The 57,671-nt window shown below is 41.0% G+C and carries 52 protein-coding genes and 3 pseudogenes (1 of these 55 running past the window's edge); 31 read left to right on the forward strand and 24 right to left on the reverse strand.

Annotation, left to right across the window (positions count from 1 at the left end; genetic code table 11):
* Window positions 1–362: 362 nt before the first annotated feature.
* The 6 genes from V7K41_RS20950 to V7K41_RS20975 all read left to right on the forward strand — a co-directional run bounded on the left by V7K41_RS20950 (window position 363) and on the right by V7K41_RS20975 (window position 5,264).
* Complete coding sequence (locus tag V7K41_RS20950) at window positions 363–767, forward strand: hypothetical protein (RefSeq protein ID WP_334851278.1); 405 nt, start codon at window positions 363–365, stop codon at window positions 765–767.
* A 214-nt stretch (window positions 768–981) separates the two neighbouring features.
* Entirely contained in the window at window positions 982–1,401 is a 420-nt protein-coding gene (locus V7K41_RS20955) for an endonuclease domain-containing protein (RefSeq protein WP_334851279.1), read from the forward strand.
* A gap of 181 nt (window positions 1,402–1,582) precedes the next feature.
* Window positions 1,583–1,819 (forward strand): hypothetical protein, encoded by a 237-nt coding sequence (locus tag V7K41_RS20960; protein WP_334851281.1) that lies wholly within the window; start codon window positions 1,583–1,585, stop codon window positions 1,817–1,819.
* A 251-nt stretch (window positions 1,820–2,070) separates the two neighbouring features.
* Window positions 2,071–2,235, forward strand: coding sequence for a hypothetical protein (locus V7K41_RS20965; RefSeq protein ID WP_334851283.1), 165 nt, complete (start codon window positions 2,071–2,073; stop codon window positions 2,233–2,235).
* Between the two features lie 603 nt (window positions 2,236–2,838).
* Window positions 2,839–4,452, forward strand: a complete 1,614-nt coding sequence (locus V7K41_RS20970) for an NAD(P)H-quinone oxidoreductase subunit 4 (RefSeq protein WP_334851516.1) — start codon at window positions 2,839–2,841, stop codon at window positions 4,450–4,452.
* A 206-nt stretch (window positions 4,453–4,658) separates the two neighbouring features.
* The gene (locus V7K41_RS20975) at window positions 4,659–5,264 is read left to right on the forward strand and encodes a Uma2 family endonuclease (RefSeq protein WP_334851285.1); all 606 of its coding nucleotides are present in this window, start codon (window positions 4,659–4,661) and stop codon (window positions 5,262–5,264) included.
* Window positions 5,265–5,608: 344 nt separating this feature from the next.
* Here the strand turns inward: V7K41_RS20975 and V7K41_RS20980 are convergent, their stop codons facing one another.
* From V7K41_RS20980 to V7K41_RS21000, 5 genes are all read right to left on the reverse strand, one after another.
* Entirely contained in the window at window positions 5,609–6,421 is an 813-nt protein-coding gene (locus tag V7K41_RS20980; RefSeq protein ID WP_334851518.1) for a leucine-rich repeat protein, read from the reverse strand.
* A 102-nt stretch (window positions 6,422–6,523) separates the two neighbouring features.
* Complete coding sequence (locus tag V7K41_RS20985; protein ID WP_334851288.1) at window positions 6,524–7,066, reverse strand: hypothetical protein; 543 nt, start codon at window positions 7,064–7,066, stop codon at window positions 6,524–6,526.
* Window positions 7,067–7,223: 157 nt separating this feature from the next.
* Window positions 7,224–7,847, reverse strand: coding sequence for a Uma2 family endonuclease (locus tag V7K41_RS20990; RefSeq protein ID WP_334851289.1), 624 nt, complete (start codon window positions 7,845–7,847; stop codon window positions 7,224–7,226).
* An 85-nt stretch (window positions 7,848–7,932) separates the two neighbouring features.
* On the reverse strand, window positions 7,933–8,751 hold the full coding sequence (locus V7K41_RS20995) for a type 1 glutamine amidotransferase (RefSeq protein ID WP_334851291.1): 819 nt from the start codon (window positions 8,749–8,751) through the stop codon (window positions 7,933–7,935).
* Window positions 8,752–8,814: 63 nt separating this feature from the next.
* Window positions 8,815–10,152, reverse strand: coding sequence for a Mur ligase family protein (locus tag V7K41_RS21000; protein WP_334851293.1), 1,338 nt, complete (start codon window positions 10,150–10,152; stop codon window positions 8,815–8,817).
* A gap of 361 nt (window positions 10,153–10,513) precedes the next feature.
* Between V7K41_RS21000 and V7K41_RS21005 the strand changes: the two genes are divergently transcribed.
* Together V7K41_RS21005 and V7K41_RS21010 are read left to right on the forward strand one after the other, a co-directional pair.
* Window positions 10,514–11,101: a thylakoid membrane photosystem I accumulation factor gene (locus V7K41_RS21005; protein WP_334851295.1), complete on the forward strand. Its 588-nt coding sequence runs from the start codon at window positions 10,514–10,516 to the stop codon at window positions 11,099–11,101.
* 176 nt (window positions 11,102–11,277) lie between these two features.
* A complete protein-coding gene (locus V7K41_RS21010; RefSeq protein WP_334851297.1) occupies window positions 11,278–11,886 on the forward strand; it encodes a hypothetical protein in 609 nt (202 codons plus the stop codon).
* Between the two features lie 170 nt (window positions 11,887–12,056).
* Here V7K41_RS21010 and V7K41_RS21015 read toward each other — a convergent pair whose 3' ends face one another.
* A complete protein-coding gene (locus V7K41_RS21015) occupies window positions 12,057–12,590 on the reverse strand; it encodes a hypothetical protein (RefSeq protein WP_334851299.1) in 534 nt (177 codons plus the stop codon).
* A gap of 77 nt (window positions 12,591–12,667) precedes the next feature.
* Entirely contained in the window at window positions 12,668–13,273 is a 606-nt protein-coding gene (locus V7K41_RS21020; RefSeq protein WP_334851301.1) for a DedA family protein, read from the reverse strand.
* Between the two features lie 160 nt (window positions 13,274–13,433).
* On the opposite strand from V7K41_RS21020, the gene V7K41_RS21025 reads away from it, so the two are divergent.
* From V7K41_RS21025 to V7K41_RS21035, 3 genes are all read left to right on the forward strand, one after another.
* Complete coding sequence (locus V7K41_RS21025; RefSeq protein WP_334851302.1) at window positions 13,434–13,916, forward strand: cytochrome P450; 483 nt, start codon at window positions 13,434–13,436, stop codon at window positions 13,914–13,916.
* A 117-nt stretch (window positions 13,917–14,033) separates the two neighbouring features.
* Window positions 14,034–14,834: a cytochrome P450 gene (locus V7K41_RS21030; RefSeq protein ID WP_334851303.1), complete on the forward strand. Its 801-nt coding sequence runs from the start codon at window positions 14,034–14,036 to the stop codon at window positions 14,832–14,834.
* Between the two features lie 8 nt (window positions 14,835–14,842).
* Window positions 14,843–15,583 (forward strand): hypothetical protein, encoded by a 741-nt coding sequence (locus V7K41_RS21035; RefSeq protein WP_334851305.1) that lies wholly within the window; start codon window positions 14,843–14,845, stop codon window positions 15,581–15,583.
* On the opposite strand, the gene urtE is transcribed toward V7K41_RS21035, so the two are convergent.
* Both urtE and V7K41_RS21045 read right to left on the reverse strand, forming a co-directional pair.
* Entirely contained in the window at window positions 15,546–16,244 is a 699-nt protein-coding gene (urtE, locus tag V7K41_RS21040) for an urea ABC transporter ATP-binding subunit UrtE (protein WP_322732749.1), read from the reverse strand. The two genes, V7K41_RS21035 and urtE, sit on opposite strands and share 38 nt — an antisense overlap.
* A 448-nt stretch (window positions 16,245–16,692) precedes the next feature.
* Entirely contained in the window at window positions 16,693–18,336 is a 1,644-nt protein-coding gene (locus V7K41_RS21045) for a calcium-binding protein (RefSeq protein WP_334851308.1), read from the reverse strand.
* A 502-nt stretch (window positions 18,337–18,838) separates the two neighbouring features.
* Between V7K41_RS21045 and V7K41_RS21050 the strand changes: the two genes are divergently transcribed.
* From V7K41_RS21050 to V7K41_RS21065, 4 genes are all read left to right on the forward strand, one after another.
* The gene (locus V7K41_RS21050) at window positions 18,839–19,462 is read left to right on the forward strand and encodes a 4Fe-4S single cluster domain-containing protein (RefSeq protein WP_334851310.1); all 624 of its coding nucleotides are present in this window, start codon (window positions 18,839–18,841) and stop codon (window positions 19,460–19,462) included.
* A gap of 592 nt (window positions 19,463–20,054) precedes the next feature.
* Window positions 20,055–20,462 (forward strand): hypothetical protein, encoded by a 408-nt coding sequence (locus V7K41_RS21055; RefSeq protein WP_334851312.1) that lies wholly within the window; start codon window positions 20,055–20,057, stop codon window positions 20,460–20,462.
* A 33-nt stretch (window positions 20,463–20,495) separates the two neighbouring features.
* A complete protein-coding gene (locus V7K41_RS21060) occupies window positions 20,496–21,050 on the forward strand; it encodes a hypothetical protein (protein WP_334851313.1) in 555 nt (184 codons plus the stop codon).
* A 17-nt stretch (window positions 21,051–21,067) separates the two neighbouring features.
* A complete protein-coding gene (locus V7K41_RS21065; RefSeq protein ID WP_334851314.1) occupies window positions 21,068–21,313 on the forward strand; it encodes a hypothetical protein in 246 nt (81 codons plus the stop codon).
* Window positions 21,314–21,556: 243 nt separating this feature from the next.
* Here the strand turns inward: V7K41_RS21065 and V7K41_RS21070 are convergent, their stop codons facing one another.
* The gene (locus V7K41_RS21070) at window positions 21,557–22,405 is read right to left on the reverse strand and encodes an IS5 family transposase (RefSeq protein ID WP_334851316.1); all 849 of its coding nucleotides are present in this window, start codon (window positions 22,403–22,405) and stop codon (window positions 21,557–21,559) included.
* Window positions 22,406–22,534: 129 nt separating this feature from the next.
* On the opposite strand from V7K41_RS21070, the gene V7K41_RS21075 reads away from it, so the two are divergent.
* On the forward strand, window positions 22,535–22,912 hold the full coding sequence (locus V7K41_RS21075) for a hypothetical protein (protein WP_334851318.1): 378 nt from the start codon (window positions 22,535–22,537) through the stop codon (window positions 22,910–22,912).
* Between the two features lie 378 nt (window positions 22,913–23,290).
* Here the strand turns inward: V7K41_RS21075 and V7K41_RS21080 are convergent, their stop codons facing one another.
* Window positions 23,291–23,875, reverse strand: a complete 585-nt coding sequence (locus V7K41_RS21080) for a hypothetical protein (protein ID WP_334851320.1) — start codon at window positions 23,873–23,875, stop codon at window positions 23,291–23,293.
* A 55-nt stretch (window positions 23,876–23,930) separates the two neighbouring features.
* Complete coding sequence (locus V7K41_RS21085) at window positions 23,931–24,182, reverse strand: hypothetical protein (protein WP_334851322.1); 252 nt, start codon at window positions 24,180–24,182, stop codon at window positions 23,931–23,933.
* A 142-nt stretch (window positions 24,183–24,324) separates the two neighbouring features.
* Here V7K41_RS21085 and V7K41_RS21090 point away from each other — a divergent pair, with 142 nt between their 5' ends.
* Both V7K41_RS21090 and V7K41_RS21095 read left to right on the forward strand, forming a co-directional pair.
* Entirely contained in the window at window positions 24,325–24,498 is a 174-nt protein-coding gene (locus V7K41_RS21090) for a hypothetical protein (RefSeq protein ID WP_334851324.1), read from the forward strand.
* Between the two features lie 20 nt (window positions 24,499–24,518).
* Window positions 24,519–25,094: a siphovirus Gp157 family protein gene (locus V7K41_RS21095; protein ID WP_334851326.1), complete on the forward strand. Its 576-nt coding sequence runs from the start codon at window positions 24,519–24,521 to the stop codon at window positions 25,092–25,094.
* A 173-nt stretch (window positions 25,095–25,267) separates the two neighbouring features.
* Here V7K41_RS21095 and V7K41_RS21100 read toward each other — a convergent pair whose 3' ends face one another.
* Entirely contained in the window at window positions 25,268–25,831 is a 564-nt protein-coding gene (locus tag V7K41_RS21100) for a Uma2 family endonuclease (protein WP_334851328.1), read from the reverse strand.
* Window positions 25,832–25,956: 125 nt separating this feature from the next.
* On the opposite strand from V7K41_RS21100, the gene V7K41_RS21105 reads away from it, so the two are divergent.
* Together V7K41_RS21105 and V7K41_RS21110 are read left to right on the forward strand one after the other, a co-directional pair.
* Window positions 25,957–26,601: a hypothetical protein gene (locus V7K41_RS21105; RefSeq protein ID WP_334851329.1), complete on the forward strand. Its 645-nt coding sequence runs from the start codon at window positions 25,957–25,959 to the stop codon at window positions 26,599–26,601.
* Window positions 26,602–26,606: 5 nt separating this feature from the next.
* On the forward strand, window positions 26,607–27,044 hold the full coding sequence (locus V7K41_RS21110; RefSeq protein WP_334851331.1) for a hypothetical protein: 438 nt from the start codon (window positions 26,607–26,609) through the stop codon (window positions 27,042–27,044).
* A gap of 227 nt (window positions 27,045–27,271) precedes the next feature.
* On the opposite strand, the gene V7K41_RS21115 is transcribed toward V7K41_RS21110, so the two are convergent.
* The gene (locus tag V7K41_RS21115; RefSeq protein ID WP_334851333.1) at window positions 27,272–27,811 is read right to left on the reverse strand and encodes a response regulator; all 540 of its coding nucleotides are present in this window, start codon (window positions 27,809–27,811) and stop codon (window positions 27,272–27,274) included.
* Between the two features lie 880 nt (window positions 27,812–28,691).
* Between V7K41_RS21115 and V7K41_RS21120 the strand changes: the two are divergent.
* Window positions 28,692–28,859: pseudogene (locus tag V7K41_RS21120) on the forward strand (serpin family protein); the annotation flags it as partial.
* Window positions 28,860–29,050: 191 nt separating this feature from the next.
* Here the strand turns inward: V7K41_RS21120 and V7K41_RS21125 are convergent.
* Window positions 29,051–29,185 (reverse strand): annotated as a pseudogene (locus tag V7K41_RS21125) (AI-2E family transporter); the annotation flags it as partial.
* Here V7K41_RS21125 and V7K41_RS21130 point away from each other — a divergent pair.
* Together V7K41_RS21130 and V7K41_RS21135 are read left to right on the forward strand one after the other, a co-directional pair.
* On the forward strand, window positions 29,184–30,200 hold the full coding sequence (locus V7K41_RS21130; protein WP_334851335.1) for a FecCD family ABC transporter permease: 1,017 nt from the start codon (window positions 29,184–29,186) through the stop codon (window positions 30,198–30,200). The pseudogene V7K41_RS21125 and the gene V7K41_RS21130 overlap by 2 nt on opposite strands.
* Before the next feature lie 228 nt (window positions 30,201–30,428).
* A complete protein-coding gene (locus tag V7K41_RS21135) occupies window positions 30,429–31,826 on the forward strand; it encodes an ATP-binding protein (protein WP_334851337.1) in 1,398 nt (465 codons plus the stop codon).
* A 155-nt stretch (window positions 31,827–31,981) separates the two neighbouring features.
* Here the strand turns inward: V7K41_RS21135 and V7K41_RS21140 are convergent, their stop codons facing one another.
* From V7K41_RS21140 to V7K41_RS21150, 3 genes are all read right to left on the reverse strand, one after another.
* A complete protein-coding gene (locus V7K41_RS21140) occupies window positions 31,982–32,110 on the reverse strand; it encodes a hypothetical protein (RefSeq protein WP_334851338.1) in 129 nt (42 codons plus the stop codon).
* 243 nt (window positions 32,111–32,353) lie between these two features.
* Entirely contained in the window at window positions 32,354–33,811 is a 1,458-nt protein-coding gene (locus V7K41_RS21145) for an alpha-amylase (RefSeq protein WP_334851340.1), read from the reverse strand.
* Window positions 33,812–33,947: 136 nt separating this feature from the next.
* Window positions 33,948–34,796, reverse strand: coding sequence for an alpha/beta hydrolase (locus V7K41_RS21150; RefSeq protein WP_334851342.1), 849 nt, complete (start codon window positions 34,794–34,796; stop codon window positions 33,948–33,950).
* A gap of 327 nt (window positions 34,797–35,123) precedes the next feature.
* Here V7K41_RS21150 and V7K41_RS21155 point away from each other — a divergent pair, with 327 nt between their 5' ends.
* On the forward strand, window positions 35,124–37,184 hold the full coding sequence (locus V7K41_RS21155) for a vWA domain-containing protein (RefSeq protein ID WP_334851343.1): 2,061 nt from the start codon (window positions 35,124–35,126) through the stop codon (window positions 37,182–37,184).
* A 414-nt stretch (window positions 37,185–37,598) separates the two neighbouring features.
* Here the strand turns inward: V7K41_RS21155 and V7K41_RS21160 are convergent, their stop codons facing one another.
* The 5 genes and pseudogenes from V7K41_RS21160 to V7K41_RS21180 all read right to left on the reverse strand — a co-directional run bounded on the left by V7K41_RS21160 (window position 37,599) and on the right by V7K41_RS21180 (window position 43,236).
* Complete coding sequence (locus V7K41_RS21160) at window positions 37,599–38,414, reverse strand: ABC transporter ATP-binding protein (RefSeq protein ID WP_334851345.1); 816 nt, start codon at window positions 38,412–38,414, stop codon at window positions 37,599–37,601.
* A 441-nt stretch (window positions 38,415–38,855) separates the two neighbouring features.
* Window positions 38,856–39,547: pseudogene (locus tag V7K41_RS21165) on the reverse strand (FecCD family ABC transporter permease); the annotation flags it as partial.
* A gap of 143 nt (window positions 39,548–39,690) precedes the next feature.
* Window positions 39,691–40,416 carry a hypothetical protein gene (locus tag V7K41_RS21170; RefSeq protein ID WP_334851346.1) on the reverse strand — a complete coding sequence of 242 codons (726 nt, stop codon included), beginning with the start codon at window positions 40,414–40,416 and terminating at the stop codon, window positions 39,691–39,693.
* 5 nt (window positions 40,417–40,421) lie between these two features.
* Window positions 40,422–42,548 (reverse strand): acylase, encoded by a 2,127-nt coding sequence (locus V7K41_RS21175; RefSeq protein ID WP_334851348.1) that lies wholly within the window; start codon window positions 42,546–42,548, stop codon window positions 40,422–40,424.
* A gap of 514 nt (window positions 42,549–43,062) precedes the next feature.
* Window positions 43,063–43,236 carry a hypothetical protein gene (locus V7K41_RS21180; RefSeq protein WP_334851350.1) on the reverse strand — a complete coding sequence of 58 codons (174 nt, stop codon included), beginning with the start codon at window positions 43,234–43,236 and terminating at the stop codon, window positions 43,063–43,065.
* A 410-nt stretch (window positions 43,237–43,646) separates the two neighbouring features.
* Between V7K41_RS21180 and V7K41_RS21185 the strand changes: the two genes are divergently transcribed.
* From V7K41_RS21185 to V7K41_RS21215, 7 genes are all read left to right on the forward strand, one after another.
* The gene (locus tag V7K41_RS21185; RefSeq protein ID WP_334851352.1) at window positions 43,647–44,399 is read left to right on the forward strand and encodes a hypothetical protein; all 753 of its coding nucleotides are present in this window, start codon (window positions 43,647–43,649) and stop codon (window positions 44,397–44,399) included.
* A gap of 5 nt (window positions 44,400–44,404) precedes the next feature.
* Entirely contained in the window at window positions 44,405–45,364 is a 960-nt protein-coding gene (locus V7K41_RS21190) for a DUF1822 family protein (protein WP_334851353.1), read from the forward strand.
* 20 nt (window positions 45,365–45,384) lie between these two features.
* Window positions 45,385–47,754, forward strand: coding sequence for a CHASE2 domain-containing protein (locus V7K41_RS21195; RefSeq protein ID WP_334851355.1), 2,370 nt, complete (start codon window positions 45,385–45,387; stop codon window positions 47,752–47,754).
* Window positions 47,747–48,559, forward strand: a complete 813-nt coding sequence (locus tag V7K41_RS21200; RefSeq protein ID WP_334851357.1) for a DUF928 domain-containing protein — start codon at window positions 47,747–47,749, stop codon at window positions 48,557–48,559. Before V7K41_RS21195 ends, V7K41_RS21200 begins: the two co-directional genes overlap by 8 nt.
* A gap of 41 nt (window positions 48,560–48,600) precedes the next feature.
* Complete coding sequence (locus V7K41_RS21205) at window positions 48,601–52,671, forward strand: two-partner secretion domain-containing protein (RefSeq protein ID WP_334851359.1); 4,071 nt, start codon at window positions 48,601–48,603, stop codon at window positions 52,669–52,671.
* Window positions 52,672–52,705: 34 nt separating this feature from the next.
* Window positions 52,706–54,445 (forward strand): ShlB/FhaC/HecB family hemolysin secretion/activation protein, encoded by a 1,740-nt coding sequence (locus V7K41_RS21210; RefSeq protein WP_334851361.1) that lies wholly within the window; start codon window positions 52,706–52,708, stop codon window positions 54,443–54,445.
* 225 nt (window positions 54,446–54,670) lie between these two features.
* Entirely contained in the window at window positions 54,671–57,298 is a 2,628-nt protein-coding gene (locus tag V7K41_RS21215; RefSeq protein WP_334851363.1) for a CHAT domain-containing protein, read from the forward strand.
* Window positions 57,299–57,424: 126 nt separating this feature from the next.
* Here the strand turns inward: V7K41_RS21215 and V7K41_RS21220 are convergent, their stop codons facing one another.
* Window positions 57,425–57,671, reverse strand: the final stretch of a protein-coding gene (locus V7K41_RS21220; protein ID WP_334851365.1) for a DUF642 domain-containing protein. It continues 407 nt past the right edge of the window; 247 of the gene's 654 nt are visible here — the last part of the coding sequence; its start codon lies off the right edge, out of view; it ends in the stop codon at window positions 57,425–57,427.

Consider the following 57,671-nt stretch of genomic DNA (forward strand, 5'->3'; position numbering starts at 1 on the left):
TGCGACCAACGAAAATTTTTTGAGTTGCATTTAGCTGCTGATTTTCAGGTACAACTCTTAATTTACCTGTTTTTAGGCTTAACCGAAAAGTATTGCCTTGCTAAGGTTTTTCTGACTATTATGGTATTGATGATGCAATAATAAAAGCTGGCATTAACAAAGACCATCATATTATACCTATTCTTCTGCAACTATCGACTATTGAAGAATTAAAGAATATACAAAAAACAGAAGAAGCTAAAAAAGAACTACAGTTAAAAGGCAATACAGAAGATATAAATCAAGAATACTTTGAAGAAAAAACTAAACCTATTAGGATTTACGATACTACACTACATAAGAATGAAAAAGGAATTCTCTTTTTGAAAGAACAAGCTTTATCACAGGATAAAGATATCATTGTTTTTTTAGAACTGCCTGTAAATGATGCTCAACCTCATTATAAATTTGATGGAAATACAGAAATTTTATTAAGTCTCCACACAACTTATTATGATAAAAGTTCAAATTCAATTTTTCAGGCTCAATTGTATGTAGCGATAGTCAAGATGAGTCATGGTTCAAAAGTTGAATTTACATACTCTAGTCCTTATTCAGAGGATGTCACACTACCAACATTACAAAATTTAATGAAACATAAATTGGAGTACAGCTGCTATGAAGGAGGATTATATTATAGAGATGCTTGTGGAGATAAATTATATTATAAAAAACCTAACGAAAAAGATTTTTTAGATTTGTATGATGAATTCTCTATTGATATTTAGTTTTCTAGAAATTTTGGAGTTTCGAGTTTAATTTATATGTACAAAAGTTTTGTTAGCCTGTAGCAAGCCTTTGGAACTTTAGACCATCCCAACATATTTGACCTAACCCCCCAGCCCCCTTCCCTGCAAGGTAAGGGGGAGAAATCCGGCTCTCCGCTTCGGAGAGGGGCTGGGGGAGAGGTCACATATAAACACCTATTTTCATACTTCATAAATGAATAATCCAACACCTGAAGAACCCTATCCATTAAAAAAAGAGGGGACTCGCAATATTGTAATCGGATACAAAGTAGACTTAGTTAAAGTGCAGCGTGCCAAAGAACTTCGTCAGCAAATGACACCAGAAGAACAAATTCTTTGGCAACATCTTCGTGCTAATCGCCTGAATGGTTTACACTTTCGCCGTCAGCAGATTATGAATGGCTTTATTGCAGATTTCTATTGTCATGCAACTGCATTAGTGATAGAAGTAGATGGCAAAATTCATGAACAACAAGCTGAATATGATGCAGAACGGGACAAAGTTTTGTCAGCTAGGGGACTGCGTTTGCTGCGAATTAAAAATGAAGAAGTGAGACACGAACTTGATAAAGTTTTGATGCGTATTTCCACAGCTTGTTCTCAAGATACCTAACCCCCCAACCCCCTTCCCTACGAAGGAAGAGGGAGAAATTTGGCTCCCCTCTCCGCTTCGGAGAGGGGTTGGGGGAGAGGTCAATCCATGCGATCGCGATAAACTGTTAAAATCTAATTACCTGACACCAAAATTTTCACTGGTAAATACCAATGGATTTTTACATATAGGAATTATTAAAATGCTTGAAGTTCACAAAAATTATGTTATTGACGAAAATCAACAACCTATTGCCGTACAAATTTTTATCGCTGAATTTGAAAAAATTGAAGAAATTCTTGAAAATTACGGTTTAGCAAAACTCATGGAGGAAGTAGACGAAGAAGAAGCACTATCAAAAGATGAAGCACTAAAATATTATCAATCAATAAAAGAAGAAAATAAATGTGGCAAGTTGAATATACCAGAAGGTTCTTGAAAGTATAAGTGGCTAGTACCGCAAGGCGGAAGTCAAAAATCAAAAATCAAAAGTATTATGGAATGGGCTTTTTAGGGATTTTAAATGGTTGCTCTATTTACGCCGTGGCGTACTAGTTTTGCATCATGAGTAATTGCCAAAATTAACTGTTGCTTCAGCTATTCTCTCACTAATAAACATTTATAGACTTTTACACAACAGTTTTGCGAAAGAGTGCGGGTTATTAGGTTGCTTTATGCTTATAAAATGGATTGCTAGGACAAGGGATAAATCAAGAAGCAGCAATCAAGCAACTTAAGGAAGCGATCGCCTCTTTTATCGAAGTCTATAAAATCGAACCTAATATTTACCATACTTCACTTACTATAGAAGAATTACATGAGTTTTTGGCAGTGGAAGACACTGAATTAGTATGATAAATCTTCGAGATCGAGAAAGTTTACGTCAAAGTGCGTAAGTGTAGCCCATCGTAGACTCAGATATTAATTGCTGTACGATCGCCATCTCACTAATTTTTTATACCAACCATAATTTATGTCTTCATCCCTGGATGTGCCTATAGTCTGGGACTTGCTGCAATTATTCGATGAAATTCATACTTGTTAGTTATCCATTTTTCTCCATCCTATACAAGTCATTATTATTTTTCTCTCATTTTATGAAACCACCCTACCCAACGCTAGTAGGGAAAGGCTTAGGAGTTAATTCTATGACTCAACTTAGAAGCCTAGACTAAATAGCCCTGACAATTCGACGAAAGCAGGAAATGTAACTGTATTGTAACGGCAGCTAAAGCCACCGTTTTTTATTGACGTTGCAAAAGTTTACATTTAGAATGGAATCGTCAAAATCCAATAAGTATTTATTCTTATTTATCCTGAAAAGTTGACATTCAATGAGTATATGTTCTTATCTATATCAAAAATTTAATATTATAAAGTTAAATAATGTTTACAAAAGTATTTATTCCTTAATATAATGAAATCGAAAGCGATAAGGCAAATTGATTGTCAGAAGTGATGAATGCTATTGAATTTCCCTGGCTAACAGCCATAATCCTCTTACCCTTGGTGGCTACATTAGCCATCCCCCTAATTCCAGACAAGGAAGGTAGAACTGTGCGGTGGTATAGTCTGGGAGTTGCGATCGCCGACTTTGCACTGATAATTTATGCCTTTTGGTATGAGTACGACTTCCAGAGTTCAAGACTCCAACTTATAGAAAACTATCCTTGGATAACGCAGTTGGGTTTGCATTGGGCTGTAGGGGTTGATGGTTTATCGATGCCCTTACTGCTTCTAACAGGCTTAATAAATACCCTCGCAATATTCGCGGCTTGGAAAGTTAACACCAAGCCGCGATTATTTTATGGTTTGATGTTAGCGATGTACAGTGCCCAGCTTGGCGTATTTGTTGCCCAAGATTTGCTGTTGTTCTTTCTGATGTGGGAAATCGAGTTAGTGCCGGTTTACCTGCTGATTTCCATCTGGGGAGGACAAAACCGCCGTTATGCCGCTACTAAATTCATTCTTTACACTGCTGCTGCATCAATATTTATCTTGATTGCCGGTTTTGCACTTGTCTTCTCTGGAGATACCGTCACTTTCGATATGGCAACTCTAGGAATGAAAGAATACCCCAAAACCTTGGAATTGTTGGTTTATACAGGTTTCTTAATTGCCTTTGGTGTGAAAATGCCGATTTTCCCTTTACACACTTGGCTACCTGATGCCCACGGTGAAGCATCAGCACCCGGTTCAATGATTTTGGCTGGTGTATTGTTAAAAATGGGTGGTTATGCTCTCATCCGCTTCAATGTGGAAATGTTGCCCAATGCCCATGTGACTTTTGCCCCAGTGTTAGCAGTTTTGGGTGTGGTTAATATTGTCTACGGTGCTTGCTGTGCCTTTGCTCAAACCAATCTCAAACGCCGCTTGGCTTACTCTTCAATTGCCCACATGGGGTTTGTGCTGATTGGGATTGCCTCTTACACAGAGCTGGGTATCAGTGGTGCAGTGTTACAGATGGTTTCCCACGGGTTGATTGCTGCTAGCTTATTCTTCTTGTCTGGCGTGACTTACGATCGCACCCACACCTTGATGATGGATAAAATGGGCGGTATGGCTAAGGTAATGCCCAAAACCTTTGCTTTGTTTACCATTGGTTCAATGGCTTCTCTTGCTTTACCCGGAATGAGTGGTTTTGTGGGTGAGTTGATGGTGTTTCTGGGTATCGCCAGCAGTGATGTTTACAGTTCCAGCTTCAAAGTTGTAGTCGTGCTGCTGTCAGCAGTTGGCGTGATTTTGACACCGATTTATTTACTGTCGATGCTGCGTCAAGTGTTCTATGGGGAGCAAAGTAAAGAGTTGCACTTGGATGCTGTAATATCTGATGTCAAACCCCGCGAAATATTTATTACCGCTTGTTTGCTATTACCAATCATCGGAATCGGGTTTTATCCCAAGTTGGCAACGCAGACTTATGATGTGAAAGCAGTAGAATTAGCCGCCCATGCTCGTCAAGTTCTACCAGTTGTTGCTCATCAACAACCATTAAGTCTGTACTCGCGTATTTTCTCTACACCAACATTGGCTACTTCTCAAGTTGAAAGTTCGATTAACATTTCTGAGTAAATTAACTTCCCATTAAGGGGTCTGCAAGTAAATTCTAAATATTAGGAGAATAAAGGGGTGGTTATGAAACCACCCCTAAAATTTTGGCATTATTGAGTTGAAATAGATTTTTAGGTAAGGGCAATTCATGTAGACGCATTCGCAAGCGCCTAGAGCGTGAAGAGATTATAGTGAAGGCAAGTGAATGAAGTAGCTAAACAGCAATTATGACCACCAACTTACCTGTAGTCACAGAAATTATACCAATGGTCTTGCAATTGCAACCTGCGATCGCATTAACCGAAGATCAATTTTACGAGTTTTGTCAGTTAAACCCCGACTTTCGTATCGAACGCAATGCTGTGGGAGAATTAATGATTATGCCACCTACTGGTTCCGAAACCGATCAACATAACTTTGACATTATTGTTCAGTTGGGTATTTGGACAAAGCAAGATGGTACAGGTGTAGGCTTTGGTTCCAGTGGTGGGTTTACTTTGCCTAATGGTGCAGTGCGCTCGCCCGATGCAGCGTGGATAAAACGCGATCGCTGGGAAGACATACCATTGGAACTGCGAAAAAAATTTGCACCGATTTGTCCTGAGTTTGTGATTGAATTGCGTTCTGAGAGCGACAACTTGCGAATTTTGCAAGACAAGATGCAAGAGTATATTGATAATGGCACACAACTTGGTTGGTTAATTGATAGAAAACAACGCCAAGTTTTTATTTATCGTCCTAATATTGCGGTTAAGAAATTAGATAACCCTAAGACACTTTATGATGAATCGTTATTACCTGGGTTTGTTTTGGATTTAAGTCAGATTTGGTAGGAAATAGGCTAGTTTTACAGTACTGAAAAAGACTAGCATAAGTACAATAACAGTATTTATCCGAAGGTTTTGCTAGTCCTTCCAAAAAGCGATTTATCGCGTCTCTACATCTCATTGGCAAACTTTGATAGTTAACAATTGGTATGGTCAGGATATTCCAGCAGACTCCAATCTGAATCCTGACAAAATATCATAATTTTTAGTTGGCGATAGACAAACTCCATATCAAATAGTATATGGAAATACGATGAATTTTGATTTGACTAATCAAATACTTTCAACTAACTATACAACTACAGGAAAAAGTTAGTAAATTGCCCCCGTAACTGAAGTTCGTTAATCTCTCAGTGGCGGTTTTGCTTCTCATTTTTGATGATTAGTAGCGGACTGTTATCGCTCAACAGTTCCACTACATTCAGCCAGTAATCAAAATCTGTGTCTTCCTTGCGGGTGTCTACCACTAAGAGATAAAGGGAACGCTTAGTGAGGAAAAACTGGTGAGTAGCATGGTAAATCTCTTGCCCTCCAAAGTCCCAAATGTTGACTCGAAATTCTCGCCCATTTTCCATTAGGAAACGCCACTGGATCACCTCAATTCCCTTCGTAGAGTCTTCCTCTCGGAGTTGATAATTTTGGTCTTCTATCTTCTTAACCAGTGTTGTCTTCCCTGCTCCTCCTTCGCCAACAATTAATAACTTTGCTTCACACAGATAATCTGTGCCTTCTACTTCCAGTTGTCGGAAATAGTCTTTAATTGCTTCAATACCTTTTGCAACAATTTCTGGCGGTGGCTTTTCGATAGGGTTGCCCTTTAAATTCAGGAAAGTGAGTTTTTGCAGGCTGGCGATCGCTTTTGGCAACATCGTTAATTGGTTGTCGCTTAAATTTAGGAAAGTGAGTTTTTGCAGGCGGGCGATCGTTTCTGGTAGAGTCGTGATTTGGTTACTGCTTAAATCTAGGGAGGTGAGTTGTTGAAGGTGGCTGACTGCTTCTGGCAGCGTCTTTAATTTGTTGCTCCTTACGTCTAGGGAGATGAGTTGTTGCAGGTAGCTGACTGCTTCTGGCAAGGTCGTAATTTGGTTGCCGCTTAAATCCAGGGAGGTTAGTTGTTGCAGGCGATCGCAGGTGATAATTGAGAATACGTTTTGTAAAAGTATATAGCAATCCTAAATCATTTGCTAACAACAAGATACCCAACTTATTAAAGAAGTCGGGGAGCTGAGGCTGACGATTTTTACAAATCAAATAGGATTGCTATACTATCTAACTGCTGCTATCAAACGCTGATGCACTAAATACTGGAATTGATAAAGATAAGCGGCAATAATCACTCGAATTATAGTTGGGACTATCAGCAAAGATTGCGCTTGAGTCTTAAATAAAGTGAACAAAGTCAATAAGTCAGGAGATGGCGAGAAAAGCATTACAAGACCAAATGCTATTACTGACGAGAGAATATTGACCGACCAGCCATACAAGCCTGCCCACCAACTTATAAAACTAGGAAAAACTCCTGTTGCTAGCTCTGTTTCTGGTAGTCGGCTCTCAGGAAAGAAGCTATCTAAAAATCGATGCAGCCAATGGTGAACAAATGCCACTAGTACAATCGGAAAAAGTTGGGCTAGTAAACTAAATAAATACACTAACTTGACAAGAATAGGCTGAGGTAGCAAGTGAGTTAAGATGGAAAGAATTACCCAAAGATAGACGATCGCATACTGTAAACCAATCATTAAGAGGATGAGGGCGATCGCATTTACCCAAAACCGGGGAGTAGGAATCCAAGATGGCCAATTTCGCATAAATTTTTTCCTGGTAGATGAAAGACTTTTATCGTAACTGGGTTGAAATATTTTGGTGATTTTTTGCCAGTATAATCTATGCCAGAAATTAGTGGGAATAAGTAGCGATGCCTGCGGCGGGCTACGCCTACGCAGAAGATTGGTGGTGTATGGTAAGTTAAGAAAATTCTCCAGCCCGAAAAATCTGTTCAGCAGTTAAATTCAACTCTGGGAACGCTGGTGATTGAATACGATCATTTCCTCTAAATTGCCTAACTTGATACTCACCTTCAATTAATTGGTAAATCGAGATAGTTGGTTGTTTAGGATTGCCAATAAAGCGCCTACCACCTAAACCTAGATAGTCTACAATCCAATATTCAGGAATACCCAAAGACTCGTAATCTTCTAGCTTCAAAGCATAATCATCACTCCAGTTAGTTGAAACAACTTCTACAACCAACTTGACGGAACTACCCCGCGTAATGATAGATTCTTTTTTCCAACGAGGTTCATCTATAACAGCTTGTCTATCAAGAACGATTACATCTGGTTCATAACCTGAATCAGTGTTAACTGATTTGATGACGCATTCTTTCGGGATAAAGCAAGGAATGGACAAACGGGTGATTTCAATAAACAAAGAACCATTGATGAACCCGGCTATCTCTGAGTGCTTCCCTGTTGGCTTAGGCATTTCAACAATTACCCCATCATGTAGTTCATAATGCCTGTCTGAAGATTCGGGATACCAGGCGATAAATTCATCAAATGTTACTTGTTTGGTTAAGGCTTGAATCATACTTTGCCCTCTTGCTTTATGTCAAATTTGACCCCTCTCCAAACCTGTCCCCGAAACGGAGAGAGGCTTAATCAGCGAACTGAGGTTAAACTTTCGCCGCCGCAGCACTTGGTAAACTGACTTTCAATCGCTTAAACATCGCTTGTCGTGCTTGTGCAGCCAGGCTGTCGTCAAAAGGTGTTAAGGTAATTTCCTGCTGATACTTTAGCCGCAACGCTGTTTGAATTAACCAATCGGCAACAAAGGGATTTTTTGGTAACAAAGGACCGTGGGAATAAGTAGCGATCGCATTCTGATAAAATGCTCCTTCTGTCCCATCTTCACCATTATTTCCTAAGCCGCACACCACTCGCCCCAAAGCTTCCACTTTCCCCAATTTGGTGCGTCCACCATGATTTTCAAAGCCTACCAAATATGGTGTGCTACCTGTCATCTCTTTTAAATCTCGCGCCAGACGGGAAGCTGTCACTTCAATTACCAAGTTACCAATACAGCGCTTAGTATTTTCACCAGGATGCACAGAAACTAAATCGAGTATTCCCAAACCATCAATTCGTTGTCCTAAGCCTGGTTCATAATAATGTCCCAGTAATTGGGGTGAACCACAAGTAAATACTCCTGGCGTTCCATTTTCGATTTTGTCCCGCATTGCATCAGCTTTCGCACCTTGCAAATCACGCATGACAATCTCTTGCTGGCGGTCTTGTGCGCCACCACCAACGATTACATCGACAGTTTTAATATCTGCGGCTGTGGAATTTTGATCTAGGGGTAATACTTTAACATCGTATCCCCGCCATTGAGCGCGACGTTCTATAGTAATGACATTACCGCGATCGCCATAAGTACTCATCAGCGTTGGATAAAGCCAACCAATTGTTAATTCTAAATTTTGAGAAGTCATAAATTTAGGGAATAGGGAATGGGACGATCGCAAATGACAAATGACAAATGACAAATGACAAATTTAAAGAATTTTCCGACCAGTCAGAACTTCTCGCACTTCTAGCATGGCTGAGTAGGTAGGTAGAATATGCAAAGTTTCATTCTCTGGTGTATGTTCTAATGCAGTAGCGATCGCTTGTCGCAAATCTTCTTCCACAATCAAATTTAAGTTACTTTCAGGGGACTTTTGGCTGTAACGTAGACGTAGCGCCATATCGTAGACGCGATCGCCACTCACGATTAAAGTCCCGCCGCGTTCGACTAATTTCTCGGTATCTACGTCCCAAATCCAGGATACATCAGTGCCATCGGGCGTGCGATCGTTCAATACTAGCAGGGTGGTTTTATCTGTGCTTTGAGTAACTACACGAATGGTTTCATTCGTTCCCACAGGATTTTTTGATAACAATATCCGTACCCGTTTACCGTTAATTACTAAATCTTCAGCCCGACCAAAAGCAGCTTGAAAATTGTTAATAGTAGCTCTGATTGTTGCTTCATCAACTCCTAAATCAATAGCCGCAGTAGCAGCCGCTAAAGTATTATATTTATTGTACAAACCAACTAGTATTTGCGACCATTCATTACTTTCCAGAGTCGGTTTACTTTTACTAAAACCACACTTGGGACAAGTAAAATCTCCCAAATGAGACAAATAAACACCCTTGTAATCTAGAGAATGCCCACATCTGGGACAATAGATAGAATCAACAGCGTGAGGAATAGCTTCTAGATAATGTTTTGGTTCATTCAAGCCAAAGAATAACACCCGTTGAGGTAACTGCTGACCGAGGTTAGATAAAGTTGGGTCATCAGCATTGGGAATTACTACCGTTTCTGCTGGTAGTGTAGAAATAACTTTTGTCCAACGCTTACTAATTGTGTCTACTTCCCCGTACCTATCGAGTTGGTCGCGGAACAAGTTTAAACAGAGAATAATTCGCGGCTGGAGTGGCGTTAATACTCTTGGTACAATATTTTCATCAACTTCCAAAATGGCGTAATCAGTATTTAGCGTCCCTAACAGGTTGGTGCTTTCCAACAGCGCCGTCATCAAACCATTTTCCAGATTTGCACCTGTAGAATTATGAGTGATGCGAAAACCCTTGCGTTCTAGTATCGTGCATAAAAGCAGCGCTGTAGTGGTTTTGCCATTAGTACCAGCAATTAAAATCACCCCATTTTTAACTTGCTGACTCAATAATTGTAAAAGGCGGGGTTCTATGCGACGAGCAATCGAGCCTGGTAATACACTAGCAGCACCCAGACGGAGCGATCGCACAATAAACGTCACACTTTTTGCCACTGACACCGCGAAACCCAATCGCAGTCTATCTATGAATTGTATTTTGTTTCCCACATCTGTACCCTAGTCTTCTGGCGGTTGCTAATTAAAAGTGCAAATTTAATCTTGTGAGTTTAGCGAATCCTGGCTGAAAAAGCCAGTCATCGCAATTTTGAATTTTAGATTTTGGATTTCGACTTCTCTTTGAGACGCTGTTCGCATTCGCTCAGTTAAACAATTTTAGATTCTTGAGCCTTACGGTTGCGCTACTTTACCTCTGTTTTGACTTGCGCGTAGCGATACCAGCCACTTGCGAGAGATAATCTCAGTAAGCGTTATCTTAAAAAATAGTGCGTGGGCGTAATTACATATCTAGCCTCGGTTGCCAAATTAAGCACAAACTCACAACAAGTAGTAGCTTGCAAGGTTCCTTTTGATGAATAGCACAAAGTTTCTTTTTTTACATAAACAAATTACTGGCTGGCAAAGGTGGTTGTCCAAATGCCTGTTGTTGCTTGCAAGTCTTTTCATTATAAGTATGCAACCTGCATCTGCTGGTCTTAATAATGATTTATATGATGGCAACATCTTTGTCGTTTATGCAGGCAATGGTTCATTAGTTCCTCCCAGGCAGACACTGGCACAAACTTTAGCGGAACATAAACCCGTATTTTTGGCTTTTTATCTGGATGATAGCAGCGATTCCAAAAGATATGCCATTTCCATTTCACGAGTACAGGAATTTTATGGTCGGGTAGCAGAGATTATGCCGATTAATGTAGATACTATCCCGCCGAAAGAGACCTACGACCCAACAGAACCAGGATATTACTATGCTGGGAGTGTTCCGCAAGTAGTGGTGTTAAATAAATCAGGTGAAGTAGTTTTGAATAAAAAGGGTCAAGTAGCTTTTGAAGAAATAGACGATCAATTTCGTAAAATCTTTGATTTATTACCACGCACTGAAACAGCACAGCTAAAGCGGCGAGCCTTCAATGAGTTTAGTAGTGAGTTAGCTAAATAACTTATGGGGTAGACCAAATTGGTCTGCCCTAATTTTTAGTGATATCTGTTACTACATTGCCGCCGATGTCAAAGCATAATATTGAAATATCTGTATTAACAATTGAGGAAATTAATCCATAGTCTATAGTCCGTAATCAATGCCCAATGCCCAATAATTAACTAGAGTGTATTCTGATGTCAAAGGTTTACACCACCCAAGAGCTAATTCAAATTTTGGCAGCCGAACGCCAAGCTTGCCTCAAAGGAAAACGTCTAAAATTAGAAATAACAGTCTCTGGCAATCCTGTAATTGACCAGTTTATCAGAACTGATGGGCTGCAACAATTCACTGCCTATCAAGATTTCAAAACTGCAATTCACGAGTATCAGAGAGAAAATCGAGTTTCTGGTATTATCTGGCGGGAAATGACAGTTAAAGGAAAAAGCTTACACTATCCCGAAATAGATACTGAGTTAATTGCCCTCGTTAGTGACTTAGAGATATTAAAAGCTGCTAAGAATTCCATTGTCAAATTTTGGTGTGAAGTCACTGTGGCGATGGATTTATACTTGAGTTTTAATAATAGTAAACAACACCAACAAATTGTCACATCTGATGTCGAAAGGATTGTTCAAAGAACAGAGTGGGCAAGTTTGTGCAAGTGGGAAAATTCTAGCTTTTTGGAAATGATTTTGCAGCTAGGATGGGGTAAACCAGAAGAAGCTTATTATAAACGAGGAAGACCGCGATCGGGTAGTGAATATATTCATGCAGTCAATCCTGGAAATCGCCCTATTGGTTGACTTCAGGAGGCAGGAGGCAGGAGGCAGGAGGCAGAAGGCAGGAGGAACCGACATTTAAAAACGTAGAATTGAAGCAAAGACGCTTCGTATCTCGTGCTACACTCTCAAGTAGAAGTGGAATATGTTCTTCCAGCAATAGCGGTAATAATGGCTAATTCTGCGATTAATCCCTAGCTAGCGTCAGAGTTTGATTGTACTTCCCAACGAAACAGCCGCGGCAATTGAGATACATCTATGGCGTAGTTAACAATCCACATCACCAATTCAAAAATCAATAAATATCGTACCCACTGCAACTCGCTTGTAGAATCCAAAAGTGTCAAACCCTCATACAATTGCCAGAAACGGTAAGGGAGATATATATAAGGAACCATCACCCAGACGACATTTTGCAACTGCCTAAGCGTCACTTTTTCAGAGATGATTTGCAACCCTAAGACGATAAAATACCAAGCAAGCACAGTTAAGACCGTGCGATCGCCCCACCATACACCCCACAATAACATGACCACTAATGGTGGCACTACTGCAAGCAGTTGCACCGAGCCAAACCAGATTTTATACCAACCGGGAAATGGTAAAGGTAGAGTATAAGGCTTTGCGTTTTTCCATCCCCAGTTCACAACCACAATGAAAAGTGTGGCAATAAGGAAAAAGAGGAGATTTTCTAGAAATAGGTAGAGGTTGATATTTAAGGAAGTCATGTTGCTTTTTTGCGAGACGCCAAGAGCGAACGCTCCGAATTCAAAATTAGCAATTCCCATAAATTACGAAAAATATTTCAACTTTCCTTTGATCTATTTTCTTGTATTAGATGAATAATCGATGGCACTAAAGAAATAACTATAATTAATACAATAATCGGTAACAAATACTTATCAACCTGTTCAGGTGGTAAAGATTTTCCTAAGAAAAACCCTAACATGGTGATACCGAATGTCCAAAGAAAGCCACCAATTAAGTTGTAAGACATAAATGTGCGATAATGCATTGCACCAATCCCAGCCACGATGGGCGCGAAAGTCCGTACAATGGGTAAAAAGCGTGCTAAAACAATCGTTTTTTTACCGTGCTGTTGATAAAAGTTTTGGGTTTTAATAAGATGCTTTTTATGAAACAACCATGAATCTTCCTTTTGAAAAAGTCTTCTACCAAATTTATGTCCAGTAAAATAGCCAACATTGTCACCTAAGACTGCACAAATAAAAGCACCAAAAATCAAAACCCAAATGTTCAATAAATTCTGAGATGCAACAAATCCTGCGGTGAACAATAAGCTATCCCCAGGCAGAAAAAAACCAATTAATAAGCCAGATTCAGCAAAGACAATCGCCCAGACCCCAAAATAGCCGAGTGATTTAATCAGTTGTGGTAAATCCAAATGCATAGAATTTTTACTTTTCAACAATAGATCCACAACATCTTAACGTTCAGCAATTTTATTGAATAAAAAGTAATATTAAATTTATGTAAAGTTATTATGTAATCTTGGAAAGTATAATGACAGATGACAGGTTTTGGGTTATTGGTGCAAGAGATAAAGATATTTGAAAGTACTAAGAATATTTTGGGATGCTGCGATCGCAGCAGAGTTGGAATATCGTGTTAACTTTTTCATAGCTACCCTTAGATATATGAAAAGCGATCAAATTCCTCCTGGAAGCTTTGGTATACCTGTATTAGGTGAAACACTATCCTTTGTTTTCGACCGCGATTTCGCTAAAAAGCGCTATCGCCAGTACGGGACCATCTTCAAAACTCATCTTCTTGGCAGACCGACTGTAGTGATGGTCGGGCCGGAAGCATTAGAGTTGGTTTTGTCAAGTCAAATGGAGAATTTTTCTTGGCGCGAGGGATGGCCTGATAATTTCAAGACATTACTGGGTGAATCACTTTTTCTGCAAGATGGAGAAGAACACCGCAGAAACCGTCGCTTGATGATGCCAGCATTGCATGGCCCAGCATTGGCGAATTATGTCTCCACAATAGAAGATATTACACGTAGTTATTTGCAAAAGTGGGAGAAGTAGCAGGAATTTACTTGGTTTCAAGAATTTAAACAACTGACATTTGATATTGCCAGTCAATTACTGCTGGATACCCGTCCTGGCCCTGAATGTGTGCGTTTTAGCAAGTTGTTTGCAGCCATGACAAATGGATTGTTTGCGATTAATCCATTGCCCTTACCATTTACAACATTTGGTAAAGCTATAGCTGCTCGTAATCAGATTTTAGAGCATCTAACTCAAGTTGTCAGAGAACGTCAGCAAAATCCAACAAAAGATGCTCTGAGTTTATTAGTGCAAGCCCAAGATGAAGAAGGGAACCGGATGAGTGAAAAAGAACTCATCGCTCAGGCGTTACTATTACTATTTGCTGGACATGAAACTACTACTTCGATGCTAACCTGGTTGTGTGTAGAGTTAGCCCGTCATCCAGAAGTACTCGAAAAAGCAAGAGTTGAACAATTGCAACTTGCAAGTAAAGGTAATTTGGATTTAGAACAATTAGGGAAAATGCCCTATTTAGAGCAGGTTTTGTGGGAAGTTGAAAGATTGCATCAACCTGTCGGAGGCGGGTTTCGTGGCGTAATTAAAGACTTTGAATTTAAAGGTTATCACGTTCCTGCTGGTTGGCAGTTATACTATTCAATTGGAGTTACTCACCGAATTGAAGAAATTTATTCTGAACCAGACCTGTTTGAGCCAGACCGTTTCAGTCCCCAACGCCAAGAAAACAAAAAATACCCTTTTAGTTTAGTTGGTTTTGGCGGTGGGCCACGCATCTGTATTGGCCTAGCCTTTGCCAAAATGGAAATGAAGATTGTTGCTGCTCATCTTCTCCGTAGTTATCATTGGGAGATATTACCCAATCAAAGTTTAGAGGAAGTTGTGGTTCCCACTAATCGCCCGAAAGATGGGTTGCGGGTTAGATTTCAACCTCGGTGAAATGTTTTATGGCATCTCAAATAGACGTACATTTACCTAATGGAGTTTTACAACGCTGGCAAAATGTGAAAGATTTTGTGGGCGGAAGCGTTAACTCTCTAAGTAACTCAGCACAACAAGCTGGTGAGTCTTTAAAAACAACAGCCACTACCACAACTGATAGAGCAATTGATACAGTTACAACAAGTTTAGAGCAAACTTGGCAAACAGCAGAGCAATTTAAAAGTACAACATCGGGAGCAGTTAAAGATACAATCGCATCTTCTGTAAGTGATTGGTTAACACAACACCCAATATTTTTTCGGTTAGTTCAAATACTAGGTTGGGGAGCTAATCACCCAATTATTAGTGTAGTAATTTTGCTGTTTGCACTTGCTCTACTTTGGAGCATCATCAAAGCAATTGTCCGCTTAATTGAAACTGCTAGTTGGTCAATACTCCAAGTTCCGTTAAAATTGCTTCTGGCTTTGTTTCAAGTTAGCTTTCTATCCTTAACTAAAGTTGGAAATTTTGCTGTTCAAAGAATCACAGGTGCTAAAAAAGCTGATAACCTACCAGCTTTACTACCTGAAAATTTTCAACCAAATAAACAACAACGATTAGCAGAAATTTCTAGTCGCTTAGAAGCGATTCAAAAGGAACAAAATGAGCTTTTACAAGAGGCAGCAGACTTGATTGCTACCGACACAATTGATATAGAAATATCAAAAATTAAACAGCTAAAAAGCGCTGAATCACATCTTGGCTAAGTTCGGCTGTGGAACCGGAGGCGACAATACCACCTTTTTGCATGGCGTAATAATAATCAGCCTGACGGACAAAGTGTAAATGTTGCTCTACTAATAACACCGAAATGCCTGTGGTTTCGACGATGCGACGGACTGCGGCTTCAATTTCTAGGATGATGGAGGGTTGAATACCTTCGGTGGGTTCATCTAAAACAAGTAATTGAGGTTCTCCCATTAAAGCACGTGCGATCGCTAATTGTTGCTGCTGTCCTCCACTTAAATCACCACCCATCCGCGAAAGCATGGTTTTTAACACCGGAAATAAACTAAAAACTTCCTCTGAAATTTCTGCTTTTTTTACTGGTTTGCGTCTAGCTTCCAACCCCAGCAATAGATTTTCTTTAACTGTCAACCGAGGGATAATCTCTCGTCCTTGGGGGACATAACCAATTCCCAACTTTGCCCTTTGGTCTGGGGATTTAGAGTTGATTAATTCTTCAGCTAAATTAATAGTACCGCTGCGGGGTTTGAGTAAACCCATGATAGTTTTTAGTAGGGTAGTTTTTCCAACACCATTGCGTCCAATTAGGCAAACCATTTGCCCAGATGGTACGCTCAAATCTACATTGCGGAGAATATGGCTTTCGCCGTAATAAACGTTAAGATTAGAAATTTTTAGCATAAAATAATTTTTAACTATTTAGCTTTGATATCAAGTCTCTAACTGGCGATGCTCTATTAAGAAATAATTAACCACAGTTAACCACAGTTTATTAAGAGTCTGGTTAATCCCTTATGATACCTGATTGCGAATGCAACTAACCCTCTTCTATCACTTTGGGGAAAGAAAAATAAATGTAGGTTGGGTTGAACAAAGTGAAACTCAACTTTTCTAAGGTCTTTGGGTGTTGGGTTTCGTTCCTCAACCCAACCTACGTCTATCTTTGTGCAAAATTCTGGTCGATGCTGAATAGATAGCTGGTTAACACAGCAATAGTTTTAATTTACTTATCTCTGCAAGAATCGCTATCGCTTAACAAAATGGCTTGCATTAAGTAATCGAATGCAAGATGCTAAAAATAGCACCTCGCAAACTGTACCGCTTGGCTCTCAAAGAGCGCTAATTCCGATTAAACAACCACAAAATTGTTTTCGCTAACTGACAATCCAGTAGATAGTTGTGCAAATTTTACCTGAGTAAACCCAGACGCACTGCCATCAAGGTCAAAGAACAGTCCACCTGTAGCACTGTTATAGATAAATCGTTGATTGCTTGTCGTAGCAGATGTTCCGAGGGTAAACTGACTTGTGTTAAGTGAACCTGGTGATAACCCGCCGCCAAAACCAGCAGCCGATACCTGAATCAGTTCATTAGTCGCGTTGAAGTCATAAATACTGTCAACACCTTGATTGTAACTATTGAAAACAAAGGTATCAGTACCAGTTCCTCCATAGAGGGTGTCATTACCAAAACCACCTATAAGAATATCATTCCCACTCCCACCATAGATTGTATTCTTACCAAAGGCGCTAGAGGCGGAGATATAATCATTGCCAGCACCACCATCCAGTAAGTTATCACCTTTTGAATTACTAGCATTCAAGTTATCGTCCCCAGTGCCACCATTAAGAGTGTTTTTACCAGACGAGCGAGAGTCGTATGTGATGGAGACATCGCGGGGTGAGTACGGGTCGCTGGGAGTATAGCTGTAGTATCCAGAGATGGAGAGATAATCATTGCCATCACCCCCAGAGAGCAAATTATCGCCTGTTGAACCGCCAGCACTCAAGGTATCCTTACCTGCACCGCCGTTGAGGGTGTTCTTACCAGACGACCGAGAGTCGTAGTCTTGGTAGTTACCTCCTTCGTAGTAACCAGAGATGGAGAGATTATCATTGCCATCGTCCCCAGAGAGCAAATTATTGCCTGTTGAACCGCTAGCACTCAAGTTATCGTTACCAGCACCACCGTTGAGGGTGTTTTTACCAGACGAGCGAGAGTTGTATTCGTAGTCTGGGTAGCTAAAGCTCTCGTAGCCAGAGATGGAGAGATAATCATTGCCATAGCCCCCAGAAAGCAGATTATTGCCAACAAGGGAGTCATTTCCCGTACCACCAATGAGGGTATCATCACCCGTACCACCGATGAGGGTATCATCACCCGCACCACCTCGCAGCAAATCGTTTCCACTCAAGCCATCGATTTTGTCATTACCGCCTTGACCATTAACTACATCATTTGAGTCCTCTAAACCCGTAATGTTATTGTTGAGGTCATTGAAAAAAGTTACTGTGTTCTTGATGCCCAGGCTAGTATCAGTAGAGTTGGAATCGAGGACATTAAAGCTGTCGGTGATACTATTTTGCCCGTCAAATAGGATATTACCAAGAGCTGGTTTTGCTCCAGACGCTTTCAGATTCTCCAAGTTTTCTAGTTTGAAGTTTTGCAGGATAACTATGGTATTAACATTCCCTTCAAAGGTGATTTCCAGATTGTTGTCATTCTGGGTCAGCAGTAAATTTTGAGCAGTTAATCCTGTACCCTGGAATTTGATGGTGTCCACTTCAGCAATAACTGCTGCTGTCGGGTTAGTTCCTTTACCTATGCCACCGAAATCAGGGATTGTATCAGTGCCGTCGCCCAAGTCGTAAACAAATTTATCCTTGCCACCGCCACCAATGAGAGTATCATTCCCAGTACCACCAATGAAAGTATCATTCCCAGTACCACCCTGTAGTAAGTCGTAGCCGCTGGTTCCAATGATATTTGCCATAACTTTTACCTACTTGATTCCATTTTTTCAGTAATTTCAGTTCTCAACCTATTTTGCACAAAGGTGATATCGGGCACACCGATGATGTTACCAGAAATTGCACCATTAGCATTGATATCGGCGCGATCGTTACCCTCTAATTTTGCTCTTTGGAATATAATTCAGTAGTTAAGAGGTGAATTTTCTACGACCTTCAATCATCAATACGGCTGTGATTGACCTAGCGATCGCAATTTTTTTAAGAATTTCCGATCAAAACTTGCAAGTCCCATCTTGCTTGGGTTAGTAACAATCGACTTTTTGGGATTGCGGGGAAAAGTTTTTTCTTCAACATTTCCCTTTTACCTTTCAGTCTGGTAAGTTAAAGCGGACTTTTCCAAACCCCCAAAACTTTTTGAGAAATTAATCATCAATTAAATCTCTAGTTATATAACCATTGTCACGGTTATCTAACTGGAGATTCGCTATATTTAACAGTTAACGGCTAAAAGGAGTTAAAGAGATGGAAATTAAGCCAACTGACCCATCGCTAGCACTCAAGGAAATTCCCCCAGGCTATCTCAATATTATGGGTTACGTCGATCAATCAGAAGTTAATGGCCCTGGTTGTCGTGCAGTCGTCTGGGTACAAGGTTGTCTGCGTGAGTGCGCTGGCTGCTTTAATACTAACTCCTGGTCTTTTGAGGCTAATCAATTGATTACTGTTGATACTCTTGCCGAAAATATTCTCAGCAATACCCGCAACATGGGTGTAACATTTTCTGGGGGAGAACCCTTTTGGCAAGCAACTGCACTAGCGTCTTTAGCCCGAAAGGTAAAAGCTGCTGGTTTAAATGTAATGTCTTTTACTGGGTTCACTCTTAAGCAGCTACAGTCCCAATCCGCGCCGCCAGGTTCCCAAGCATTGTTAGAACAACTCGATATTTTGATTGACGGGCCTTTTGTACAATCTCTGGCAATTAATTCTCCCAACTCTCCAGTCTCTTCTAGCAATCAACGGGTTCGGGTGTTAAACCCGGCTTTCCAAGACCAGATTACTTGGGCTAGCGACCAGATAGAAATCCACATCCTCAAGGATGGTGGCCGCATTGTTACTGGCTATCAAGGTGGACTAGAACTAACGTAAGGGCGCGCCTAATGAGTGGGCTGCCGCCTATTAACTTGCGGCAGCAGCCCAATGAAAAGTATTTATAGCCAGAGGCTGGAAATGAGGTTTTAAAGGGTTTGCGCTTAAGTTGACACCAATGCACAGCCGTGTGTCCCTATAAAAGTTTGGTATTTCGTGAACTGACAAACGTAATTTTATCTTTAACAACCAAGAACGCTGGTTATTTTGTGTTTAGGTAATCTACAATACTTTTATATTTAAATAGGAAAATTCCTAAAAATAGAGATTTTTCATAATTCGTCTCCAGAGCCACCTCAACTAGGAATTAGCAGCTCTAACAAGTTGTGTTTAATTCCTCTAAGCTAATAATGTATCGGCTCAATAAATCAGGGAAGCAGAGAAAAATAAAAAGGTTCGCGAGGTAGACGCAGCGTCATAAAATATGACACATGACGTAAAAACAATCGTTTAACAAGTCGAGAGAGGAGTTACTGCAAACCATTGACCCGAAAGGGATTGCAGACGAATCAATGCGTCGTACCGTAGAGATATTGCTGAACGTAATAGCTATCCCGTCAATATTATCAGTCAAAATGCCACTGAAGCATTTTTGCCCCGTACCAGCGACCTTTATTCCTGCTGGCTAGTAGAAACAGGCGGTAGATTCTGGCGTACCCGCTTTTATCCTGGGGAAATGATGCTGGCCAGTGTTGCTAATAACCAGGATGAACGGGAAGCACGAGAACGGGTGATGGCTCAGTATCCAAATACCGCTAAAGGCAATCTGTTAGGACTGAGAGCGTTTACTGATGCTTACATTCCCGCTTTGAAGCAAAACCGAGGGTTTCAGGATATTGGTCGAGAGATACATCAAACCGCAGCATTGCGCGATTGGCCACGCCCTACCGTAAATCCTGCGGACAGGCCCCACCAAAGCGGAGCATCTCTGCAACAAGAAAGCGATCGCCAAGAGAGTAACGATGACCAACAGGCTGAAAGTAGCCTGATTGCAAGTTGATATATCTAAAAACTGCATTAAGGAAGGTGAATCATGAAATCTAAACTTACCTTTATCAGATTGATAGCACTGATTTTAATTTTTGAACTTGGTTCTATCGCCAGTCCAGCCCTTGCTCGCACTCAAGACAACGGTCGAGATCCAGTAGCTGCTGCTGTTAGTAACAAAACTACTGGTAGTAGTATTTTCACCTCAGACACAACATCTCAAATCAGTGATTTTGTGGGAGATGTCAAAAATTTCGCTCAAAATGACCTATTTAATCCTCTTGGCAATCTGCTCAATTCTGCCTTGGGTGCAATTCAAATTCCAGATTTAAACAAAGTTTTGTCAGGAATTATGAACGGTTCTGCCAACAACGATCCTGGTGCCGTGCTGTCTGAAACTTTGGAGAACAAAACCAATGGTCAAAGCTCTTATGGTATCCGTGAAGACCTTGGTAAATATGCTACTAGAACAGTTGCCACAGAGATTGCTAATCAGGCTACTTTGAGCCAAGCAGCCCAAAGTCAAATGGCTCAAATTAAGCAAGCTACTCAACAAGATACTCAAGAAAACGTCAGTTTGGGTGAGAATCTCAAAGTTTAGATGTCACCCAACAGATTTTGCAAAACCTATCCCAACAGACTGCCCTTAGCAGTCGCGTCAACGAGCGGATGCTTATTGAAGCCCAGCAAGCACGCATTGACAGGGCATTGAGTAACACCTTAACCGCTCAAACAGCCAAGGAACTTTCAGCCATCAATACTGCCGATCGCCGTAAGAGTGTTGCCGCAGGCAATGCTGCCACTCAACAGGCAAGCTTATTGATCATGCCTGGTGGCATTACTCTTGGTACTGACAAGCAGTAGCTAGCAATTGGAATCTTAGAGCTAGTACCGTAAGGCGGAAGTCAAAAGTCAAAAAGCTGATTAATCAACCTTTTTAGCTATTTTCTAGCAAGTTTTAAAAGTAGGGATATGGTTGGTTTATTTATGCCGTGCTGTACTAGTTCTAAGTAATTAATTAGACATTGTAAATCAATTACAACTTACGCAAAACCTTCCATTTCTTCGTGTCTTCACTTCTCTTAGAGGGTGTTTATAAAATAAATCTTAAGCAGTTGAGCAAGGATGATGACGAGCTAATCGACGTAACATTAAATGCGTCATAGCGGCGTATATCATGCTTTCACTCGTTTCGGAAAGGTATTCGTAATCCTTACTTAGTCGGCGATAACGACCGAGCCATGCGAGTGTAAGCTCTACGACCCAACGTCGAGGCAATACTTTAAAACCCTCTGTACGATGCCGAAGGCGGGCTACGCCTACGCAACGTTTAACAATTTCGAGTCCACAACCAATAAAGTATCTAACCCAATGAACTAATAAGCCAGCATATCCGGCATCTGCCCAAATTAAATGTAACTTTGGGAACACATGAAAAATTTTATCGAACACGAGCTTTGCCCCGTCACGGTCTTGAATTGAAGCTGCATGCACGACAACCATCAAGATTAAACCCATCGTATCAACAAGGATATGGCGTTTACGACCATTCATCTTTTTTCCGGCATCATAGCCCTTGACTCCTCCTTTTTCAGTCGTTTTCACAGTTTGAGAGTCTATAATTCTGGCAGATGGCTCTGGATCTCGCCCTTGAAGTTCTCTTAGTTGCGTAGCTTGCCGCCGTAGGCATCGCAATCTTGAATGGATTTTTTGCCATATACCTTTACGTTGCCAACGGTGAAAATACGAGTATACAGTAAGACAAGCTGGTAAATCGTCAGGCATCATTCGCCACGAACAACCAGCACGCAAGATGTAAAAAATCGCATTTACCACTTCGCGCATATTGACTTCACGCTTTTTTCCACGTTTTCGCTGACGTTGTGCCGGAATCATTGATTTAATCAAATCCCATTCGGGATCTGAAATGTCTGTGGGATATGGTTTTCGGCTCATGTCACCGGATTCAAATATGACGACTGTCTTTTTTAAAATACCTGTCCTAAGGAATCATTGCAGTCCTCTTTATTTTTTATTTATAAACACCCTCTTAAACAACTACGCGCTAGCGGAGTGTCTGTTCCTTTGTCTATTTGTTTAACTTTGAGCGATCGCACTTTACTAACTCATGGCCAATTTGAGGGAAACAGAAACAATGCTGGCTACAAGTTAGCACGGAATCTGCTAGCTACATCGGCTTTGATAAATCAATACCGAATAGTTTATTATCCTGACCCACGCCAGCTATTTGATCGATATTGCGATCGCTGTATACCTCCACTTGAACCAGCTGAGGCGGATACAATTTGGCACAGTGCGAATAAAACAACAGCCTTTGCCAGTCGAGACTTTGGCTCAATTGTTATGAGCATTCGTGAGTGGAAGTCACACCGCAGATCAAAAAAACAGTACGTAAGAAAACCAAGAAAATTAGTTAAGGCGAGGTCGACAAAATCGATGTAACCTATTTTCAAACATTTCCCCACAACGGGGAGATGTTTGAAAAGCCTACGCCAGCTGTTATAAGCTGTCGTGCTTATAACTTGCACTTTTTATGGTCTAGAACCCTTATTGCAACGAGAATGCTCTGGAAAATTAAAGATGCGACAGCTTAAATTAAATAGCATTGCTTGAATTGGGCTAAAAAATTGTCAAATACAACAGATAAAAATAATTTATATACCGTCCGATGCAAGTAGTTCTTGCCTCTGTTCTTCGCTAAGATTAATTACATACTTCTTGCTCATACACTCTTTTTCCTTATGCACGCGATCGCCTGCCATGTGGGTACGGATGCACCCACAAACCTATTTAATCACGATCTAGTATTACCCAGCAAAATTAATGGGACAGACCAATAGCCTCACGCTTTGTCCACTGTTTTTGTAAAGGAACATCAGCTAATCTTTGCAATAATATGAATACGCTATCATCTTCAGTCAACCGAGCGATGATTTGAGCGATCGCCTTACAGCAACTCCAAGGATGACGTACCACCTGAACTTCTGCAAATCTCACCACAGCCCAATTGCGCTCCAAGAAAAAACGGTTACGGATTTTATCGTCATCAACATCAATGCAGTGGTGAGGTTTACCTGTATCTCCAGCATAAGGTTCATCGATCTCAATATCGAGAGCTAACCCAGAAGATTGATGGTAAAGAATAAAATCAGCTGAGTAACGTCGAGACGAACCAGGAATTTCAAATTCCACCGCTTGACAGATAAGATTCTCTAGAAACGTACACAGTAAATGGCGAAAAAATTGCTTTTCACTGACACCTTGCTCGGCTGTAGCATTTCCATTTGGTAATTGAACGCATCCTTGAAACGAAGCTTTCAAATGCTCCTTACTTGTAGAACCTTTAGTGTATAAACGTCTCACTAGTGGTTGATAAAGAATAATTGGATAGTACCCAGTAAACATAACCACACATTTGTTAAACTTTTAACAATCAAGAAGAACAACATCAAGACAATAACTAGAAATTATCTAATCTAATGTCCTTCCAAATATCAGAAACCTGCCATCCAGTTTTACCAACAGAAAGGACTACAGGATTATCACCCGCTGAAATATAGTTAGATTCCTTCTTTGCTACAACTCTTTGTGGCTCTTCTTCAACTATTGGTTCTTGTATATTCATAGTGTCAATTGGAAAATTTGGTTCTTTTGTTTCCTCTGTGATTTTTGTTTCTTGGAGTAGCTTTTCCGATTTTTTGATAAGTTCCATACCTATTTTCAGTTTTAACGCTTGATATTGACAGAAGAACGATAATATGTGCAGCCAAATTAATTCATAAAAATTTGCGAGAATACCAACACAGATAAATGCACTATCGGGCAAAAATTGATGGCGTTACACAACCAGAACAATGCAACAATTAACAGCAATTTTAACGAAACTCAAACATAAATTTGTTACTCCTCCCATTTCAAATCTTCAACCTCCACAAAAGGTCACTTTAAACTTATCTTTCAATACTAATTTAGATTCAGGCACTATAGCTATCTTAGAACAGATTGAAGCTGAATATGAATACTACTAAGCTTGTGAGGAGTGGTAATCATGAATTTAGCACTCGCTCAACAATCCTTAGCAGGACTTTCCCAAACTGCTGCTCATCTCTGGGAACAGCTAACTAATTGCCAGACTCCTGAAGAAGCTGCTATCATCACCGCTATTTGGGAAACTCAGGAAGTTCAGTCAGAAGTTGTTGATATCCAAGCAGAATTAGCATTGCAACTGGATGCTGAAATAGCAGCTATTAAGCAACGACTAGAACATCTAAAGGCTGTACATCAATCAGCACTGTTAAGACTAGAACGCTGGCAACAAAAATTAGATGAAACTATTTTAGAACAAACCGCCGCGGGAATCCTACCTGAGCAAATGATTGGTAATTCACTTCGCATCACAATTAAAGAAAATCCGCCAAGTTGTGAATTGCTGATAGATGCAGAACAATTGTCTCCAAAATACCGCAGAGAAAAGACTGTTTACTCAGCAGACAAGAAAGCTATTATTGCTGCTTGGAAGAAAGGTATTCCTGTAGATGGCACTCACATCATGCGTAAGCGCCGAGTTATCTATGCTTTAACAGCAACGGCAATTCACGAATTTAAAGACTCGCTTTTAACTTAGCAATAGCTTTAACTAATTTATCAGCCAACAGCAGGAATTTTACTGTTTTGTTGGCTGCTACCTATAACTCTTTTTTGACATTTCAGTAGGTTTGCACTATGAAAAACAAATATGTTGAAACATAACTGAATTAAGTATTAGTTACTAAAATAAATAGTGTTTCATCTGTTTCTTTAATTGCTCATTTTTAGCCAACCAAACACAGTCGCAACAGTTAACTCCAAGTCTATCCCGGCTAACACTGGCAAACGCTCATCACCCTGCAAAAGTTCTGGTTGTTGATTTGGACGGAAAACCAAAATGGAACGATCTTCTGGGTCTATCAACCAACCTAATTGGCAACCATGATCTAAGCAATAGAGAATATTGCCTGTGACTCGATTTGAACTTTGTTCGGGGGAAAGAATTTCAATTGTCCAGTCTGGAGAAAGTAGAAAATCATTGGGTGCTTCCCCATCAGCAGCAAAGGGAATACGCGACCAGTTGAAAACCGCTACATCAGGTACTATTGAACGCATACCAAAACTACAGCGCAGTTCTGGAAAGGCATAAGCAATATGCACGCTTTCGGCAACATCATTAATACTGTTGCACAGCCTTAACTGTAATCGGCTATGCTTCCCTTTTGGCATTGGTTTTTGAATAATCTTACCATTAATGTACTCGCTGGCAGGCTTTGTTTCTGGTAGCTTGAGAAACGCCTCCAGGGTCAGGGATTGGCTAATTACCGTAGACATGGCTCAGTCGAGTAAAGCAAACGGGATATGTTTTTAGTCTAGCAGTACCCTACTCTCAAAAACTGTTTTTGCTTCTGGCTAGCGCCACAACCGCTTGCACACCATTTAACAAAGCCAAAAAAGCTATGACCACAAAATGGCTAACACCAGAACAGGCCATTGTCAAAGCCAACCTCACTGTTACATTTGAAACTTTAAAATCTTACATTTCAGAACAACAAGGAAAAACCACTGCTGAAGAACAATTCCAAGCTTTAGGATTGCTATTTGACAGGGAACGCTTGCGTGCAGGTAAACCTAACTTCTTGCAACTTTTAGAACCAGTAAGTGATGAAAATAGCTACGCCGAAGATGAAATCGACTCTCATGAGTTAGAGGACGATGACACAGAAACATCCGCTACCAACAGTGTAAATCAACTAGAACCATTTATTTTCGAGCAATGCAAAGTTCAAATCGTCATCACTTTACTACCTACAGAACAAACAGGAGATAGGACTGTAATGATTGCTGCCAGCAGTCACGGTGATTTCCCTGTGGTTGCCATGCTCAATCAAGACGAACTGGGTGATTTACCACCTGCAATTGTTCAACTACTGGACGAACTGAAAGCCGATTTTCCTAATCGCCAAATTCGCCGGAATATAGCCCAGACTCAAGCTGTCAAAACCAATAAACCACACACTTCCCAAACTCCAACTTGTACTCAAACTGCCAGCCCAGATACCACCAAGGCACCCAGTAATACTACTCAAATATCACTGTTTTAAATCCCATGACTGCTACAAATAGCAACAAACTACTCGTCATCTACGAAGGTCAACAGCACTGGATTCCAGAAGCGATCGCTATTAATGACCAATTACTACGGGATGCCTTCACTCCTCTTTGCGCTGAACTGGCAAACGCAGACATTGAGCGTAAACCAGGAGAACCCATTCACATCATCAAGAAGCCCGGTAAAAAAGGTACTTCTTCTCTAGATTCCCTGATAGTGGCTCCTGAAGAAATCAACCCCGCAGTCCAAATGTGCTACCAAATGCGTCAACGTCAGGTAATCACCGGAATTGACTGGCAAAATGCAGGACAGTTATCAGTTCAGATTGAAGAAGCGATCGCATCTGGGACAGAATTTTCAAAAGAACTCAACCAAACCCTAAAATCCCTAACAGCCTGCACTCCCACATCGAGCGTTATCCCTGAAGGTTTTTGAGTGCTTACAAAAAGGTTGGCAATTGACTTGAGTGATAAATTATTGTTCAAATTACAGCAGTTTGCATTTCCACTAAAGTACACCCCACACTCTGTTTCCGTCTTCTCTTTAATTCCAACCTCATAATAACGAGTTGTACAAAATATGTCTCACCTCGTACCCATCAACATGGCAGAGGCAATTTACTTTGAAACCAATTAACTCCAAAACTTGCAGTTCCCGCTTTGTCAGTGTATCTGCTTCCAGAATGCTTGCTCTGGGTCAATTGCAGAGATCGTCACTGTCTGAGTAGCATTCGGTTTTGGTTTCACCACAGCCGCCGTAGATTGACGAGTATGCTTGAGAACGATACGAGCGATCGCTGGATCAATCCACGACTGACCTTCATGGGTTATGTGCAGCGCTTCCAGCAACAACTCAAACTTAATTGTCTTCACACAGTAAGAGTCTGCCCCGGCTGCAAACGCTGCCAGTACCATTTGCTCTTTGGCAAAGGAAGTTAGCATCAAAAATTTAGTCTGTGCTGCTGTTTCTGACATTAGAGATTCCCAAAACTGCTGCACCAGCCATATTCCGTCTCTATCCGGCAAACCAATATCAACGATCGCTATGTCTGGTTTTGTACTTTGGAGCAGTTTCAACCCATTGTCCGCTGTAGCTTCATCACCCACGACTTGAATACCTTCTTGCTCGTTGAGAGAACTACGCATCCCAATCCGCGTTAAGCTATGGTCTTCAATAATTGCTACTCGAATATCTCCCATCATTTACCTCAGCAGCTTGGTAACTATACTTTTTTAACTGTCGAATATGGTTTCAGGGAAAGGATTACTCCATTGGACGAAAAATTTTAGCTATTCAGCCAAAATGTGGCTATTGAGATGCAACGCGGCATTTCAATGTTATTAAACCTCATCCAAGTTGAAACCAGTAGTTTTTACAGTATTGGTTGAAAAGTTTATGTACCAAGGGCTACATATCTCAACTGGCTGTTGAAAAAGCTCCGATGTTCAAAATGGACATTGTTTAATCTGAAAATTCTCTGAAAAAATATTCCTAAAGTATAAAAAAATATAAAAGCACTGAAGTTAAACTGAAATCAATACAGTTTATTCTGGCTTCTGTCCACATGACACTTAGAGGAGGATGTAGCTTATTTCTAAGCTAGAACCCTGGATCTTACACATAACATAGCCAGATTAAGAATTCGTAATTACGTTATGAATGGGAATTTAGACCTCAATCAGAAAGTTGTGACCTGTAGAGGTCGGAGACTATAACCAGTTTCTTAATTACCAATTACCTAGCTTGCTTCTCGCCGGAGGCGAGTATTACGAATTAGTAATTATGTTGACCAATGCCCTGAGTTTGAAAAAAATCTGATGAATGTTCATCGCCGTGTAGTGGTTAGCATGGCGCTTAAAAATACACTTTTACCAACGAAATTTAGCTTTACTACTCTTTTTCTCGACTCAAAAGGAATTAGGTTTATCAAAGGCGTTTAAGGCATTAAAAAGTCGGAACTCAAAAACTTAATTCCCTGTGGTGACTATGAGTTTCCTCAAGCGGTAATCGGTAATCGGTAATCGAGGTAACGCCAAAGCCACCAGCAACGATAATAGTTGGCAGTTTACCATTTGGTATTCAGAAGAAACGGAAGCGGCTGCTGTTACTTCAGTTGGTGTATCAATAACAGCTTCTATTGATATAAACCCACCATTCCAAATGATTGTTGACCGTCCCTTCTTCTGTGCCATTAGGGATAATCAGACGGGAAGGGTTTTATTTATGGGTTCAATTATTGACCCACAGTAAAAAATTCAAAATTTCTTCATTTTTAATTGAACTTGAGGGTAATGTCACTTCAGAAATGCTCGAAGTGTTTTTAGCGTCAGCTTTTGGGGACTTGTTTGGTGCAATAGGTGCAGTTATTTCCCCGGTGGCGCTGTCGTCTGTCTGGCTGCTTAGGCTCGCAAGACACAAGGCGCTTAAGGCCGAATAGTAGATAGACCAAATGGCACTTTCAGCCACAAGAAGGTAGAGATAAGGGCTGATGTTATACAGGTAGATAAAATTAACTGGGTGACGAAGAAATTTTGGAAGCTCAGGCTGACTGTTTTGGAGAAAGGATGGCGAAATTTGACTAGACCATTTCAGACAATTTTTACTAAACATCGCGTATTTTGGGCTGTTTTACTCTTTGGTACAGCACTGGTGGTAACGCTAGCACTGTCGCTTTCTCAAGGAGCAGTACCTTTAAATATGTCGGAATTTTGGCAAGCCATTCTCCACAAAGGCGATCCGGTTAAACAGACAATTCTCTGGGATTTACGTCTCCCGCGCATTACGGCTGCGATCGTTGTTGGCGCAGCTTTGGGAATGTCAGGAGCTTTGCTGCAAGGAATGTTACGTAATAGTCTTGCCGATCCATTTATTTTGGGCATTTCAGCGGGTGCAGGACTATTTGTAATTCTGATGATTGTCTGCCAAATATTCCCGATCGCAATTCCTTTAGCAGCATGGATGGGAGCAATTTTAACTGCTGCGATCGTTATTTTACTCGGTCGTTCGGGGTCGGGAATTTCTGTTGAACGGTTGATTTTAGGCGGAGTGGCGGTGAGTTCTTTATTTGGTGCTGTACAAAGTACATTGCTACTTTTAGCTGAAGATGGGCAAATTCAAATTGCGCTCAGTTTCCTAGTTGGTAGTCTTAATGGACGGGGTTGGCAAGAAATTGCTACGCCTGCACCTTATATCATCGTTGCATTGATCGGGGGATGCTTGCTGGGGCGATCGCTAAATATACTGGCTTTGGGAGATGATTTAGCTGTGAGTTTAGGGCTTTCGTTGACGCGATCGCGCCTGTTAATTGGTGGTGTCGCCACTCTATTAGCCGCAGGTGCAGTCAGCATCAGCGGCTTGGTTGGATTTGTTGGTCTTGTTGTTCCTCACGGTGTCCGCCTGATTGTTGGTACAGATCATCGCTTTGTTTTACCACTTTCCGCCCTTGCAGGTGCATGGTTACTCACTTTTGCAGATTTACTCTCTAGACTAGGAACAGTAGAACTACCAGTAGGTTCCATCACTGCCTTGCTGGGTTCACCCCTGTTTATCTGGTTACTTTATCGTCGTTCTGCTGGGTTAAATAAATTTTGAGCTATCAGACCGATATCTATCCCCACCGTATAAACGGATCGGGTTTTTTGCGAATTCTGATAAACTCAGACTAAAGCTTTCTTCAACTATTTTAGCCACAATTCTTTATAGGGAAACACACCTGTATAACCCTACTTTCTTATCTCTGCTACCCCCTGCCCCCTGCCCCCTGCCCCCTGCCCTCTGCCCCCTGCCCCCTGCCCTCTGCCCCCTTAAGGAGGTTAATTGATGTTATGTGTTGAGGAATTAATCAACTTAGACCCATTTCAACAACTTCCCAAAGAGCGATTGCAGTGGGTTTGCGATCGCACTCAAACAGTTGAACTTTCTGCCACAGAAGTGTTGTCCCATGAAGGAGATCCTGTATGTCGCTTATTTATCTTAGTTAAAGGTAAAATCAACGTCACCCGCCGCAGTGAAGGAGTTGAAATTCCCATCGGGCAACACGAAGCCCCATCCTTTTTTGGTGAAATTCCAATACTCACAGATGAACCTGCACCTGTAACAATGCGGGCATTGACAAATTGCCACCTTTATGAGCTAAAGGGAGAAGACTTCCGTAAACTGCTGCATGAATGTCGTGATTTTGAGCGGATGGTCTTCCGAATTATGCAACGTCGTGTCCGGGGGCTAGAGTCTTTCATTCGTGGGCGAGAAAAGATGGCAGCTTTAGGGACACTTGCCGCCGGTCTAGCTCATGAACTCAACAACCCAGCCGCAGCCCTGGTTCGGACTTTAAAAGAAATGCCACCCGCCATCCTAGAGTTACAACGAATGAACTTAGTTTATGGGCAACGCAATGTTGACGAAGCCCATACTCAACACTGGTTAAGAGTACGCGATCTAGGCTATGATGCGATTTTGAATAATCGCCTAGATCCGGTGACATTAAGCGATCGCGAAGCCATATTGCTGGAATGGTTAGAAGACTATGGTGTAAACCAAGCCTGGAAATTAGCAGAACCTTTAGCAGAAGGTGGTATTGAGGTTGAAATCCTAGAGCAACTCATGGAACGTTGGCGCAAAGACGACACAGAATTGCGAGAAATGGGATTGCACTGGCTAGCGCTTTCCTTTGAAGTCATGTCGATGATTAAACATGGTTTACGAGGTTCTGAGAGGATTTCTGAACTTGTGCAAGCGATGAAGTCTTATTCTTACCTCGATCAAGGCACTCAGCAAGAAGTAAATATACATCAAGGTTTAGAAGATACCTTGCGCTTGTTTGCTCATAAACTCAAGTGCGGTGTCCAAGTGCAACGCAATTACGATCGACATATTCCGAAAATTCTTGCCTATGGCAGTGAACTCAATCAAGTGTGGACAAACTTAATTGACAACGCCATTGATGCAATGGATGGTAAAGGACTGCTGGAAATTACAACATACCATTGCGATCGCTATGGTCATATTGACATCATCGATTCTGGCAGTGGAATTCCACATGAAATTAAAACCCGCATTTTTGAACCTTTCTTTACCACTAAATCAGTGGGGCATGGTTCAGGACTCGGTTTGGAAACCGTTCGCCGGATTGTAGAAAATCGCCATCACGGTACGCTTTCATTTGAGTCGCAGCCAGGGAGAACTTGTTTCACTATTTGCTTGCCCTTATTGAATCAATAAGCGATGGGATTAGAGATGAAAAAAAGGGAACCCAATGGTTCCCAAAATCCTCATGTAGAGCGCGATAAATCGCGTCTTAAAAGACCAATTATCTACACCAATAACCCTTAACCCAAACGTATTGAGTTATAAATAAAATGTTGGGGTAAAAAGAATTATTTATCTGATAATTCTGGTCTTGTGGGCTGTTGTTCGGAGTTAATAAATTCAGTCTTAGGTGGTTTTCCTATTGTATTAGGAGGTTGTTTTTTTGTTTTGGGTTGTGGGTTGTTATTCTCGCTCATATTAATTTATCTCCTTAATAGCTTTAGTTATTTGGCTGTTTTCAGATTTCTTGCTTGGAGTTGGTCAAGCAAAAAGTTCAGTGAATGCAGTCAGTTTGTGTTCCGATGATTATGACTTCAAGCGATGTCATTGCAATTCCGTAATCCTGTTGAAAATTTTGTTCCATTTCTATATTGTCAAAGAGGTAGATAGTGGAAAAACTCCTTACTTTCTACCTCTTTAACCTTAGTTTTCTATTCAAACTATTTTTGCAGCCAGACCGATATTGAACCACCTGGACATGGGAAATTTCCCCATCCGTCGTTATTGGTGTGAATGGTATCGTTTATATGTCCCGTGGCATCGTAAAATTCCTGATTGGGTCGGAACACATTCATCCACTTGTTCCCTGGTGAGCTATTGGTTAGCACTATAGCCATTGCACCCGGATGTTCCCTAGTACCCAAGCGCGTCCAACCGATAGTATTAGGATGGTCAAAGTAATCATGCTGGTCGCCAAAACCGTATTCTCTACGCGCCTTTAAGAACTTGTCAATCAAAAAACGGTGAGAGTAAAGGGTATTATCACGTTCTTTATCTTGATATTGTGCCCCGTAATAATCTGCATAGAAAACGCAAGGATAGCCTTCTCGGCGCAGTAAGATTAGTGCATAGGCTAAGGGCTTAAACCAAGGTTCAACAGGCGACTCTAGGGATTGACAAGGTTGGGTATCATGGTTTTCAACAAAGGTAACAGCTAGGGCAGGTTGTTCTTTAACTAAGGTTCTATCAAAAATCGATCGCAGATCGAAACTACTACCCTGGCGACTAGCTTGGTGAAATTTGAAATGTAGAGGCACATCAAATAACGACAAACGCCCATCACTAGAGGCAATATAACCGTGTAAGGCATCGATATCTTGAGACCAGTACTCGCCAACGCTAAACAGTTCCCGCCCACCAAAATGAACTTGCAGGTGATTTAACCAATCACGGAAAAAAGTGGAGCGGATATGTTTAACAGCGTCAATGCGAAAGCCATCTACACCTGTGGTATCAACAAACCAACGCCCCCAATACATCAACTCACCGCGCACGAGGTCATTACCTGTATCCAGGTCGTTGGCCATTAAATAATCGTAATTGCCGTGTTCGTGGCTAACTTCCGTCTCAAAATGTTTATCTTTAAGGCGGTAGAGTTTGTCTGCCGTTTTGGTATCTACATTGTATGATAATGAATCAAAGCACCACCAATACCATTTCATACTGGAGTATTTATCTCCACGACCGGGAAAATAGAACTTTGTATAAGCTCCAATTTCGTACCAATCGCTGACTGGACGGTTGCGGTCATTCCAATCCATTTCTTGGGCCGAGATGCGTTCTATTTCATCCCCACCATCTTTGTGGTTGAAAACCACATCGGCATAGATTTGAATACCTGCACGCTGTGCCGTTTTAATAGCCTTTAAGTATTGCTCGCGTGTTCCATATTTTGTCCGAACAGTATTTTTTTGATCGAACTCACCCAGATCGAACAGATCGTAGACTGCGTATCCAACATCCCATGTTCCACCACTGCCCTTATAAGCTGGCGGCAGCCATAAAGCAGTGAAGCCTGCATCAGCTAGCTCATTGGCTGTTTTATCCAGCTTGTCCCATAACGTACCATCATTGGAGATGTACCAATGGTAATACTGCATTATTACACCGTTGTTCATGCGATCGCCTTTGTAGAATCTTTGATTTTACAGATTTCTGCCAGAAATCTTTGATGCTAGGATATGTTACTTTTGTCACACATCCCAACTTCACCCGAATTTATTTAGGTTTCAATGACGACTTCATCAAGAGCAATTATGAATTATTAAGACGGGATAATTGCTGATTTGCCTTGATCAGGTTAGTGAACTCCTGCAAAGTTTGACGATACTTTTCTTCAGCTATCGAGAATAAATCGTTATGATTTGCCTCTTCAACCCACAAATAAAGTTTTGGAGATGTTGCAGCATTAAACAACTTTTCTCCATGAGTAAAAGGAATTATGTTATCTGCTTTTCCATGAATCACCAATATCGGACATTTGACTTTTTTGATATTTTCCAGATTGGGAAACTTATCGAAAGGTAAAACCCGAAAAGGTACTATTACTTGAAAAGCGGAAATAAATGAGCTTTCAATAATTAAACCAGCTACTGGTTTCTGCATTGCTAAATTTACCGCCGAACCACCGCCGACCGAACGTCCCAAAACTATAATTTTTTCAGGTGGAATTTTTAAATTTTGGGTCAAATAATTGTAAGCGCTATTGATATCTTCGTATGCATGACTTTCTGTCGGCTTTCCTTGACTCGTACCATAACCGCGATAATCAAAAGCAAAGACACTAAAACCCCATGCGTGTAATTTTTCTAGAATCTGTTTGATATCTCCTAAATCTTCAGAATTACCATGAGAATAAAGAATAGTATATTTAGCTTGAGTGTTCAATAAGTATGTAGCTGAGATATTCGTATTTTCCCCACTCCTTAACTTCAAAATTGTTGGATCGTTCTGATAGCTAGAAGGTTGAGATAGAAAAATCATGCTATCTGCCCGAAAATATACAAATACAGCAAAAAATATATAGATAAAGACTAAAGATTTAACCAGCCTCTGCCAAGTAAAATCACCAATTAGCAGTTTTATAACTTGCTGTTTATCCATTAGTTTTTATTATTGGGTAAAACTTTATTTCCAGGTTTCCCGATTTCTGATGCTTCCTAACTACAACTCATACAACTTCATCAAACTTTACGCCAGCTTTGTCACAAATGAGTATCTGGAGTTGAGCGACTGAGTAATTACTTAACCCGGATTCTTAAGCCGATACTAACAAGCACTGTTATATTCCCTAATGCTAGACGGGAATATTTCGTGTTGTAAAAGTTACAGTTACCAAAACTGAAACGGTTATCAAATTCCAAGCTGCTCAGGACTATTCTGGGTAAATAGTCAAATGTGACAGAAAAAATTTAGTGTGAGGATTTAGCCATGTCTTACCCGATTCCATCCAAAATGTGGCAGCGAGTCAGTATTTTAATATTGTGTTTATTGATACCCTCGCTAGGAATTGCCGTTTTACGTCAGTCTGCTACAGTTGCGATTCCAGCCAATCAGACTCCTGCCACTACTCCAAAAACTTCCATTCTACCCAATCACCCTGACTACCAAGCACTCCAGGCATTGGTACAACAGTATAGTTGTGTCGTCCCTGTCCAAAACTTTGGCACTCTTCCTGTAACCCGGACTGAGTTTGCTACAGTCTTGAATGCCTGCGTGAATCGCAGCAATGAGCTAATAACGACCGATCCCAAGATCGTTACCCCAGCAGATATAAAAATTCTGCAACGCTTGCAGTCAGAATTTGCACCGGAGTTAGCAATCTTAAAAAGTCCGATAGATAAATTGGAAGCTCCTAGTCCCATCACTCCGACTACCAGAGGACGGACTCAAACTGAGTCTACCCGAAAGACTCAACCTTTACCCACAGCCCTACCCCTTAGTATTCCGTCTGGCTCATCTGTGCAGGATCGAGTTGTTAACCGTGCGAATATGCCTAAACTCCAAACTCGTGGCAGTATTGGAAGGGTTGCCCCGGAACCACAAATAGGTAGCAGATTCAATACAGAAAACTACAACCGGATTGAAGATAATCCCTTTCATCGCGTTAGTAATGATCCTCTTTCCACCTTTTCCATTGATGTAGATACAGCATCTTACAGCAACGTGCGACGGTTTATTACTCAAGGGGAATTACCACCCAAAGATGCAGTGCGAATTGAGGAATTGATCAATTATTTTACCTACAATTATCCCCAACCAAAAGGCAATCGCCCTTTTTCCGTCACCACTGAAGTTGCTGCTGCTCCCTGGAATCCTCAACACAAGCTGGTACAGGTGGGTTTGCAAGGTAAACGCCTAGAGAGCGAAACCTTACCACCCAGCAACCTAGTATTTCTGATTGATGTCTCCGGTTCTATGGATGACCCGAACAAATTACCCTTAGTGCAACAGTCACTCAAATTGCTGGTGAATAAACTACGTCCTGAAGACCGGGTAAGTTTAGTAGTCTATGCTGGGAATGCTGGATTGGTTTTACCTGCTACTCCTGGTAATCAGAAATCAACAATTATGGCGGCGATTGACCGCTTAGAGGCTGGAGGCTCGACTGCTGGCGGCCAGGGTATTGAACTCGCCTACAAGATAGCCAAACAAAGCTTCCTCAAGTCTGGTAATAACAGAGTAATTTTAGCTACCGATGGAGATTTTAACGTCGGGGTTTCCAGTGATGGCGACCTGACGCGATTAATTGAACAAAAGCGAGACCAGGGAATTTTCCTGACGGTGTTGGGATTTGGCACCGGCAATTATAAGGACGGAAAAATGGAGCAACTGGCTGATAAGGGTAACGGCAACTACGCTTACATCGATACCCTATTGGAAGCCAAAAAGGTTTTAGTTAACGATCTCAGGGGAACTCTGTTTACTATTGCCAAGGATGTGAAAATTCAGGTGGAGTTTAATCCGGCGAAAGTTCAGGCATATCGCTTGATTGGTTACGAAAACCGCCTGCTGCAAAACCAGGATTTCAATGACGACAAGAAAGATGCAGGGGATATTGGGGCTGGCCATTCTGTGACAGCGCTTTATGAAATAATTCCCACTGGCACAAAAAGCGACGTGAAACTCCCAGAGATAGATCCTTTGCGGTATCAGCGTTCTGGTGAAACTGTCTCGGATGCTGCTGGTAATGAGTTGATGCAGGTGAAACTGCGCTATAAGTTGCCCCAGGACAGCACCAGTCAACTAATTACTCAAACCATCCAAGATGATGATTTGAGAACCGACCAGATACCCTCCACAAACCTGAGATTTGCTGCTGCGGTAGCTACCTTTGGGATGGTGCTGCGTGACTCTGAGTATAAGGGGGATGCTAGTTATGATTTGGTAATGAAATTGGCAACTCAAGGGAAGGGGGAAGACCAGGAGGGCTATCGGGGTGAGTTTATTCGCCTAGTGGAGCAATCTAGAGGGTTGATTACAAGAAAATGATTTTAGACTACAACTGAGATGGCGAGTAGGGAGTGGTGTAGTTCAATTACTTAAAAACCGCTGTAATATCTTGGAGATATTCACAATCCACATCAAAGGCGATCGCTCTCCACTGGATTAAATATCTGCAATCAATATAGCAATTTAATTTCAGAAGAGAGCATTACATATCTGCAAGATGTTTTTTGATCGCTGCTAGTAAGAAAACTTATTCCCTACTCTGCAAGACAAGAAGGAAGAAATGCTTAACTGAACTATATTGTGCCATGTAAGGTTTTTATTTGGGGAACTCCAAAAAATAAATTATTCCAATTTCTGAACTCAACACAATTGTTTTTCTCCCCTGCCCCCTGCTCCCTGCCCCCCTGCCCACACAATGATGGAATATTTTTTTACTTGGAAGTCCCTTTGTTTCTATTTTCTCCCCTTTCTTCCCACTGGTATACACATCGGTGTACCGGAAACCGGGTCTGGGATAACCCGACATTCCAATCCAAACACCTCCCTTACCATCTTCTCAGTGATCGCCAAATTAGGTTCGCCAACAGCAAAAATTTGACCTTCTTTCACCGCTACCAAATAATCAGCATAACGACAGGCATGATTCAAATCATGTAACACCATGACAATCGTTCTTTGCTGGTTTTGGTTCAAATCATACAATAAATCTAAAACTTCTATTTGGTGCGCCAAATCTAAAAAAGTAGTTGGTTCATCTAACAATAAAATATCCGTATCTTGAGCTAATGCCATTGCAATCCAAGCACGTTGTCGCTGTCCACCAGAAAGAGTATCTAACTCGCGTTCTGCTAAGTATTTAATCCCAGTAATTTCTAACGCTAGTTCTACTAATCTTTCATCTTCTTTTGTCCACTGCTGCAACCAGTTTTGATAAGGAAATCTTCCACAAGCTACCAAATCTCGAACGGTTAATCCTTCTGGTGCAACGGGGCCTTGGGTAAGAATTCCTAATTTTTTAGCAACATCTTTTGTTGATAGCTTAAATATATCTGTTGTATCTAAATAAATTGTGCCAACACGAGGTTTTAATAATCTTGCTAAACCCCGTAATAAAGTGGATTTTCCAGAGCCATTTGCACCAACTAAAGCAGTTATTTTTCCTGGTGGTATATCTAAATCTAAATGCTTAATAATAGTTATATGGTCGTAACCCAAAGTCAAATTCTTCGCTGACATTTGGTAATGTAGATTATCGTTCAATAATGACATTGACATAATTAAATTTAAGGGAATATTTTGATGATTTTGTAAGTATGTAATATCATGTCCGCTTAATTACTTAATTAAACCCAAAGAACCCCACGCTGTTTTAGCAGCGCTTTATCTCCCCTTCTTGCAGGTAGATAGGAGATTAGGGGGAGCCAGCACGGTGATAGGGGAAACCCCATGAGAAATTGGCGCGTAGGGTGCAATGACTATGGGAATCATAACTAGTTACCCGAACATGATATACTACACTATTTGCTTTTATTAATGCTACACCTAAAAAGAATTTTTTTCTACTTACTTAGTATTAAGTATACTGAATTAGGTTTTACTTTTTAGATTTTTAATAAATAAATAAAATACTAGGAACTTGGTTTTGAATCCGAAAGGAAAATCCTAGTTTTGCAGAACGAAAAATCAGTGAGTTTTTCTTCATTTTTTTACTTAATATTTCGCTAAGTAAACGAAGAATGGCTCACCAACTAAAGCTGTCATAATTCCCACGGATATTTCTTGTGGTCGAATTAATAATCGCGCCAAAATATCGGATACTAACAGCAATATTCCCCCATAAATTGCACTATAGCAATCCTAAATGAGTCGTGAAAATCTCTAATTCCTCTCTCTGCGTTCTCTGTGCCTCTGCGGTTAATTTATTTTTACAAATGATTTAGGATTGCTATATAAGGTAAAATCCAACGGTAATCTACCCCAACTCAAACCTAACTATATGGGGAATAACTAAACCAATAAATCCAATTGAACCCACCGCAGCAACGGAATTACTTTCTAAGAGTAAAACACTGACGGCGGCGGCAATTTATTATCCATAAAGTTTGTTGACCCAAACCTTTAGCAATATCTTCTCCCAGGCTTAAAACCGTGATTTGTCTTGCTAAAGCAAATGCCAAAATCGTGCCAATACAAATGTAAGGCAATACTTGTAAAATAATACCTTCATCAATACCCGCCAAAAAACCAGCCAACCAAAAGCGAATTTTTTTTAAAGTTCTTTGACTGACTATTAAAACTCCCGTTGTTAGTGAAGAAAGTAAGCTACTAATAGCCGCACCCGCGATTGTCAAATTTAAGGAAGAAAGAAAATTTGGCGCCGCCTCACAAAGAAATGGTATGAGTATCTGATGCAGAGGAATATCTGCTGCGCCAAATGAGATGCGGAAAATTAGACAAATCATAAAGAATTAGGAATCCCACAATTAAACCCGCAACGGGAAATGTTAGGAATAACAACAATCCTCTGGCTGGTGAGGGAACCGATCTACTCATTGTTCAAATTACTGGCTTCAAGCAGTGTAATTGTTGCTTGTGAAGATAAGCCAACACAAGCTGCTAGTTCTTCTAATGCCAAGCGATCGCGTGCGTTTGTATTCAGCATCTCCGTTGCAGCTGCAACATAGTCAGGATTCGCCAGTTGACTTAAAGTTCCTTGAGAATTCACAGTAGCAATCCGCTCAGTTTTTGCTCCCAAAAGGGCAAGCTGTTGCATTCGATAAGTGGCTATTTTCGCAGCTTGACGGGCTTGTAAGTAAGCAAGGTAGTATTGTACAACGGCTACCCGTTTTTGCTGTTTAACTTCATGCCAGCGAGCTTCTCTCATCGGTAATTGCTGAATGATATTCAAAAGTTTAATCGGGTCAATTGTCATTGCGATCGCAAAACCGCGCTGACTTTCAGATGCTATTTCAGGCAAGTTGTAATCGATCGTGCTTTGAGATGGTGATAATTCTACACTCAAAACATCGGTGAAAGCACCCCATCCCATAGCAGCTTTTGCCTCCTGTACCTGCGAAGACTGACGTTGGGCGATGGCAACTAACTGCTCAATAATTTTTAGATCGCGATCGCTAATCTCTGTCTGAAGAATTTGTGGTTGATAATTATTCAGCTGTTTGTTTTCTGACAACGCTGGTAAAGGCAGACTAATAAGTGCGATCGCCAGAACAATTTTCCAACTGTACAGACAGGCTATTAATTCATAACTCATAGCTGTCAAAAAGTTTTGCGTTCCTCCAAGTTTGCTAATACTTCTGTACGAGTTCGCCAAACAGGACGCAATTGCTTGCGAGAAAACAGTGGTAGTTGGTCGGTAATGTGGGGCGAACCGGGTTGAGTAGCGTTACCGTAGCTGATGAGAGCCATTGCTTTTACTGGTTGCGAAAACTCAATGGCTGCAACATAACTATCACCAGCTACGGCTTGAAAGCGTTCATTGTTAGCTGGAGCAAAATTGAGGGCGCGGAATATTCCTTCATCCCCATCGCCACCATTGGCAGGTAAATCTAAGTTTCCGCTATGCACTCGAAAGACTTCACCCCAAGCAACATCTAGTTTTCCATAAGCTTTTTCGACTTTTGCTGCCGCTATTTGTAGCGCTTTCACTGCGCTTTCTGGGTCTTTTAAACCATCGGGTGTGGTGCGCGGGGAGTTCTCACTCCAAGGAATACTAAAGGTTTGCTTTTGATCCATTTCTTGCCACCAAAAAGAAAACAATACCGCGCCTCGACTATCAGCATTAGCATTTCGATCCCAAGCAGCCAAAATTTCAGCAGCACGACGGGCTAATTCATCGCCATAAGTTTGAGCAGCAGGGATTAGGTCATCAAGGATGCGTTCTGCAAGTTCCATTTTGGTGGAATGTTTGTACTCAATCATTTTCTCAAAAGAAATTTTTGGATCTTCAGCCAACATTTTTGCAGAACTTTGTGACCGGAAAGACATTTCTCCCCGTGGAGCCATATAGGCAGGGTAATCATCTGCTTTGATGGCAGGCGGAAAAGTCGTTGTCCAAGGTGGATCGTTGGTATTTTGCAACCAACCGCTAGGCGGGTCAATTACACGCGGTAAATCTTGGTATGGGTGCATTTTTGTCCACAAAGTCTTAGATGTGTCGCCAGGAATTAAGCCTTCCCAGTATTTAAAGTCTCCCTGTTGACGAATTGGCACCAGACCATTGAATAGGTGCATGATGTGTCCGGCTCGATCTGCATACATGACGGTAAACATCGGTAGTTGCAAGCGTTTCAATACCTTTTGAAATTGACCAAAGTTTTGAGAACGTGCCATATCCCACCACTGTTCCAACACACCGGGACGGTCTGCACCGACAACCCGCAGCGCTACAGCGAACCCATCTTTTTCTTGAACGACTGCACCGTGGATGGAACTTTTGACTAATAATGGTTGTTCGACTAACGAGCCATTTTTTTGCTTGACCTTTAACAAAAACTTTGATGTTGTAAAAGGACGGACTTTGCCATCAAAAAGATAACCATCATCAGCCAATTTCAACTTGTATATGTCCCAACCATCAAGGGTATTGACGGTATGAGTCCAACCCAAACGATCGTTAAAGGCGATCGCTAAAACTGGAATTCCCACTAAAGCCGCTCCAGAAGCATTCATCCCTGGCGCAGTAATTTGTGCTTCGTACCAGACAAATAAATCCGACCATAACAAGTGGGGATTTGCCAATAACATCGCCTTTCCACTGGCAGAATGTTTGGGTGCGATCGCCCAACCGTTAGAACCAGCTTCCGATTGGGTATGAGTAATATCTGCTACTTGTTCTTGATTGACGATAAAAGTAAAATCCAGCACTCTTTGTAAATGCGCCAACACATCCTCTGGCTTGACAGGTAATACTATTTTTACTTGCTCGTCAATTAAATCAGGATGGGCTTTGGCATACGTATTTATCCCAGTGGCAAAGGCATTTATATAACTACGAAAAGCTGGACTTTGTGCCCGATACCAAGAACTAGCACGATTGGGCACTCCCATCGTCAGTACCCATTTATCAGATTCTAAATACTCTTCTCCCCAGTATTCGGCTGCTTTTCCCCTAGCTTGACCATAGAGGTGCAACAGCAAGTTAGCATGACTCTGCATCTGTGCCCAACCAAATGCCTGGAAAGCACTTGGAGCATCTTTACCGTATATATGCGGTATGCCGTAAGTATCCCATAATATCTCTGTAGTTCTGGGTGCAGTCGCAAAACTGTTATTTGCCAAAACGACAACTAAAATAGCACTGAGGATAAAAGCTAAAAATCTAAATAATTTTCTTTTCAGTATTGGCTGGTCAAATTGCCACAAATACACCCTAACATTCAACATGATGGTTTGATTAAATTAATTTGACTGGAAGGCTTTTAAGTAAAGGCTCTAGTTGCATATTGATACTCATTCTCACATTCCGTGAAAAATGTCACGTCTGATATTAATGACGCGATATATTATCAATAATGCTTGACACTAGCTCTAGAAATCCTCAAAAGCTATCTGCGACTAATTTGCATTTAACTCTAGTGCTATTAGGAGACATTATCATAAAGGTTACACATGAGCAAGCTATCAAAACTTCTAAATTTTATAAATCTGACTAGCGTTGTGTGAAAAATCTTTATAAATAAGTCTTTTCAAGATATCGCTACAGTAGAAATAAAGTTAAATTTACCTAAATTACATTTTGTAATCTATCTTTTGATATATTTTATAGAAATGATTTTTGAGCAAATAATAATAGTTTTTAATTAAAATTTGCTTGCTATCTTCGCTAAGTTGCTTTAGACTCTTAAACTAATTGCAAATTAGTAGCAATAATCTTCTAAATAGAACGCGGTTAGAATTTTCATTCTTCTGGCAAAGGCTGCAACGGCTTGATATTGCAGAATTCTTTGTGCATCAGGATTTTGAAAGTGCAATGACTCAATGACTCTAACTTATGCAGAGTTAGATCGATATCGGGGGCTGTGCTGGGGTAGCCGTTGAGGTACTTGCCAATCAACGCTGTGCTTGTAACCATTTGCCTGTAACAAGGTGGCGCGCCGCCAGTGGGGTGTTTTCAACAAACAAGGCTACGCCGCCTGTGCGCCTGCTTCTAAGAAACCATATTTTCTGAGGAATGAAAAAATCGTTCATCAATATGTTTTTTCAGTGTATTTTTGACTTAAATAGTAATTTATATAACATTTCTTTGCTGAAATTATAGTCATTCATATAATCGCAAGCTTGACTCTGATTGCCATCCAAGAACATTGCTGCAGTTATTATCATTGTCATAATTTATGCATTACTCATATCTCTGCAAGTACTATTCTAAAGTTTTCATAATTTTCTGATTTTTAACTGATACATAAGTAAGGTGAAATAAAAAGATGCTTAAAACTGTGCTGCTGTCTCGTATCTACTGTACTTTTTTTGGTCAAAGCTTTTATGGACGATCGGGATGAACACCTGCGCCAATTGATTGCAACAGTGTGCCAACACCCAGATGGCAGCCGAGAATGGCGAAAAGCTATGAGTCGGCTTCTGATTTTTATTCAGGGGCTACCAGAATTTAGAAAATACTCAAGCTTGGACTGTCCCGATTATTTTTTAGATGCTCTGAACCAAACTTTGGAGTGGTTCAGCCAAAATATTAGAAACTTTCAGCCACGTACATCTTCAGTTCGAGATGATTTAATAAAATGGATCAAAAGCTACCTTTACTGGCGCGTCAAAGATTTAAATTCACCATCTTTCCCTTCAAGAAAAAAATCTCATTTGTCCTTAGATGAAAGCATTTTAGATCCGGATGGAGAAATAACAACTTGGTTGGAACGAGTGTCACAACAAGGACAAATATTAGGAACACCAGCTAATTCATATATTTTGAGCAGACTAGAAATTTATCTGGAAAATTTACAGCAGCAGTCACAACAACTTTTAGTAGGCAACTTGGCACTTTACATTGAGCAAGATCCAGACAAGGAACTACGAAATTGTTATCCTCGTAAACATCCCGAATGCAACTGTCAAGCACTAAGCCAAAGGTTGCTGTTCATCTTTAAGAACCCACCAGATACACTTGCTGATATTGCTCGCGAGAGCCAAATCAATTACCAGACTTTGGTATCTCATTGGAAATTAAAAGCAATACCGCTCCTACAAGATGTTGCAATTCAACTTGGATATCAATCTAATTAACAATCATGAGTAGCACAGAAACGCTCACTTTAAAAATTCCACTTGGACAACAAGCCCATGCCATTGCCCGCCAGTTTGCTCTTGAACAAACTACACCTCAAAAAGCTAAACAAATCTATTTGAATACACTAGCAGTTTATGCTGTTTACAGTTACTTGAAATGGTTGCATATTGATACTGCTTTAGAGAAAGGTGATAGTTGGCATCCCTTGAAACGAGCTTTATTTAATGTTGCCGATTTAGTTATTCCTAACATTGGTAAGTTAGAGTGTCGGCCAGTTCAACCTGGAGAAACGGCAATTTACTTACCCCCCGAAGTAATGAAAAATAGGATTGGTTATGTGGCTGTCCAATTTAGCGAACGCCTTCAGGAAGTGCAGTTGTTAGGATTTGTGAGAACAACTACTATTTCTACTACTTCAGAACAAATATCACTAGCAAGCCTTAAACCCCTTAATTTCCTTTTTGACTGTATTCCTAACACTGTCGCTCACCCTGCACTTAGAGCAAGCCAGATACAGGTGAACTTAAGTCAATGGTTCGAGAATCTATTTGAAAACAGTTGGATGGCTTTAGAAGAAATTTTCGGCAATATAAATGAGAAAAAATTTGCTCTCAGAAATGTTTCATCGTTGGGTAAAGATAGCGTAGCGAGAGCAAAAATCATAGATTTAGGACTAAAACTGGGGAATCAATCACTAGTGCTGCTTGTAGCACTCGCACTATTCTCTCAACAGAAAGTAGAAATATTAGTACAAATACATCCTTTATCTGAAAAACTTTATTTGCCATCTAACCTGAAAATTAATTTATTCTCAGATACAGGAAAAATTATTCAAGAAGTTGTATCACGAAGTAATGATAACTTTATTCAATTAAAACGGTTTCGAGGGGATTTTGGAGAAAGCTTTCATATCCAAGTGTCTCATGGTAATTTGACAATCAAGGAAACTTTTGTCATCTGACACTTTTTTGTAGGAGTGTAATGAGTAAGTTAGTTGTCTTGAATTTAGGTAAGGGCGACCTCCATAAAGGTTTTCCTGATGTCACGGTTCAACTTGGGTTAATAAATGACCCACGTGCAATGGAATTTCGCGGGAGTTTACCACCAGCGCCAGAAATTTTTCAACTTTATCGAAATTGGCAAATACTATATTCGGCTCTCTACCGTCACTATGGATGGTGGATACGTCTCGAAATCGAAGATAGTGATATCACAAATTTTTCGGAATTGGAATTTAACGATTTATGTCAGCAATTATCATCTAGAATCAATATTTGGCTCAATTGTGAGCAGTTTCGCAAAATAGACCAAAAATTACGTACGCAATTAAATCCAAATGAAGAAATTTGCTTTATAATTGCAACTTCTGATAACTTACTACGACGACTTCCTTGGCATTTGTGGAGCTTTTTTGAAGATTATCCGAATGCTGAAGTCGCACTTAGTCCCTTAGAACCCCAAAGACTAAATAAAATATATACTCAGGAAAAAAAAGTTAAGATTTTAGCGATTTTTGGCAATCATCAAGGAATTGATATTAGTCAGGATAAGTATTTATTAGAAAATTTATCAAACCAAGCTCAAATAAATTTTTTAATTGAGCCACAACGAAAGGAATTAAGTAACGAACTTTGGGGGAAAGGTTGGAATATTCTATTTTTTGCTGGACATAGTTCTAGTCAAGAAAGAGGAGTTCTACAAATTAATCAAACTACGACAATTACTCTAGATAAATTAAAACATGGACTCCAGAAAGCAATTGAGAACGGATTGCATTTAGCAATTTTCAATTCTTGTGATGGTTTAGGTTTAGCAGAAGCATTAGAGGATTTACACATTCCCCAAGTCATTGTCATGCGCGAACCAGTCCCGGACGTTGTAGCGCAGGAATTTTTAAAACATTTTTTAGGTGAATTTTTTAGCGGACAATCACTATACTCTGCACTGCGCGAGGCGCGAAAAAGGCTCGAAGGAATAGAAGATAAATATCCTTGTGCAACTTGGTTGCCAGTAATTTGCCAAAATCCCTTGTCAGCGCCAATGACTTGGCAGTTGCGCCGAAAGAAGATTACCACCAAAAGTTTTTTAGTCATATTGCTGACAAGTTTGTTGGTAACAAGTTTGGTCATGGGGGTGCGGTATTGGGGTTATCTGCAAACTTCAGAACTACAGGCTTTTGACCATTTTATGCAATTGCGATCGCATCTTGTCACCGAAAAACCTGACGAGCGAATTTTAATTATCACAATCGATGAAGCAGATATTCAATACCAACTCAATAAAGGAATGCAAATGCAATGGTCGTTGTCTGACCAAGCCCTTGCTCTACTATTAGATAAATTAAATAAATATCAACCACGAAGCATCGGTTTAGATATTTATCGTGACGGAATTGTAGATCCCAAATATCCAAATTTAGCTAATCGTTTTCAGCAAGATAATCGTCTATTTTTTGTGTGCAAAGTTGCTACTACTGATGAGGATGGAAATAGTGATGGTATTCCGCCACCTTCTGGAGTTTCAAGAGAACGCTTAAGTTTTAGTGATTTTGTTGCAGATAATGAAGATATTGCTCGTCGCCAGCTTTTACAATTGACTCATCCTCTAACATCTCTATGTACCACAGAATATGCTTTTAATCTACAACTAGCACTTCATTATTTAGATAAAGAAGGTAAAACAGCAAGTGTTACAAAATCAGATTATTTACAAATTGGTGATATTGTGTTTGAGCAATTAAACGAACACACTAGCGGTTATCAAAAAGTAGATGCATCTGGTTATCAAATATTGTTGAATTATCGTTCTCTTGACTCTGTGGAAAAAATTGCCGAGCAAGTTAGTTTGAGAGATGTGTTAGATGAAAAAATCCCATCAGAATCAGTTCAATTACTCAAAGACCGCATTGTGATGATTGGTCTTTCTGCCCCCACCAATACAAATGATTATTGGAAAACACCTTTCAGTTCCAATGCAAAACTGAAGCAAAAGCAAACACCAGGGGTGTTTGTACAGGCGCAGATGCTAAGTCAAATCCTCAGCGCAGTTTTAGACCGCAGACCTTTATTGTGGTGGTGGTCTGGATGGATAGAAGCACTTTGGATATGGGGATGGTCATTAGTAGGAGGTATTACAGCATGGTATTATTCAAAACCGTTGCATCTGGGATTGGCGGTGGTAGTCACACTTTTAACAGTGTTTGGGTTATGTTTTGGTATTTTTACACTAGCTGGATGGGTGCCATTTATACCTTCAGTATTAGCGTTACTAGTTACCCAAGTAATGGTAATCTCATGGTTTAGAGGTTCGCATCTTCGCAAGAGAAAACAATTAAATTTTAATCGTGATTAAAAAAAAATTACTTGACCAACCAATTCAACGCGCTTGCGTAATTCCTTTGGTTTTTATTGGTTTGATAAATTACTCACAATCCGTGCAAGCACAACTGACCAATTCGATTCCAAACACTGTTAAAAATTCGCCCTCCCAATCTTTTAAGCAACCGAAATTGCCCAGAAACGGCGCACCCACAGGTCGGCGCCGAGCCGGGGCTGGGCGCGATCCTGATTGTCCTAGCAATCTCACACAGCTTACTGCTCTAGTACCTGGTGATGGAGGTGAATCAGTCTTGGCATCAACAGTTGCAGAAAATCCAACTTTTTGGTTTTATGTTCCCCAACTACCTGAAACCATGCGTTCTGGAGAATTTGTGTTGCAAGTGCTGGATGGTAAAGATGTAGAGAATGTCTATCGAACACCTCTTACTCTGTCTGGAAAATCGGGGATCATCAGCATTACTTTGCCAGCACAACCGCAATATTCTTTAAAAGTAGATAAGAAATATCATTGGTACTTTCATATTTATTGTGGCGATGTAGAAAAAACATCTGACAATTTTTATGTAGATGGGTTTGTGCAAAGGCAAGTTCTGACAGAGGCTCTTGATAGTCAGTTAAAGTCAGCAAAATCAAAAGAGTATATTGTCTATAGTGCTAATAATATTTGGTACGATGCCCTAACTAATTTAGGTCAACAACGTCGTGCCAATCCACAGAATGCAACTCTTAATCAAGATTGGGTTGACTTATTAAATGCAGTGGGCTTGCAAGATATTGCTAAAGAGCCAATTGTACAGGATTACAACTTGGAAAAATAAGACTAATCACACGATGCAGTTACTGATTTTTGAGGGGTGCTATGTCAGGAATAACTCAAGATTGGCGGTGTCGGTGTAGTAGTTTGATGGTGGTAAGCGTGTTAATTTCTTGCTTGCAAGATCAGGTTTTTGCCCAAATTACCCCAGATAACACTTTGCCTAATAACTCTAGCGTTGCCAAGGATGGAAACACCTTTAATATCACTGGAGGAACGCAAGCAGGAAGTAATTTGTTTCACAGTTTCTCTGAGTTTTCTGTGCCCACTAATGGTACTGCTTCTTTTAATAATGCAGGAGATATTCAAAATATCATTACTAGAGTCACAGGTAACTCAGTCTCCAATATTGATGGCTTAATCCGAGCCAACGGTATAGCTAACCTATTTCTGCTTAATCCCAATGGCATTATCTTTGGAGCGAATGCACGATTAGATATTGGTGGTTCATTTTTAGCAACCACAGCCAGCAGTTTCAAATGGAGCGATGGTAGCAGCTTCAGCGCCACCAATCCTCAACCTGCCTCTGAGTTACTAGCAATCAATCCTTCAGCACTGTTTTTCAATCAACTGCAAGCAGCCAGAATTGAGAACAGGTCAACCACCGATGCGGGAAATAATCTTAAAGGGCTGAGAGTGCCAGATGGGCGAAGTTTGTTGTTAGTGGGTGGAGATATCGTCCTTGATGGTGGCTCCTTGAATGCTTTAGGTGGGCTAGTGGAATTGGCAGGAGTCTCTGGTAATGGGACTGTGGGATTAAATATTGATAGTCAAGACCTGAGTTTGAGTGTCCCTGATGGTGTCCCAAGAGCCGATATCTCTTTGAGTAATGGCGCAGTTGTGGATGTGCGTGCTGGTGGGGGAGGCTCAATTACAGTCAATGCTCGGAATTTAGATTTAAAACAACAAAGTCAACTTGTTGCTGGGATTAAGTCAGGTTTGGGTACAGCAACAGCTACGGCAGGAGATATTAAAATTAATGCTACCGATACTGTCTTTTTGGATAACAGTTTCGTTAGGAGCACAGTAGAAGAAAATGGGGAGGGCAAAGCCGGAGGTGTATCGATTACTACTGGTTTACTAGAAGTTACCAATGGTGCCCGACTGGATGCCAGTACGTTGGGAAAAGGGGATGCAAACAGTGTCACCATTTTTGCTAGAGATGCTGTCAAATTTGATGGCGAAGATAAGAATGGAGTTAACAGTGCAGCATACAGCAACGTCAGTTCTGAAGCAGAGGGCAATGCCGGAGGTGTATCGATTAGAACAGGCTCACTAGAAGTGACCAATGGTGCCGAACTGAGTGCCAATACTGAAGGAAAAGGGGATGCAGGCTTTGTCACCATTTTTGCTAGAGATGCTGTCAAGTTTGATGGTGAAGATAAGGATGGATTTGACAGTGGGGCATACAGCCGAGTCAGACCTGGAGCACAGGGCAACGCTAAAGGTGTATCGATTATCACAGGCTCACTAGAAGTGACCAATGGTGCCCTACTGAGTGCCAGTACCTTTGGAAAAGGGAATGCAGGCAGTGTTAACATTACTGCTAGAGATACTATCAAGTTTGATGGTGAAGGCAAGGATAGATTTGACAGTGGGGCATACAGCCGAGTCTTCTCTGGAGCAGAGGGCAACGCCGGAGGTGTATCGATTACCACTGGCTCATTAGAAGTGACCAATGGTGCCCAAGTCAGTGCCAGTACCTTGGGAAAAGGGGATGCAGGCTTTGTCACCATTACTGCTAGAGATACTATCAAGTTTGATGGTGAAGCTAACGATCGATCTGATAGTGGGGCATACAGCGAAGTCAAGCCTGGAGCAGAGGGCAAAGCCAGAGGTGTATCGATTACCACAGGTTCATTAGAAGTTACCAATGGTGCCCAACTGAGTGCCAGTACCTTGGGAAAAGGGGATGCAGGCTTTGTCACCATTTCTGCTAGAGATGCTGTCAAGTTTGATGGTGAAGGCAAGGATGGATTTTACAGTGGGGCATACAGCCGAGTCTTCTCTGGAGCAGAGGGCAACGCCGGAGGTGTATCGATTACCACTGGCTCATTAGAAGTGACCAATGGTGCCCAAGTCAGTGCCAGTACCTTGGGAAAAGGGGATGCAGGCTTTGTCACCATTACTGCTAGAGATACTATCAAGTTTGATGGTGAAGCTAACGATCGATCTGATAGTGGGGCATACAGCGAAGTCAAGCCTGGAGCAGAGGGCAAAGCCAGAGGTGTATCGATTACCACAGGTTCATTAGAAGTTACCAATGGTGCCCAACTGAGTGCCAGTACCTTGGGAAAAGGGGATGCAGGCTTTGTCACCATTTCTGCTAGAGATGCTGTCAAGTTTGATGGTGAAGGCAAGGATGGATTTGACAGTGGGGCATACAGCCGAGTCTACTCGCAAGCAGAGGGCAATGCCGGAGGTGTATCGATTACTACAGGTTCATTAGAACTAACCAATGATGCCCTACTGAGTGCCAGTACACTTGGAAAAGGGAATGCAGGCAGTGTCACCATTTCTGCTAGAGATACTATCAAGTTTGATGGTGAAGGCAAGGATGGATTTTACAGTGGGGCATACAGCCGAGTCTTCTCTGGAGCAGAGGGCAACGCCGGAGGTGTATCGATTACCACTGGCTCATTAGAAGTGACCAATGGTGCCCAAGTCAGTGCCAGTACCTTGGGAAAAGGGGATGCAGGCAATGTCAGTATTTCTGCCACAGATGCTATCAAGTTTGATGGTGAAGCTAACGATGGATCTGATAGTGGGGCATACAGCGAAGTCATCTTTGGAGCAGAGGGCAATGCCAAAGGTGTATCGATTACCACAGGTTCATTAGAAGTTACCAATGGTGCCCAACTGAGTGCCAGTACCTTGGGAAAAGGGGATGCAGGCAGTGTCAGCATTTTTGCTAGAGATGCTGTCAAGTTTGATGGTGAAGGTCAGGATGAATTTGAGAGTGGTGCATACAGCCGAGTCTACTCGCAAGCAGAGGGCAACGCCGGAGGTGTATCGATTAGAACAGGCTCACTAGAAGTTACCAATGGTGCCCAACTGAGTGCCAGTACACTTGGAAAAGGGGATGCAGGCAGTGTCACCATTTCTGCTAACACTTTTGAGGCTAGCAATGGTGGTCAAGTATCCACCATCACTTCTGGTGAATCCGACGCTGGTAATATTACATTCAAGGTCAAAGACAATATTACCCTCTCTGGTTTAAAAACAGGTCTATTTGCTAATACCAGTGAAGGTTCTATAGGTAATGGTGGTAATATTATCATCGACCCCAGAATCATGACAATTCGAGATGGTGCTGCAATTGCCGTTAACAGTCAGGGAGAAGGTATTGGCGGTAATATCCAATTGGCTGCTGACTTCCTCACACTAGAACGAGGCACAATCTCTGCCGCAACTCGTAGTAACACTGGTGGTAATATCACTCTTAACGTGCAAGAGTTATTATTACGCGATCGCAGTCAAATCACCAGCACTGCTGGCGTTGAGCAGTTTGGTGGTAATGGTGGCAATATCACCATCAATGCCCCCAATGGCTTCATCCTCGCTGTGCCTAGTGAAAATAGTGACATCACTGCCAATGCTTATACAGGCAGTGGTGGGAGAGTGGAGATTCAAGCCAATGGCATTTATGGTCTTGAGTTCCGAGATAAAGAAAACCCGCAAACAAGCGATATCACTGCTAGTTCAGTATTTAGTACACAAGGCACTGTAAAGTTAATTACACCTGAGATTGACCCCAACAGTGGCTTAGTCCAATTGCCAACAATACCAGTTGACACTCAGGTGGCTCAAGGTTGCTACAGTCCAGATTATGCTCAAAACCGATTTGTGATCGCCGGACGCGGCGGTTTACCACCCAATCCCCAAGACATTCTCACTCCTGATGCGCCTCAAATCGATTGGGTATCTGTTAAACCCACTCACAACAATCGTTCCATACCACCTGTTACCAGTAAACCAACTACCTCCACTCCCAAACGCATTGTTGAAGCCACAGGCGCAACGCTAAACGCCAAAGGACAAATAGTCTTGAGTGCTAATTCATCTGTCGCACCCTACACTTTCAGACACAACCCTATTCAGTGTCATGGTCGCTAAAGTTACTCATATTTTGATAGTGTCCTGCTTGCTTATGTTGTTTAACAGCCTGATAACTACATCCAGCAGGGCACAGACACTCAATCGCGTACAACCACCCGAAAACAATTCTCCCTCGCTCCCCCAACTTCCGCCACCGCAGGATGTCCAACCACCTTCACCCAAAACACCAACACTACCAACACCACCCCAACTTCCACCTCCATCTGAATTACTTCAACCTGGACAACCACTACTTAAACCAGATGAACCATTCCTGGAGAGATCGCAAATCTTCACTGTTAAACAGTTTGAAGTCATTGGCAGTACAGTATTCAGTCGAGAAAAGTTGACTAAGGTACTTGCTCCGTTTACAAACAAGTTGATAACATTTGCACAATTGTTAGAAGCTCGTTCCAAAATTACCGAACTTTATATTAATGCAGGATACGTTACGTCTGGGGCTTACATTCCTGAACAAACTTTTCTTAACAACGGTGTTGTCCAAATCCAAGTAATAGAAGGGAAATTAGAAGATATCCAAATAACTGGGACTAAGCGACTCAACCCAAATTATATCCGCAGCCGTATAGCCTTGGGCGCATCCACTCCTTTGAATCAAAAACGCCTACTAGAGTCACTACAATTATTGCGACTCAATCCTTTAATTCAAAACGTCTCTGCTGAACTGTCTGCTGGCTCACGTACTGGTGCTAATTTACTGGCTATCAAGATAACAGAGGCTGATTCATTCAATATACAAGCAGTCCTGGATAATGGTCGTTCACCTAGTGTTGGTAGTTTCCGACGCCAACTGCAAATAAACGAAGCTAACTTACTCGGATTCGGAGATAGTATATCGTTAACATATAGCAATACCGACGGCAGTAACACTATAGATACCAGCTACAGCTTACCTCTCAATCCCCGCAATGGTACTCTCACCTTCAGTTATGGTACTATATCAGCCGATGTCATTGAACGTCCCTTCAATAAATTAGATATTGAATCAGCTTCCCAATATTACGAACTGACATTCCGCCAACCTCTAGTGCAAACTACTAACCAAGAATTTGCTCTTGGGATAACCGCTTTTCGCAGAGAAAGTGATATTTCCTCTTCTTTACTAGAAGAGAATGAGGTTCCTCTTTCTGTACTTTCACCAGGGGCTGATAAAGAAGGACGCACCAGAGTATCTGCGTTGCGTTTTTTTCAGGAATGGACGAGTCGCAATAGCCAAGAAGTCATTGCCGCTCGCTCTGAATTTAGTCTGGGAATTGGTGCATTCAATGCCACAATTAATGATACCGAACCTGATAGCCGCTTTTTCGCTTGGCGAGGACAGGCGCAGTGGGTACGCCTCTTAGCTCCTGATACCCTACTATTAATCCGTGGTAATGTGCAATTAGCTTCTACAGAGCTTTTAGCTTCAGAAGAATTTGGTTTGGGTGGTATAAATAGTGTACGAGGATATCGTCAAGATTTACTGTTGACAGATAATGGCGCTCTTGCTTCTGTTGAGTTCCGGCTACCAATTGCCCGTGTACCACAATGGAATGGAGTTCTGCAAGTTACGACCTTTGGTGATGTTGGCACAGCTTGGAATAATTCTTCCAGTAGAGATGAAAATAATACTAACACTCTAGCTTCTGTTGGTTTGGGTTTACGTTGGTTACAGAGTAATAACTTTACTGCTGGTGTTGAGTGGGGTATCCCTTTAGTTTCTGTTGATACTCAAAGCAATACATGGCAAGAAAACGGTTTATATTTTTTTGTACAATATAATCCGTTTTAATTTCATACAAAATTGCAGAGCTATAGAGAGTTATATCTGGTTTGTATTCTCACTAATTAGAAGGATTAAATATAGCACGAGGCAGAAGGTAGGAGGTAAAACTATTACTATTCCTAGTTTTCACGCTTTCAAATTGTCCTAAACTATGTGACTACAGCTATACTATTTAAGATAAGTAAGTTTAAAAATTATATGAAATTTTTCCAGTATTTTTTTATAGCATTATTGACTGTATTACTCTGTACGTTTTTACCATATTTTTTTGATTCATTTAATTATTTAACAGCAGCATTTGCAAAATCTAAAGTTGGATTTGATTCTGTTTTAGCAACTACACCTGTTGTCAACCCAACTCAGACTTCTAGCTTAGTACAGCAAAGTCAAGCACTTTATGAAGCAGGACAGTTTGTAGAAGGGGTACAACTTCTCAAAAAAGCAGTAGCTGAATTTAAAGCTACTAATGATGTATTGAATGAAGCTATAGCTTTAAGCAATCTTTCTTTAGCCTACCAGCAATTAGGAAAATGGCAAGAGGCAACTGAAGCTATTACACAAAGTATTAAAATATTACAAACTCTCAAAGATGTAAATTCTTCACAAATCTTTGCCCAAGCTTTAGATGTTCGAGGTGGACTGGAGTTAGCACAGGGACAAACTGAAGCAGCCTTAAGTACTTGGCAAGAAGCAGCTAAAATTTATCAACGCTTAGATGATATATCTGCACTGATTCGCGATCGCGTTAATCAAGCCCAAGCAATGCAAACTTTGGGAAATTATCTCCAAGCAGATAAAACCTTAACCTCAGTCCGAGAAATTCTCCAAAAACAACCAGACTCTCCTGTTAAAGCGACAGGATTGTACAACTTAGGGAATGTCCGGCGAAGTTTGGGTTATTTAAACGATTCATGCACAATTCTCGAAGAAAGTTATTCTGTGGCTATACGAGTGAAAGATGCGATCGCCCAAAGTAATGCTTTACTTAGTTTAGGTAATACAGCCCGCGCTAAAATATACGCTCAACTTAGTTTGGCTAACTCAAGCAGCGCCAAAGATTGCACTCAAACAGCAATTCAATACTATCAACAGGCAGCACAGATTGCATCTGCAAAACCTACTGTACGTCTACAAGCTCAACTCAATTTATTAAGACTATTGGTAGAGCAAAAGGAATTTAGCCCAGCAAAGGCATTATTACCCCAAATTCAGTCTCAGATAAACACTTTACCTCCAAGTCGGACGGCTGTTAATTACCGAATTAACTTTGCCCAAAGTCTGAGCAAAATGACACAGAACTCAGTTCAACCAAAAGATGTTGCAAAGATGTTAGCGCAAGCTGTCCAAGTAGCTAAGAGTTTAAAAGATGAACGAACTGAGTCTTATGCCCTTGGTACTCTTGGTGGTTTGTACGAACAAAGCGGACAGCTAGCCGATGCTAAAAGCCTTACACAACAAGCCTTGGCAAAAGCCGAGTCTGTTGATGCTCAAGACATTGCTTATCAATGGCATTGGCAGATGGGACGGATACTGCAAAAGCAATCTAATATCCCGGCAGCTACAGCTGCTTATAATCAAGCTTATAATGCCCTCAAATCCCTTCGTAATGATTTAATTGCGATTAATCCTGACGTGCAATTTTCTTTCCGCGAAAGTGTAGAACCCGTATATCGACAGTACGTTGATTTACTGCTGCAACTTCCGGAAAATACTCTTCAAAAGCCAGATAATCTCGTTCAAGCCCGTCAGGTAATTGAATCTCTCCAGTTAGCAGAACTAGATAATTTCTTTCGTTCGCCCTGTTTGTTACCAAGAGTTGACCTCGATCAATTAGTTGAAAAGCAAAAATCTACGGTTGTTATCTATCCAATTATTTTAGATAATCGACTGGAAATTATTACTAGGTTGCCAGGGCAAGATGCAATCTACCGTAAAACAACTAAAGTCCCTAAAGATGTATTAGAAAACGTTGTAGAAAAACTACGAAAAGATTTACCCATTGTTAGCCGGGGGCCTGATGTTAAACAGCGTTCGCAACAGTTATATGATTGGTTAATTAAACCTATTGAATCAGATTTAGCAAATGCAGATATCACATCCCTAGTGTTTGTGCTTGATGGTTCTTTGCGAAACATTCCAATGGCGATTCTTTATGATAAAAAACAGCAGAAATATCTGATAGAAAAGTATGCTATTTCTTTGATGCCTGGACTGCAACTCCTCGATCCTAAACCTTTACAAAACGTGCGGCGGCTAAACGCTTTAATTGCTGGGGTTGAGCAAGAACGCTTGATTGAAGGTAAATCATTTCCCAAACTCTCAAATGTCACACAAGAATTAAAACTAGTCCAATCTGAAGTGAAATCAAGTAAAGAACTCTTAAATCAAGAGTTTACTGAAGCTAATCTGCAAAAGCAAATTCAGTCTACTTCCTTTTCAGTGGTGCATCTAGCTACTCATGGGCAATTTAGTTCAGACATTGAACAAACCTATATTCTTACCTGGGATCGCTTACTCAGGGTTAGAGAGCTAGATAATTTACTTCGAGCTAGGGGTGAAAATCGACGAGGAACAATTGAATTACTCGTCCTTAGTGCCTGTAAAACTGCCACAGGAGACAAACGAGCCGCTTTGGGGTTAGCTGGAGTAGCAGTGCGAGCGGGCGCACGCAGTACCCTAGCAACTTTGTGGACAGCAGATGATAAATCTACTAGCGACTTTATGGGTGAATTATACCGACAATTAGATGCTGGAGTAACTAAAGCCCAAGCTCTGCAACGCGCCCAACTTGCGATTTTAGCTAAACAAAATCGTCCATATTTTTGGGCACCTTATGTTCTTATAGGCAATTGGTTGTAATTATTTAACCCACATTCCGCTCTACTGGCAATAGTAGAAGATGACCAACTCCCTCATAACTACTGCGCAGTAGTTTGAGGGATTTATGATCTATTCTTTTCCAAAAGTTAAAAAAGGCTATTCTTTCTAGCTAATTGCCTTCTTTTTCTTTAGCCATATTCCCAACAATCCAGCAGTAACTGCTATTCCTCCAATAGTTGATGGCTCAGGCACAGGTTTTACACTCACATTATCCAAGTATAAGAATCCATATTTATCCCAATCCCCAAACTTTAACTCTGTGGATGATGCATCTGCCGTGAAATTGAACTTATATTGCGTGTATGGTTGAAAAGAAATGTCTTTTTGATCAAAAAGCTTATTTCCACCTACA

This window comes from Nostoc sp., assembly GCF_036917415.1.
Lineage (GTDB): Bacteria > Cyanobacteriota > Cyanobacteriia > Cyanobacteriales > Nostocaceae > Nostoc.

Coding starts and splice junctions, on each gene's coding strand:
- V7K41_RS21045 (WP_334851308.1), bottom strand. CDS start 18,336: ATGGCAAATATCATTGGAACCAGCGGCTACGACTTACTACAGGGTGGT.
- V7K41_RS21035 (WP_334851305.1), top strand. CDS start 14,843: ATGGCATCTCAAATAGACGTACATTTACCTAATGGAGTTTTACAACGC.
- V7K41_RS21170 (WP_334851346.1), bottom strand. CDS start 40,416: ATGAGTTATGAATTAATAGCCTGTCTGTACAGTTGGAAAATTGTTCTG.
- V7K41_RS21150 (WP_334851342.1), bottom strand. CDS start 34,796: ATGGATAAACAGCAAGTTATAAAACTGCTAATTGGTGATTTTACTTGG.
- V7K41_RS20970 (WP_334851516.1), top strand. CDS start 2,839: ATGAATGCTATTGAATTTCCCTGGCTAACAGCCATAATCCTCTTACCC.
- V7K41_RS20990 (WP_334851289.1), bottom strand. CDS start 7,847: ATGATTCAAGCCTTAACCAAACAAGTAACATTTGATGAATTTATCGCC.
- V7K41_RS21175 (WP_334851348.1), bottom strand. CDS start 42,548: ATGTTGAATGTTAGGGTGTATTTGTGGCAATTTGACCAGCCAATACTG.
- V7K41_RS21135 (WP_334851337.1), top strand. CDS start 30,429: ATGTTATGTGTTGAGGAATTAATCAACTTAGACCCATTTCAACAACTT.
- V7K41_RS21085 (WP_334851322.1), bottom strand. CDS start 24,182: ATGGAACTTATCAAAAAATCGGAAAAGCTACTCCAAGAAACAAAAATC.
- V7K41_RS21195 (WP_334851355.1), top strand. CDS start 45,385: ATGAGTAAGTTAGTTGTCTTGAATTTAGGTAAGGGCGACCTCCATAAA.
- V7K41_RS21210 (WP_334851361.1), top strand. CDS start 52,706: ATGTTGTTTAACAGCCTGATAACTACATCCAGCAGGGCACAGACACTC.
- V7K41_RS20955 (WP_334851279.1), top strand. CDS start 982: ATGAATAATCCAACACCTGAAGAACCCTATCCATTAAAAAAAGAGGGG.
- V7K41_RS21100 (WP_334851328.1), bottom strand. CDS start 25,831: ATGTCTACGGTAATTAGCCAATCCCTGACCCTGGAGGCGTTTCTCAAG.
- V7K41_RS20995 (WP_334851291.1), bottom strand. CDS start 8,751: ATGACTTCTCAAAATTTAGAATTAACAATTGGTTGGCTTTATCCAACG.
- V7K41_RS21060 (WP_334851313.1), top strand. CDS start 20,496: ATGAAATCTAAACTTACCTTTATCAGATTGATAGCACTGATTTTAATT.
- V7K41_RS21115 (WP_334851333.1), bottom strand. CDS start 27,811: ATGATGGGAGATATTCGAGTAGCAATTATTGAAGACCATAGCTTAACG.
- V7K41_RS21155 (WP_334851343.1), top strand. CDS start 35,124: ATGTCTTACCCGATTCCATCCAAAATGTGGCAGCGAGTCAGTATTTTA.
- V7K41_RS20985 (WP_334851288.1), bottom strand. CDS start 7,066: ATGCGAAATTGGCCATCTTGGATTCCTACTCCCCGGTTTTGGGTAAAT.
- urtE (WP_322732749.1), bottom strand. CDS start 16,244: ATGCTAAAAATTTCTAATCTTAACGTTTATTACGGCGAAAGCCATATT.
- V7K41_RS21005 (WP_334851295.1), top strand. CDS start 10,514: ATGAATAGCACAAAGTTTCTTTTTTTACATAAACAAATTACTGGCTGG.
- V7K41_RS21010 (WP_334851297.1), top strand. CDS start 11,278: ATGTCAAAGGTTTACACCACCCAAGAGCTAATTCAAATTTTGGCAGCC.
- V7K41_RS21185 (WP_334851352.1), top strand. CDS start 43,647: ATGGACGATCGGGATGAACACCTGCGCCAATTGATTGCAACAGTGTGC.
- V7K41_RS21080 (WP_334851320.1), bottom strand. CDS start 23,875: ATGTTTACTGGGTACTATCCAATTATTCTTTATCAACCACTAGTGAGA.
- V7K41_RS21020 (WP_334851301.1), bottom strand. CDS start 13,273: ATGCATTTGGATTTACCACAACTGATTAAATCACTCGGCTATTTTGGG.
- V7K41_RS21050 (WP_334851310.1), top strand. CDS start 18,839: ATGGAAATTAAGCCAACTGACCCATCGCTAGCACTCAAGGAAATTCCC.
- V7K41_RS20960 (WP_334851281.1), top strand. CDS start 1,583: ATGCTTGAAGTTCACAAAAATTATGTTATTGACGAAAATCAACAACCT.
- V7K41_RS21140 (WP_334851338.1), bottom strand. CDS start 32,110: ATGAGCGAGAATAACAACCCACAACCCAAAACAAAAAAACAACCTCCT.
- V7K41_RS21030 (WP_334851303.1), top strand. CDS start 14,034: ATGACAAATGGATTGTTTGCGATTAATCCATTGCCCTTACCATTTACA.
- V7K41_RS21070 (WP_334851316.1), bottom strand. CDS start 22,405: ATGAGCCGAAAACCATATCCCACAGACATTTCAGATCCCGAATGGGAT.
- V7K41_RS21145 (WP_334851340.1), bottom strand. CDS start 33,811: ATGAACAACGGTGTAATAATGCAGTATTACCATTGGTACATCTCCAAT.
- V7K41_RS21015 (WP_334851299.1), bottom strand. CDS start 12,590: ATGACTTCCTTAAATATCAACCTCTACCTATTTCTAGAAAATCTCCTC.
- V7K41_RS21190 (WP_334851353.1), top strand. CDS start 44,405: ATGAGTAGCACAGAAACGCTCACTTTAAAAATTCCACTTGGACAACAA.
- V7K41_RS21095 (WP_334851326.1), top strand. CDS start 24,519: ATGAATTTAGCACTCGCTCAACAATCCTTAGCAGGACTTTCCCAAACT.
- V7K41_RS20975 (WP_334851285.1), top strand. CDS start 4,659: ATGACCACCAACTTACCTGTAGTCACAGAAATTATACCAATGGTCTTG.
- V7K41_RS21110 (WP_334851331.1), top strand. CDS start 26,607: ATGACTGCTACAAATAGCAACAAACTACTCGTCATCTACGAAGGTCAA.
- V7K41_RS21180 (WP_334851350.1), bottom strand. CDS start 43,236: ATGGTTACAAGCACAGCGTTGATTGGCAAGTACCTCAACGGCTACCCC.
- V7K41_RS21205 (WP_334851359.1), top strand. CDS start 48,601: ATGTCAGGAATAACTCAAGATTGGCGGTGTCGGTGTAGTAGTTTGATG.
- V7K41_RS21160 (WP_334851345.1), bottom strand. CDS start 38,414: ATGTCATTATTGAACGATAATCTACATTACCAAATGTCAGCGAAGAAT.
- V7K41_RS21105 (WP_334851329.1), top strand. CDS start 25,957: ATGACCACAAAATGGCTAACACCAGAACAGGCCATTGTCAAAGCCAAC.
- V7K41_RS21090 (WP_334851324.1), top strand. CDS start 24,325: ATGCAACAATTAACAGCAATTTTAACGAAACTCAAACATAAATTTGTT.